This window comes from Mesorhizobium sp. 2RAF45 (genome assembly GCF_052115225.1).
GTDB classification, from domain to species: Bacteria; Pseudomonadota; Alphaproteobacteria; order Rhizobiales; family Rhizobiaceae; genus Mesorhizobium; species Mesorhizobium jarvisii.
Window position 1 is genome coordinate 676,618 of record NZ_JBFRGG010000001.1, and the last position, 56,660, is coordinate 733,277.

The window sequence follows — 56,660 nt, forward strand, 5'->3', positions numbered from 1 at the left end:
GCCCTTGGCGGAAACCGTGCTGGTGTTGAGATCGGCCGTGACATCGGCGGACAAGGTCGCCGCCGGGTTTTCGAGGCTGATCGGCGGTACCCTCAGCGTGCCGCCGGCAATCGTGAAAGCGATGTCGGCATTCCCGGCGGGGAAATTGCCATCGGCAGCGACCTCGGGCGCAAAGCCCGCTGTCTTGGCCGCGTCGATGTCGCGCCCGATCTCGTCCGCCTTGGCCAGCAAAGCGTTGAACGCATCGGGATTGACGCCCGCCACCTGCAACCCCTTGAGCGTCGCCGTGCCGGACCCCGACAGGGCGGCGATCATCGCTTCGACCGACTTGCCGCTGGTCGACAGCGTCGTCGAGAAATCGCCGACGCCGCCGATTCCGGTATCCGGCAGCACGTTCGCCAGATCGGCGCCAGCCAGCTTCATCTGGCCAGTGAAAAGCCCGGTGCCCTCATTGTTCTTCAATTCGAACAGGCCGGTCAGCGCTCCGCCAAGAAATTTCGCCTTCAGGTCCGAAACGCGGATGCCTTCCTGGTCGAGCCTCAGCGAAAAAGCGGCGTCATAGGCGGTGGCGAACGATCCGGCGGCAAGCGCCGCCGTCGTCAGGTCGAGTGCGGCGGTAAACGGCAGGCTGGACTTCTGGCTGAAGGGTGCTGCCGGCCAGGAGCCGCTCTTGTCGCTCGCGGTCTTGTCAGCCGCATTTTTGTCGGCGCCGTCTTTGTCAACAAGGAAAGCGGAATCGCCGAACAGCGCCACGGCCATCGGATCGAGATCGAGCTCGTCGAGTGCCAGCGCGCCCGCCAGATGCAGCACGCCGTCCTTGGCGTCGATGTTGACGTCGCCGGACACCGCCGCCTCGTTGATCGCGCCGCTGACATTGTCCAGCACCAGCAGGCCGTTGCCGTAATCGCCCTGCGCCGAAAGCGACGTCGACATGCCCGCCCCCATGCCCGGCAGGCCGATGCCCGACGTCATCAGCCACGGTTCGATGTCGGCCGCATCGAGATTGATCTTGCCCTTGGCGGCAGGCCCTTGCGGCGTGTCGGCAACGGTTCCCTCGAAGCTGGCCTTGAAGTCATTGCCGGCAAGGCTAAAAGTCGTCGCCAGCCCACCGCCCAATGTGCCTTTGGCCTGAATGTCGGTTGTTGCCTCGCCCAGCATGCCGAGCGGCAGCGCCGGCAGGCCGTAAAGCGCGAGCAGCGCGGTGGCGTCGGGGTTCTTGGCGTTGAAGGTCAGTGTCACCGGCGCCTCGAGAAGCTTGTCCGGCGCGCCCTTCCCCGACAGCGAGGCCGAAAAGGCCGAGCCGCCGGCCTTGCCCTGCCCACTCACCGCCAGGCCGGTCGTGCCATCGCCATTGTCGGCGGCACTCGCCACAAGGTCGACGCGTGCATCCTGGAACAGGTCGGGATAGGCGGCAGCGCGGCTCGCCAGCCCCTTCAGCACCGCATTGTCCGGATAATGCTGCGCGGCGACGTCGATCAGCGGCTTGAGGTCCACAGCGACAACCGATGCGTCGAGCTTGCCGGTCGGGCTCGCCGGGAAATCCTTGATCCGGCCCGTGGCGCTGATCGAGGCGCCGGCCAGTCCGCCGACCGACAGCCGATCGACTTCAAGCAAGCCGTCACGCAGCCTGAGCGCGGTATCGACCGTGTCGGCGGTCAACCCGCCGGCGCTGACCGGCCCGGCCTTGATCTGGAAATCGAGATCGCGGTCGGCAAAGCGGTTGGCGCCCTTGTCGCTGACGAAGATCGAGGCGAAGGCCGCCAGCCCATCGACATCGAGTTCACCGCCTTCGAGCCGCATCAGCACCGATGGCCTGGCTTCGTCAGGCTGGCTGGAATCGATACGGCCGGAGAATTTCGCTTTGCCCAGGATCAGTTCGAGATCGCTGAAGGCCTGGCGCTTTTCGGTCAGGTCGACCTTGGCCTTGAAGCCTGCGGCGGGCAGACGGCGGATCGCCTCGTCGACATCTTTCGACAGCCAGGCGGCAAAACCGGATGGTTGCGCCACGGCCAGCAGCAGCGAGCCGGTGAAGCCGAAATGGCCCTCGACGCTGAGCATGCCATCGGCTTCCAGCGTGGTGCGTCCGGGCAAGGTCGCGGCCAGCGATTTCACCGACCAGCCGCCCTCGGCCGGCTCGGCGGACAGATGCACGTCGCGCACCGTGGTGTCGCCGGCCACCACGGCCGGCAGCTTGACCTCGACGGTGCCGGGGATGGTCGGCTTCGGCAGAGCGATCAGCGCCTGCTCGAGCCCGGCAATGCGCTGGTCGAGCGTCAGGCCGGCGCCGGCCTCTGCGCCCACGGCCTCGTCGAACTGCACCTGCGCGCCATTGGCCTCGATGGCGAAATTCGGCTTCTGGCCGAGATCGACAGAAGCCTTGCCGTCGGCCGTGTAGGGATTGTCCAGCGGTCCCGTCTCGAAACGGAACTCGTCGACGCCAAGCTTCTGGTGGTCAAGCGAGAACTTGCCGTTCAACCGAAAGCCCGGATCGGGCTTGCCGGCGCTGACCTTCACCGTCTCGCCATCGGTGCCGCGCAATTGGGCTGAATTCTTATCGGCGCCGGAGATCTTGAACTGGCCGGAATAGACAGCGGCACCCTTGACGATGCCGGCATTACCGTCGGTTTCGATCACCAGCGGATAGGCGTCGGGATCGGCCTTCAGCCGCAGCCGCATCTGGCCGTTGCCTTCGGCCTTGCCGGTCGACGCCGCGACCGTGGTGCGCAATCCGTCGAGCCGCAACGTGCCGTCCATGCGCCACGGGCCGGCCAGCGACTTGGCCGAAATGGTCGAATTGATCTCGGAGAAGATATGGCTGCGTCCGCCGGCGGCATGGCGCAGTTCGATCTGCCCTTCCGTCACCGTCAGCTTCTCGATCGAGATCTGGTTGAGGTCGAAGGGCGAGGACGGCCGCATCGCCCAGTCGACGGTGCCGTCATTGGCAATATCGATGGTCGCCTTCGGATGCACCAGCCGCATGTCGAAGATCAGCACCTCGCCGCGCAGGAAGGGCGCCAGTTCCGCATCCATCGAAAACGTCTCGACGGTCATGGCCGGCTGGCCATTGGGGCCACCGGCAACGGCAACGTTGGAGAAGGTCACCGACGGGAACGGCAACAGCCTTGCCGTGGCGTCGCCCTGCACGGTCACCTTGCGGCCAAGAATGGCGCTTGCCTCGCGCTCGAACTGGGCGCGGTAGCCGGTCCAGTCGACAAAGTACGGAACAACCAGCGCCGCGCACAGCACCAGCACGAACAGGCCACCGAAGATCACGAACAGGCGTGCGAGCATCAGCTCCGAACAGGTTGATTGAAATTCAGCCGCACTCTACCCGCATCCGCGTGTCGATAAAGAGGCAATTCATCCAGTATTGCGTCATCCCGGTCGATCTGAAACAAATCCGGCAAAAGCGGAGATTTTTCAGATGTCAGGCAAGAACTGGGACCGCGTGCCGATCGACGCGCAGAGCGTCGATGCCCCGCTTTCGCAATCGGCGATTTTTCTTGTCGTCACCGTCGCCGGCGAACAGCTGGCCCTTGCCAAGGTTTGTTCCGTGCTCGGCGAGCTTGACGATCTGGTCAAGACTGTCGGCTTTCGCGGTCTCGGCGGCCGCCTGTCGTGCATTGCCGGCATCGGCCGCGATCTCTGGGACCGCCTCAGCCCAAACCGGCGGCCGCAGGAACTGAAACCGTTCGCGCCGATCAAGGGCGCGGTCCATTCGGCGCCATCGACACCGGGCGACCTTCTCTTCCACATCCGGGCCGAACGATCGGACATGTGCTTCGAGTTCGAGCGTATCCTGCTCGACCGCCTTGGTCCCGATGTGACCGTCGTCGACGAAGTGACGGGCTTTCGTTATTTCGACGCCCGCGACCTGCTCGGCTTCATCGACGGCACCGCCAATCCGACCGGCCTCGACCTGCCGGCCTCGGCGCTGGTCGGCGAAGAGGATGGCGACTTTGCCGGCGGCTCCTATGTCGTTGTCCAGAAATACCTCCACGACATGCAGGCCTGGGCGCGCATTCCGACGCCCGAGCAGGAGGCGATCATCGGCCGCACCAAGATCGACAACATCGAGATCGACGATGACGACGCGCCGCGCAAATCGCACAAATCGCTGGCCACCATCGAGGATGCCGACGGCAACGAATACGACATATTGCGCGACAACATGCCGTTTGGCCGGCCCGGGCTGAATGAGTTCGGCACCTATTTCATCGGCTATTCCAGGTATCTGTGGGTCACCGAAAAGATGCTGCAGCGCATGTATGTCGGCGACCCGCCGGGCGCCTACGACCGGCTGCTCGATGTCTCGACACCGCAGACCGGCACGACGTTCTTCGCGCCGACCCGCCCGATGCTGCAAGCCCTTGTCGAGGGTGTGCAGCAATAGCTTCGCGCAGCACGGTAAAGCGGCTGCCGACAGCCCTTGTCGCTTGGATCAGCGTGCGTCACGCTTGGCCTGCGCCACCTTGCCCGCCTTGCGCTGCCGGCCGAGTTCCGCCGGCCGGACCAGCTTCGGCGCCCGCTCGTTGGTGACGGCCCGCATGCCCTTGTGAGTTGTCCGCGAATTGTGCGCGGGACCGTCCGCCGGCGCATTTTGCTTCATGGCGAGTGCCTTGCGCGCATTCCCGACCAGTGAAACGCGAGCCGCCAGTTGGCGCCGCCTTTCGGCCTCGCCATTCAGCCGCCGCATCGCCATCGCCAGCACCGCCAGCTTGACCTGCGAACCGCTATCGGCCTTTGACGGCGCCGCGCCCTTGGGCGCCCCCTTGCCGCGTATTTCACGGCGGCGGCGATGTGCTTCGGTCTGCGCCGTGTCGCGCCGCTCGCGCAGCAGCTTGACCAGGTCGGAGAGGTCGGCGTCGGAAAGCTCCTGCACCACCGGATGGTGCGACTTCTCCACCAGTTCCTTTTCATCGGCACTCAGCGCGCGCGCTTCTTCCTTGCGTGAAATGGCCATGACAGTTTTCCTCCACTGGCAACGCCTGACTTATCAGACCTGCCTTCGGGGGGAGCCTCGACCCGAATGGTGGCGCGGTCAAGACGAGCGTTTTCGGGAAGCCTTACCCCACAGCCGGCAATATCTTGCCCGGATTCATGATGTTTAGCGGATCCAGCGCCTGCTTGATGGTGCGCATGATGTCGACGCCGTGACCGAGTTCGCTGCGCATGAAGCCGATCTTGCCCTGGCCGATGCCGTGCTCGCCGGTGCAGGTGCCGTCCATGGCGATCGCCCGCAGGTTGAGCCGCGCGACGAATTTCTCCGACAGCGCGATTTCATTGGGGTCGTTCACATCCATCAGCACCAGCACGTGGAAATTGCCGTCGCCGGCATGGCCGACGATCGGCGCGATCAAGTCCATTTCGGCGATGTCGGCCTCGGTCTCGGTGACGCATTCGGCAAAGCGCGAGATCGGCACGCAGACATCGGTCGACAGGCCCTTGGCGCCAGGCCGCAGTGTCAGCGAGGCCCAGTAGGCGTCATGCCGGGCCTTCCACAGTTTGGTGCGTTCCTCGGCGACGCTGGTCCACAGGAACGGCCCGCCGCCATTTTCCTCGGCGATCATGCCGAAGGTTTCGGCCTGTTCGGCCACGCCGGCATCGCTGCCGTGGAACTCGACGAACAGGCACGGGCTCTCGGGATAATCGAGCTTGGAATAATTCTTCATCGCCCGCATCTGCAGCGCGTTGACCAGCTCGATGCGCGCCACCGGGATGCCCATCTGGATCGTGGCGATGACGGCGTTGCAGGCCGCCTCGACACTCGGAAACGGACAGACGCCGCCGGAGATCGCCTGCGGAATGCCTTGCAGCTTCAATGTCAGCGAGGTGATGATGCCGAGCGTACCTTCCGAGCCGACCAGCAGCCGCGTCAGATCGTAGCCGGCCGAGCTCTTTCTCGCCCGCTTGCCGGTCGTCACCGTCTCGCCATCGGCCATGACGGCCGTCAGCGACAGCACGTTCTCGCGCATCGTGCCGTAGCGCACCGCGTTGGTGCCGGACGCCCGCGTCGCCGCCATGCCGCCGAGCGAAGCATTGGCGCCGGGATCGATCGGAAAGAACAGGCCGGTGTCGCGCAGATGCCGGTTCAGATCCTCGCGCGTCACGCCGGGCTCGACCGTGCAATCGAGATCCTGCGGATTGACGGAAAGAATGCGGTTCATGCGCGAGGTGTCGACTGAGATGCCACCGCCGGGCGCATTGGTGTGGCCTTCCAAAGAAGAGCCGACGCCAAAGGCGATTACCGGCACGCGGTGCGCGGCGCAGGCGCGGACGATCTCCTGCACTTCTGCCGTCGTCTCCGGGAAAGCCACGCCATCGGGCGCCTGTGTCGGGATATAGGTGGTGGTATGCGCATGCTGGGAGCGGATAGCCTGGCCGGTCTGAAAGCGCTCGCCCAGCTGTTGCTTGAGGATGCCAAGCACCGCGGCGATGCCTTCCTCGTTGCGTTCGACCGGATTGAGGTCGCTCAGAGCCATGAATTCCTCCGCGAATGGACCAGCGTCCACGCTTGTTATGCAGCTATGGATGCGTAGTCTCCGTAGCCACAATTTGTCCAGCGCCAGAACAAGGAAGTCTCGATGTCCATCCCCGCCCCGTTCGTCTCCAAGCCCATGGACATCGAGAAGGACTGGATCGATTACAATGGCCATCTCAACATGGCCTATTACAACGTGCTGTTCGACCGCTGCTCGGACGAAGCCTTCGAGGCGATGGGCATGGGGCTGGACTATGTGAAACAGCGCCGCCTCACCATCTACACCGCCGAGGTCCATGTCTGCTACGTCCAGGAACTGCATCTGGACCACAAGGTCCAGGTGTCCTTCCAGCTCATCGACCATGACGAGAAGCGGCTGCGGGCCTACCAGGAAATCCGCCATGTCGACGGCTGGCTCGCCGCCACCTCCGAGACGCTGTCGCTGCATGTCGACATGTCGGGGCCGAAGGTCGCGCCCTTCCCCGCCGATGTGATGGCCAAGGTCGAAGCCATGCGCGCCGCCCATTCGGTGCTGCCGATGCCGGAGCGTGCAGGGCGCTCGATCGGCATCAAACGCAAATAGGGCGAGACCGACACCGCTCCGAACAGAGTGACGGGACCTCAAAGCCACACCGGCGAGCCAAAATCACCGAACCCTCAAATCGGCTGGCACCCCGTGCTTGAAGCCGCCCGGCACCCGCATTAACCTTACCGAGGTTTTAACGGGAACAAGCCAATTGAGCCGTTGAACGACTCAGCAGAGCGGTCGAAAACGTCCGCACTGGGTTGTTTTACGGACGGCGGGGCGAAGCCGGTTCGAGGTACGTGCATGAAAACCGACATCAAGGTCGAGGTGGACAGGCTGGCCGCTGATCCGCGCATCACCGACTATGATTTCTGGCGTTCGCTCAAGAACGTCGACAACGAGATATTCCACATCGCCAACAACAACGAGCCGATCCCGTTCGACATGATCCGCTGGCGCAGCATTTTGAAGCGCGCCCGCCTGAAGCGCGGCCACGCATAGCCTGGCGAAACGGCTCGCGAAAACATCAAATCACGCAGTTCACGGCGACCGCTTCACCGCCGCCAGCGGCGAGCGCGCCACCACCGGTGACGACTGGATGATGGCCGTGTTCGTCATCGCATAGGGAATGATCCGGTCGATCACCCGTTCGAGTTCGGCCACCGAGCCGACATGCGCGAGCGCGATGAAGCAATCCTCGCCGGTCACGCGGTCGCATTGCGCGATCTCCGGCGTTTCGCGGATGATCTCGGCCACCACGGACAATTGCCCCGGCACCGGCCGGATACGCAGCCATGCCGACAGCTTCAGGCCCAGCGCGGCGGGGTTGATCTTGACGCAATAGGCCTCGATCACGCCGTTTTCCTGCAGCCGCTTGATGCGCTCGGCGACACTCGGCGCCGACAGGCCGACCGAACGCGCCAACTCCGCCGTACTGGCGCGCGCATCCTTTTCCAGCAGGCGCAGGATCTTCATGTCGGCCGCGTCGAGATCGATATTTTCAGTTCGAAGGCGTTTCACGGATAAGTCCTTGCCTTTGGAAATAGTATTGCGAGAGTGGTCGGCCCGTCCGCCATATAAAGTGGAAAAACTGCCTGCGATACTGATCCGATGGACGATCAGACGCAAGCCCCCGTTTCCCGCCCTGCTCCCGCCTTCGACGGCCTGGCGACAAGGCTGCCGCCGCATGTCTGGTTCGGCGTCAGCGCCGTCTTCCACTATCTCGGCCCGGCCTTCGCCGTGCTGCTTTTCTCGCATGTCGGCGTGCTCGGCATGGCTTGGCTGCGCATCGCCACCGCGGCGCTGATCTTCGCGCCGCTGACGCGCCCCTGGCGAAGCTTCGCCCGCGCCGACCCGCCGACACGCCTGCTGTTGCTGGCCTTCGGCGCTTGCCTGGCGGTGATGAACTGCTCGTTCTACCTGGCCCTCGACCGCTTGCCGATCTCGCTGGTTGCGGCAATCGAATTCGTCGGCACCATCGGCGTCGCGCTGATCGGCCTCAGGAGCGCCCGCAACCTGGTTGCCCTTGCGGTGGCCGTCACCGGCACCTTGCTGTTGATCGACGTCAAATGGTCCAGCGATCCCGTCGGCCTGTTCTGGGCTTTCCTCAACGGCGCGCTCTTCGTTGGCTACATCGTGCTCGGCCACCGTGTCGCCCGTTCCGGCGCCGTCGACGGCATTGCGGGCCTCGGTGCCGCCATGGCGGTGGCCTTCATCGTCGTGCTGCCGATCGGCTTCAGCGACGCGCTGCCGGCTTTCTTCTCGCCGCCACTGCTCATTGCTGCAATCGGCGTCGGCATCTGCTCCTCGGTCATTCCTTATATCTGTGACCAGCTTGCCATGTCGCGATTGCCGCGCTCGAGTTTCGCGCTGATGCTGTCGCTGCTGCCGGTCACCGCGACGCTGATCGGCGTCATCGTGCTGCGCCAGATTCCAAGCCTCGGCGATTACCTGGGGATCGCACTAGTCGTCGCCGGCGTTGCCTTCCACAAGCCTCCATCCAGCGACTAGACGCCGGGAAAACCGTTTATCTTCAATTGCTTGCACAAGTGCCGAGTCGGTTCCAGATCTCATCTGACTGCGACAAGACGTCTGGAATTGAACCAAATCCGCCTTCGAGCCGTTGACCCCCACGAAAACGGCTTGGAGTGACACAATGGACTGGAAACGGACCAGGGAGCCTGCCGACGCTTGGCACATGACGGACGACCTTCATGTCGAGCATGGCAAGGGCGACCCGTTCGCGGCGGCCATCCGCGCCACCCGCATGTCGATGATCATCACCGATCCCCGGCGGCCCGACAACCCGATCGTCTTTGCCAATGACGCGTTCTTGCGGCTGACCGGCTATGAACGCCACGAGGTGCTGGGCAAGAACTGCCGCTTCCTGCAGGGGCCGAAGACCGACAAGGAAGCTGTCGGACAGATCCGCACCGCAATCGAGGACAAAGCCGATGTCAGCGTCGACATACTGAACTATCGCAAGGACGGTTCAACCTTTTGGAACGCGCTCTACATCAGCCCTGTCTCTAACGACAAAGGCGAGGTGCAGTTCTTTTTCGCCTCGCAACTCGATGTCTCGGACCGCAAGCGCTCGGAGCATCGCATCACCGCCGACAAGGACCGCTTCGAGAAAGCGGTGAAGGAACGCACCGCGGAACTGGAAGCAGCACTGGAGGCGCAGACCACCTTGCTGCACGAGGTCGATCATCGGGTGAAAAACAATCTGCAGATGATCTCTTCCCTGATTATCATGCAGCGCCGCACCATAAAGGATGAGGCGACCAGGCATTCGCTGACCACCATGCTGGAGCGCATCGAAGCACTCAGCACCGTGCATCGCCGGCTCTACCAGTCGAAGGATGTCAGCCGGTTCGACGTCTCGGATTTCGCCAAGGACCTGGTGACGGATCTGCTAACGGCCTCGGGGCGCTCAGGGATCAAGCCGAAACTCGAGCTCGACCCAATCGTGATTTCAGCCGAGAAGGCGACGCCTGTCGCCTTGATGGTCAATGAACTCGTCACCAATGCCTTGAAGCACGCTTTCAAGGAGGGACCGGACGGGACCACGGCGGGGCGCATCGGCATCAAGATGAGCCAGCCCGACGGCCACTTCAACATCGAGGTGTCCGACGATGGCGTCGGCATGGCCGAGGCCAATGGCGACGCCTCGTTCGGCATGCGCCTGATCAAATCGCTCGCCCGCCAATTGCACGCCGACATCGAATGGCGTGACGCCAGGCCCGGCACCAAGGTCGTGATTTCGATGCCAAACGAACCGCAGCAAGAAGGACTCTCTCATGACTGAACCGCTCAAGGTCCTGATCGTCGAGGATGAAGCGCTGTTGGCGATGGAACTGGAAAGCCTCGTCGAGGAGGCTGGCCATAGCGTCGTCGGCTGGGCGACGTCTTCGGCGGAAGCAAGAAGCATGGTCGAGTCCACGGATGCCGACATCGCCTTTGTCGACATTCACCTTACCGACGGCCCGACCGGCGTCGACGTGGCCCACTATATCGGCGAGAAGAAACGTTCGATGGTGGTGTTCATGACCGCCAATCCGAAACGCATCCCCGATCATTTCGCCGGTGCGATCGGCGTCATCGCCAAGCCCTATACGATGAACGGTCTGACGTCGGCATTGCGGTACTTGCAGGAAGGCGTGCGCCGCCCGCCGCCGGTCTCCACGCGGCCGGCCGGCTTCACCCTGTCGCCGGCCTTCGAAGCGGTCTGGGCGCCCGCCGCCTAAGCCAGTTTCTCCTTCAGGAAGGCGATCGTCCTACCCCAGGCAAGTTCGGCCGCCTTCTTGTCGTAGCGCGCCGCCGACGTATCATTGTTGAAGGCATGGTTGGCGCCTTCATAGACATAGACCGTGTATTCGACATGCGCGGCATCGAGCGCCTTCTTGAAGGCATCGATGCCGGCATTGGTGCGATCGTCCAGGCCGGCATAGTGCAGCAGCAACGCGGCCTTGATCTTCGACGCGTCGGCGGCATTCGGCTGCATGCCGTAATAGGCGACGCTGGCGGCGAGGTCGGGCGCGTTGACGGCCAGCATGTTGGCCGTGCCGCCGCCCCAGCAGAAGCCGATGGCGCCGACCTTGCCGTTGCCATCCTTGTCGGCCTTGAGGAAGGCGACTGTCGCCACGGCGTTGGCGACAGTCTGCGCCGGATCGAGTTTGGTGAACATGTCGCGCGCCTTGTCCTCGTCATCAGGCGTGCCGCCAAGCGGCGACAGGAAATCCGGCGCCAGCGCCACGAACCCCTCCAGCGCCACGCGCCGGGCGACGTCGCGTATATGCGGGTTGAGCCCCCGGTTTTCGTGGATGACGATGACGGTGCCGAGCTTACCCGTCTGGTTCGCCGGCTTGACCAGATAGCCCTTCATCTCGCCGCCGCTGCCGGGATAGGTGATGTCCTCGCCTTTCACGCGGGCATCGTTTTCGGCGACGATCGCCGCCTGGGCGGAATTCGCCGCCAGCATCGGCGCGATCGCCGCCGCCGCGGCACCCGATCCGGCAAGCCTGGTCAGCTGTTCCATGAAGCGGCGGCGATCGAGCGTCAGATGCGTGTATTCGTCATAGGCATCGATCATCGCCTGGGTGATGTCAGGTTTGTCAGCGATGGTGGATCTGGTCACGGGGGCGCTCCTCGACTTTGATGTCCTTGCGTTCGCAAGATAGGGGCGAGCCTCACATCGTCCAGTCACGGCTCGGTGACGCTTCCGTTCCCTGGCAAGCTGCGGCAACCATCATCACAATTTTGTCATCGGCGACGAATCTTGATGGCACTGCCACAATGGTGGGGGAAACTGACTATCCGGCCGCCCCATGGCGCGGTCACGGCCCCGAAGGGTCCGATCTGAAAGGAAATGCCGATGACCGTGCCTTCGCCGATCCTGGCAACCGCCTTCATGCTTGCCACAGCCGCCATTCTGGCGATGCGCGCAACCATTGTGGCGGCGAACCGCAAGTCCATGGTCAAGGTCCGCAGCCGCCAGCGCCATCCGGCAAACACGAAAACCCAGGGTTGAGGTGAAGTCATGGACGTACAGGATATCGTGAACACCGTCTCGCAGAAGGCCGGCCTTGACCAGGCAACGACCGAAAAAGTCGTCGGCACCATTTTCTCGGTGCTCGAGCACGAGGCCGAAGGCACCAGCGCCTCATCCTTCTTCGCCAAGATTCCAGGCGCCGATGCATTGGCGCAGAAATATGACGTCATGGCCGCCGCTCCGGCCGGCGGCGGTGGCGGCTTCCTGTCCTCGCTGCAAGGCGCGCTTGGCGGCGTTCTCGGCGAAAAGGCAGGCGCGCTGGTCAACGGCCTCGCCGCGCTGAAGGCATCCGGGCTCGACATAGCGCAGATCCAGAAGGCCGGCGCCACGCTGGTCCAGCAGGCCGAAGCCGCGGCCGGCCCCGATCTGACCAACCAGGTGCTCGGCTCGGTGCCTGGCCTCAAGAGCCATCTCGGGCTCGGCTAGCGCCAAGACCGCTTTTGGTTAGCGCGACACAGCTATTTCGGCAGCGCGTACGCCATCACATAATCCCCCGGCTTGGTGCCGACCGAGCCGTGGCCGCCGGCAACGATGACCACGAACTGGCGCCCGTCGGCGACCGTGTAGGTCATTGGCGTCGATTGCCCGCCTGCCGGCAATCGGGCCCGCCAGAGCTGCTTGCCTGACGTCAGGTCATAGGCGCGCAGATAGTCGTCGACCGCCGCGCCCAGGAAGGCGACGCCGCCGGCGGTGATCATCGGCCCGCCAATGCCGGGCACGCCGACCTTCAGCGGCAACGGCAGCGGCGTCATGTCGTAGACGGTGCCGTTGCGGTGCTTGTAGTTGATCGTGCCCGTCCTGAGGTCGACGCCTGCGACATAGCCCCACGGCGGCGCCTGGCAAGGGATGCCCAGCGGCGACAGGAACGGCCCCATCACCACCGCATAGGGCGCGCCCTCATTGCGGTTCAGCCCCTGTTCGCTGCCCTTGGTGCTGTCACCCGGCGGCGGCACGTCGGCGCGGGGAATGAGTCTCGACGTAAACGCCAGGTAGGTCGGCATGCCGAACATCACCTGCCGCACCGGATCGACCGCCACCCCGCCCCAGTTGAAGACGCCGAAATTGCCGGGATAGACCAGCGATCCCTGCAGCGAGGGCGGCGTGTAGCGGCCTTCATAGCGCAATTTGTGGAAGGCGATGCGGCAGGCCAGCTGGTCGAACATGGTGATGCCCCACATATCGGCATCGGTCAGCGGCTTCGGGTTGAAGGAGAGATCGGAGGAAGGCTGCGTCGGCGACGTGTGGTCCCCCTCGATGGCGCCGCCGGGCGCCGGCACTTCCTTGACCGCGATCACCGGTTCGCCGGTGCGCCGGTCGAGCACATAGAGGTCGCCCTGCTTGGTCGGCCCGACCAGCGCCGGCACGACGGAACCGTCGGCCTTGGTGATGTCGATCAGGCTCGGCTGCGCCGGAACGTCCATGTCCCAGAGATCGTGGTGCACAGTCTGCCGCACCCATTTCAACTGCCCGGTGTTGAGGTCGAGCGCGGTGATCGAGGAGGAGAATTTCTCGACATTGGCGCTGCGTCCGGCGCCAAGCTGGTCCGGCGTCTGGTTGCCGAGCGGCACGTAGAGCAGGCCGAGCTTTTCGTCGGCGCTCGGCGTCGACCACATGTTGGGCGAGTTGGCGGTGTAGGTCTGGCCGGCCGGCAGCGGCGTCGTCTGGTCCGGATTGCCGGAATCCCAGTTCCAGATCAGTTTGCCGGTGCCCGCATCATAGGCGCGGATGACGCCGGACGGCTCCTGCGTCGAATAATTGTCGTTGACCGCGCCGCCGACGATGATCTTGCCGTCTGATATCAGCGGCGCCGAGGTCGAGTAGTAATAGCCCGACTTCGGGTATGGCATGCCGGTCAGCAGGTTGAGCGTGCCGCCCTCGGCGAAGGCAGGACAGACCTGCCCGCTGGCGGCATCGAGCGCGATCAGCCGCGCATCCGAGGTCGGCAGGTAGACGCGGGCAGCACAAGGCTGGCCGGCGGCGCCGGTGGCATCGGCATAGTAGGACACGCCGCGGCAGGTCTGGTGCTGGCGGTCCTTATCGAGCTTGATCTTGGGATCGTAGCGCCATTTTTCCTTGCCGGTCGCGGCATCCACCGCGATGGCGAAATTGTGCGGCGTGCAGATGTAGAGCGTGTCGCCGATCTTGAGTGGCGTCACCTGATAGGTGGTCTCGCCGATGTCGTCAGGCCCCTTCACGTCGCCGGTGCGGTAGGTCCAGGCCGGCTGCAGATTGGCGACATTGTCCGGCGTGATCTGGTCAAGCGGCGAATAGCGCTGGCCGAACTGCGTGCGCCCATAGAAGTGCCATTCGCCCGCGGGCACTTCATTGCCAAGATTGGCATTGGGAATCACCTTGTCGGTATCGAGCGCACCGGCAATATCTTTGGGGTCCGTCGTCATCGAATAGCCGGCCACAGCCAGCGATGCCAGCACGGCCAGGATCAGCGGCGCGCGCCCGTCAGGCCCGGCAAGGCCTCGCCTTGCCCAAGGCGTCAGCAGCCACAGCGCCACCAGCACGATGATGCCGCCGCGCGGGCCGAGTTCCCACCAGTCGAAGCCGATTTCCCAGACCGCCCAGGCCAGCGTGCCGATCACGATCGCCGCATAGAGCCACAGTGCCGTGGACCGGCGCCGGTAGAGCAGCCAGGCGGCAATCAGGAAGGCGAGACCGACGACGATGTAGTACCAACTGCCCCCCAGCGAAGCCAGCCGGATGCCACCGCCACCAAGCGCCAGACCGAGGAGAAAGAGAACGAGAGAGGTGATGGTGACAGCCAAGATGATACTCCTTCGACTGTTGCGCGCTCGCGCGGCCACGGGCAACCCGGTGCACCGCTCCTGCCCTGCGCACAGCTTTCTCCCGCCTGCCCCGCCTGTCAAGCTGCCCACACGCCAAGGTGGCAATCCATCTTGCCTACGTCAGGGTTTTCCCGCAGTCTCCATGGATCATCTTTCCCGTGGAGCAAGCAACATGCCGTCACTCGTTTCGCCACTGACGCGCATGGCGCTTGTGCTCTACTGCCTCGTCCCGGTCTTTGCTGGCACTGTGGCCGCGCAGGCGCAGACAATCAGCGAGATCAACAAGGCGAACGGCTTTCATGAGATACTGATGGGCATTGGCCCGGGTTTCACCGCGGCCGTGAAATCGGCGCCGGGAACGCCGCCGCAAAAGGTCCAGGACGCCCTTGCCGCCGCCATGGAAGGTGCCTTTGACCCCGAGAAGATGGAAGCGGCCATCGAAGCCCGGATGGCGGACAAGCTCAGCGCCAGGGGCTTGTCCGAACTGGCCTCGTTTTATGCGTCACCCCTGGGCAAACAGGTCACCGCGCTCGAGATCCAGGCTTCGTCGCCGCAAGCAAGGGAGGCCAAGAAGATCGAGGGCGCCAAAATCCTCGGCGAGCTTCCATCCAGGGATCCGGCCAGGCTCGCTCTGTACAGGAAGATGATGGACGATATCAGCGCCGTCGACACCGGCGAAGCCGTCGCCTTGAACATGGGCTACGCCATGCTTTCCGAAATGCTGGGCGCGGCCGGAAAGCCCCTGCCCGACGACCAGGTCATGGCCCTGCTGCGCAAGCAAACCGAAGGGCTTCGCCGTGACATCGACAACGATGCCATGGAATCTGCAGCCTATATCTACCGGGATATGTCCATGGCCGACCTGAAGCTCTATGATGCCTTCCTGGCCTCACCCGCCGGCAGCCGCTACTACGACCAGATGCAGGTCGCGCTGGGCGCGGTGATGACGGACGAGGCACGCTCCTTCGGCCATCGATTTTTCGTCGCCCTCGGTTACCGCAAGGCGTGAACCGCGATATCCGGCATTTTACCCGGAACAAAACGTAGACAGTTCTGGTCTTTCCCTGCCGAATCACTACATTCGGGGGAAGATGTCCGGCTTTTCCGAAGACATGCCCTTTTTCGACGAACCCAATGCGCGGCCGACGGCCCCGTCGGGCATTGCCGCGCGCGCCATGGCTGCCCGCAGCGGCCAGAACAGTGCACCTGACTATCTGAAGGGCCTCAATCCCGAACAGCGGCTGGCGGTGGAGACCACCGAAGGCCCGGTTCTGGTGCTGGCCGGCGCCGGCACCGGCAAGACGCGTGTGCTCACCACCCGCATCGCCCACATCCTTGCCACCGGCAAGGCCTTCCCGTCGCAGATCCTGGCCGTGACCTTCACCAACAAGGCCGCGCGCGAGATGAAGCAGCGCATCGGCATCCTGATCGGTGAAGGCAATGTCGAGGGCATGCCCTGGCTCGGCACCTTCCACTCGATCGGCGTGAAGCTGTTGCGCCGTCATGCCGAGCTTGCAGGCTTGCGTTCCGACTTCACCATCCTCGACACCGACGACGTCGTGCGGCTGATCAAGCAGCTGATCCAGGCCGAGGGCCTCGACGACAAGCGCTGGCCGGCCAAGCAGTTCGCCCAGATGATCGATGGCTGGAAGAACAAGGGGCAAGGTCCGGCCGATATCGCAGAGGGCGACGCGCGCAGCTTCGCCAACGGCAAGGGCCGCGAACTCTACAAGGCCTATCAGGAGCGGTTGCAGACGCTGAACGCCTGCGACTTCGGCGACCTGCTCTGCCACCCCATCCGCATCTTCCGCGCCAATCCGGACGTGCTGAAGGACTATCACCGGCGCTTCAAATACATCCTCGTCGACGAGTACCAGGACACCAACACCGCCCAGTACATGTGGCTGCGCCTGCTGGCGCAGCGGCCGGACGCCGGGCGTGCGGCAACGTCGACGGATTTGCGATCGGCCGAAGGCCGCAAGCCCGACCTGGCGTCGGCCGGCCAGGCCGCCCCCGCGGAGGCCAGCGAGCGAAGCTCGCATGCGGCCGTGAGCGAAAACAAAGTCAATATTTGCTGCGTCGGCGACGACGACCAGTCCATCTATGGCTGGCGCGGCGCCGAGGTCGACAACATCCTGCGCTTCGACAAGGATTTCCCGGGCGCCACCATCATCAGGCTGGAGCGCAACTACCGCTCGACCGCGCACATCCTTGGCGCGGCCTCCCACCTCATCGCCCACAATGAGGGCCGTTTCGGCAAGACGCTGTTCACCGACCGCAACGACCCCGAGGACGGCAAGGTCAATGTCCACGCCGCCTGGGATTCCGAGGAAGAAGCCCGCGCCATCGGCGAGACCATCGAGGCCTATCAGCGCCAGAAGCACAATCTCAACGACATGGCTATCCTGGTGCGCGCGTCCTTCCAGATGCGCGCCTTCGAGGACCGCTTCATCACGCTCGGGCTCAACTACCGCGTCATCGGCGGTCCGCGCTTCTATGAGCGCATGGAAATTCGCGACGCGCTGGCCTTCTTCCGCGTCGTTGCCAACAGCGGCGACGACCTCGCCTTCGAGCGCATCGTCAACGTGCCGAAGCGCGGCCTGGGCGAAGCCACCATCCGTCAGATCCACGACACGGCGCGCGCCCTGCGCATCCCGATGCTGGAGGCCGCCGGCAATCTCGCCGAGAGCGACGAGCTGAAGCCGAAACCACGCGCCGCGTTGCGTGAAGTGGCCGCCAATTTCGAGCGCTGGCAGAAGGCGCTGGAAACCAAGCCGCACACCGAGCTCGCCGAGACCATTCTCGAGGAGAGCGGCTACACCGACATGTGGAAGAACGACCGCTCGGCCGAAGCGCCGGGCCGGCTGGAGAACCTCAAGGAACTGATCCGCTCGATGGAGGAGTACGAGTCGCTGCGCTCCTTCCTCGAGCATGTCGCGCTGGTCATGGATGCCGAGCAGAATGCCGGGCAGGACGCCGTCTCCATCATGACGCTGCATTCTGCCAAAGGCCTCGAATTCGAGACGGTCTTCCTACCCGGCTGGGAGGAAGGCCTGTTCCCGCACCAGCGCGCGCTCGATGAGGGCGGCCGCTCCGGGCTGGAGGAAGAGCGCCGGCTGGCCTATGTCGGTCTCACCCGGGCCAAGAAGAACCTGCATATCTGGTTCGTCTCCAACCGCCTGATCCATGGGCTCTGGCAATCGACCATCCCGTCGCGCTTCCTCGAGGAACTGCCGGAATCCCATGTCGAGATCGCCGAAAGCGGCAATTCCTATGGCGGCTACGGCAACCCCTATGGCGGCGGCTCCTTCGCCTCCGGCCGTGGCGGCCGCCAGAACCCGTATGGCGCCTCGCGCTTCGACAGTGTCGGCGCCAACACCGAAAAATCCGGCGCCTTCTCCAACACCTATTCGACGCCTGGCTGGCAGCGCGCGCAGGCCAACCGCACCGAAGCGACCGACCGCAACTGGGGCACGCGCTCCGGCCACCAGGTTGAGCGCATCGGCTATGGCGAGACCGACTCGGGCTACGGCGCCGGCCGCACCAGCGTAAAGGGCCGCACCATCGACGGCGAGCTGGTCGCCAAATCCGTCGCCGACAAGCCGTCGCCTTTCAGCGTCGGCGACCGCGTCTTCCACCAGAAATTCGGCAACGGCAACATCTCGGCCATCGAGGGCAACAAGCTGACCATCGACTTCGACAAGGCCGGCCAGAAACGCGTGCTGGACGGGTTCGTCGCGGCGGTGTGAGCTGCGCTCCCGAGCAGCTCTCGGCGCCGTTCCAAAAACGGCAGTGCCTTCCTCACCGATACCGTGCCTGGTTCCACTTGTGCCCGAGCAGCGACAGGATGATGATCAGCCCGTTGAAGAACTGCACGTAGAAGCCGCTCAATCCCGCCGCCACGACGCCGGTCTGGATGAACGACACGGTGACCGCGCCGATGGCGCCGCCGACGACCGTGCCAATGCCGCCCCAGGTCGGGGTGCCGCCGACGAACACCGAGGCCAGTACCGGCAGGAGATAGCCGTCGCCGGCGGTCGGCCACCAGGTGAAGTTGATCATCACCGAGAACGTGCCGGCGATCGCGGCGCCGATGCCGACGAAGACGAACACTTTCACCCGCACGCGCTTGACGTCGATGCCCATCTGCTGGGCGCTGTCGGGATTGTCGCCGACCACCCTCACCTGTGCGCCGAAGCGATGCCTGTTGTAGAGCATCGCCGACAGCACGACGAAGGCGATCGCCCAGAAGATCTGCACCGGAACGCCCAGGATCTGGCTGGAGAAGATCCTGTAGGCCCAGCTGCCGCTGAGGCTGGTCAGCGACATCGATTTGCCCTCGTTGATGATCTGGATCAGGCCGCGCAGCAGGAAATTCATGCCGAGCGTGGCGATTAGCGACGACAGCCCGCCATAGACGACCAGCGAGCCGACGAGGAAGCCGAGCAGCATGCCGGTGACGAGTGCCGCCGCAATGCCGAGGAACGGATCGTAGCCGGCCTGCACCACCAGGGCGAAGACCCAGGAGGCAAAGCCCATCGTCGCCGGAAACGACAGGTCGATCTCGCCGCAGGTGACGACGAAAACCAGCGGCACCACCACGAACAGCGCCACGGGCAGCGTCGTCAGCACCGAGCTGTAGAGATACCAGGTGGTGAACACGGTCGGGTTGGCGACCATGAACACCGCCATCATGACGATGAACACGGCGAGCGTGCCGAGCGAGGCGCGGTTGTCGAGGACGAAGCCGCGCAGCCAGTGATCGGACGGATGTTTCCACTCTTGGCGGGCGGACCCGGCATGAGCGCGCAGAGGGCTTTCGAGATCGGGTTCCATGGTCTTGCTCATCGCGCTTGCTGCTCCGCTTCGCCGGCCTCGCGCAATCCGGGCAATCCGCCGGGATGTGCGACGTCCTCCATGAAATTGATCAACTCTTCCGCCGATTTGACCGCGCTGCGGTCGGCGGTCAGCGCCACCTTGCCGCGATCGAGCACCACGAAGCGGTCGGCGATGTCGAAGACATGGTGGATGTTGTGGCCGATGAACAGGATCGAGCGTCCGCTCGCCCGCACCTGGCGCACGAAGTGGAACACCTTGGCGGTCTCGGTCAGCGACAGCGCCGTCGTTGGCTCGTCGAGGATGATCAGCTCGGCCTGCTTGTAGATGGCTCGCGCGATCGCCACGCCCTGGCGTTCGCCGCCCGACAGCTGGCCGACGATCGAGTGCGGCGTGAACACTTTCGAGGTGAAGCCGATCTCGCGCATCAGCCGGCTCGCCTCCTCGATCTCCTTGTTGACTTTCAGCCAGCCCATGAAGCCGGTCAGTTCGCGGCCCATGAAGATGTTGCGCACGATGGTCTGCTGCACGGCCAGCGCCCGGTCCTGGAATACCGTCTCGATGCCGGCGTCGCGCGAGCGTGCCGCGCTCCAGCCGTTCACCGGCTTGTCGCGCACGAGGATGTCGCCGCTGGTCGGCCTGACCACGCCGGACAGGATCTTGATCAGCGTCGACTTGCCGGCGCCATTGTCGCCGATGAGGCCGACCACCTCGCCACGGTCAACGCTGAGATTGACGCCGCCCAGCGCATAGACCTGACCGTAGGATTTCGTGATATCGCGCAGTTCGATGATGCGTTCGGCCATCGGATCCTCGCTTTCATTGTAACATGCCGGCCCTTTGCCGGCGGTCCTGCCGGCCGGGTCCAACCCGACCGGCAGCCTTGGGAGGTCAGCGCAACGCCTGCTTGGCGAGCTCTGAGACGATCTCATAGTTCTGCGGCGTGACGAAGCCGGCACCGGTGTCGACATTCATCGGCGCCAGACCCAGCACCACTTGCTGGCAGAGGCTGAGGATCGGCAGATAGCCCTGCATGAATGGCTGCTGGTCGGCTGTCAGCTGCACCCAGCCACCCTTGAAGCCCTCGACGATCTGCGGGCTGGTGTCGAAGCCGAAATTGAAGATGTCGCCGGGCTTCCGACCCGCGGCCTGCATGTAGGTCGGCACATTGCCGAGCATCTGGCCGCCGGGATAGCCGACCGCCTTGACACCCGGATTGTTGAGCAACGCCGCGGTGATCACCGGGATGGCGAGGTTCGGATCGGCGGCCCACTCGGTTGCGGAATTGATTTGCACGACATCGACGCCGGCCTCTTTCAGGGCGGCGACCGTCCCACGCTCGCGTGCGCCCCGGCTCTCATTGTCGAATGGCCCGATCATGATCGCCTTGTCACCGGATTTCAGCCCGGCCAGCTTGAACGCCTCGGCGCCGAGCGCGCGGCCCTGCTGCTCCTGCTGCGCGCCGACATAGCCGCCGCCGAACGCCGCCGTCACCTTCGGCACCGGCACGTTCTGGTACATCATCTTGATGCCGTCCTTATGCGCCTGCTCCGCCAGCGGCATGATCGCGTCTTCGCCTGGATGGCCCATCATGGCGATGCCGTTGGGCTTGACCGCGACCGCCTCGCGCAATTGCTGCACCATCTTTTCGACGTCCCAGCCGGAGAAGATGTAGTCGACTTTCGGGCCGAGGTCGGCCGCCGCCTGCTTGGCGCCATTGTAGACGATGGTGCCGAAAGCGTCGCCCTCGGCGCCGCCTACGAAGAAGCGGATATGGACATCTTTGCACCACTGGGCGTCGAGCGCCCGTGCCGGCAAGGTCGAGATTGCGGCGCAAAGCGCCGTGGCGGCGGCCACGACGGTCGTGCGCAGAAGTGTCGTTCTGATCGCGATGCTCATGCACTTGTCCTCCCATTGTTTCCCTCGTCAGCCGAGGGGCTCTTGACGATTGCTTCGCCACTTACGAACCGGCTCCTCCGCCGGCCAATCCTCTCACCAAATTTGTCCTCACGTCGGATTTTGCAGGTAGCTGGCGCCTCCCCGGCATTGCTTGAGATACTCCAGCGCCCGGACCTGGCCGGTGATCTCGAGAGCGTCGCGATAGACCGGGTCGTGCCAACCCTCTATGTCGATGGCGCCCTTGTAGCCGGCCAGCCGCAATTCGCTGATCACCCGCGTCCAGTCGCTGTCGCCGAAGCCGGGAGTGCGCATCTGTACGAAAGGCAGACGGCCGAACACGCCGTGCTCGCGGATGACATCCCAGCGCACGGTGGCGTCCTTGCCATGGACATGGAAGATGCGCGGCGCCCATTTGCGGATCTGCGGGATCGGATCGATCAGATAGACGAGCTGGTGGCAGGGTTCCCATTCGAGCCCGAGAGCCTCGTCCGGCACTTCGTTGAACATTAGCTCCCAGGCGTCCGGATTGTGGGCGATGTTCCAGTCGCCGGCCGCCCAATTGCCGTCCATGGCGCAATTCTCGAAGGCGATGCGCACGCCCTTGTCGGCGGCGCGCCTGGCCAGCGGCCCCCACACTTCGCGAAAGCGCGGCAGGCTGTCGGTCAGCTTCTTGCCGCGCAGGCGCCCGGTGAAGCCACTGACCATGGAAGTGCCGAACAGATGCGCATTGTCGATGACCGTTTCCCAGGCCGCGAGCACGCCGCGATCGACCTCGCCGCTCTCCAGTGGATTGCCAAAGACGCCGATGGACGAGACCGTGACATCGGCATCGCCGATCGCGTCGCGGATTTCGCCGGCAAGGCGTGGAAGATCCTTGCCGCCCAGCGTCTGCCAGAAGAAGGGCTGGATGCTCTCGAAGCCGACCGGCAGGATCTGCTTGATATACGCCGCCGGGTCGTCGAGGTTAGCCCGCACCATGGTGCCGATCCTGATGTCGAGAAGCGGGTTTGGCATCATCGTGTTCCTATGAAATCGCCACGCGGCGTCCGGTTTCGGCGCTCTCGATCGCGCCGAAAACCATGGCCAGGCTTTTGATGTTGTCGGTGCCGCGCGTCTCCGGCTCGGTCCCGGTCTCGATGGCGTGGATGAAATCCCTTATGATGCCGAGATGACCGCCGACGCGGTCGGCTGGATCGAGCGGCGGCACGTCGATCGGCTGGGTCTTGGCGAACAGCCCATCGCGGCCCGTCGCCACCACCTCCGCCTTCAAGAGGTCATGGCCGTCCCAGATGAGGCTGCCGCGCTCGGCGACGATGCGCCAGCTGCCTTCCCAGCTGGTGCGGAAGCCGTCGGCGCACCAGGAACCGGCATAGGTGAAGACCTTGCCGCCGCCGAGATCGAAGACCGCGCTTGCCGACGAGCCCTGCCGGTACCAGGAATTGGCCGGCTCCCATTCCTGGCAATAGACACCAGCCGGCTCGCCGCCGGCCATGTAGCGGGCGGCGTCGAAAGTGTGGATGGCCATGTCGAGCAGCAGCACATGCGCCATCTCCTCTCGAAAGCCGCCGAAATGCGGCGCGACGAAGAAATCGGCATGGATGCTGGTCGCCGCGCCAATGGCGCCGGAGTCCAGGAAGCGGCGGATGCGCCTGACATTGGCGACGTAGCGGCGATTCTGCACGACGGCATGGATGCGCCCGGCCTGGCGAGCCGCATCGACGATGGCGCGCGCGTTTTCAGGACTGTCGGCCAGCGGCTTTTCGGTCAAGAGATGGCAATTGTGGGCGAAGGCCGAAAGCGCGACCTCGCGCCGGGCAGCGGGAACGACGACATCGAACACCGCGTCGGGCCTGGTCTGGGAGAGCACCGCGTCAAGGCTGGTGCCGATGACGATGCCGGTGAGGTCGTATTCGTGCGCCCTCGCCTTCGCCCGCTCGGCGTCGAGGTCGACAAGGCCGACAATGGCAAGCCCATCGATCTGCCTCGCGGCATCGAGCCATTGCCTGCTCATCGCGCCGCAGCCGACGAGGACGACATTCATCATCCGGCGTTCCTCCTCCGCTCGGTCCCTCCAGACCGATCGTCACGGCATCCACGGCATCACCGTAAACGTTTTTCCGTAAACGTTTACGACAACACACCCGATAGCGTAGAATGTCAATTGGCCGCTCGCGAAAATCGTCTTTCGCCTTGGCCTCGGCACCGGCCAATGCTAGCGAAGCTCGGGGGAGAAAGTCTTTGGCGTCCAGCATCCACGACCTAGCGCGTCACCTGAACATTTCGATCGGCACCGTATCGCGGGCGCTGAACGGCCGCGCCGACGTCAATGCCGACACGCGCCAGCGCGTGCTCGACGCCGCCAAGAAGCTGAACTATTCACCCAACCAGTCCGGCCGCAGTCTCAGGCAAGGCGCGACCCATTCGATCGCCTTCATGCTGCAGCCGCATCCCGGCGACCAGCAATATGGCGAACCGTTCTTCATTCCCTTCCTGATCGGGGTCCAGGGCCGCCTTGCCGAAAGCGGGCTCGACCTGACCGTGGTAATGGGCGCGCCGGGCGACTATCAGCAGGAGCGCCTGCGCCGCGTCGTCGAGACCCGCCGCGCCGATGCCGTGCTGCTGGCCTGGACGCGGCGCCAGGACGAGCGCATCGATTATCTCACACAGGTCGGCTTCCCCTTCGCCACGCTCGGCCGCAGCCGCAGCGGCGGCAAGACCTATCCCTCGCTCGACCTCGATTTCGAGCAGGCAGGCAGCGACGCAGTCGACCGCCTGGTGGCGCGCGGCCACCGCCGCATTGCCGCCATCCGCCCTTCCCTCAATCTCAATTTCAGCCATCTGTTCCTCGACGGCTACCGCAAAGCCCTGAAGCGGCACGGCATCGAGGTCGACCCCGCGCTTATCGCCGACGGCTTCATCAACGAGGCCGGCGGCTACCAGGTGACGCCGCGCGTGATGCTGGCAAAGGACCGGCCGACAGCCATCATCTTCAACAACGACGCCATGGCCCTCGGCGGCTGCAAGGCGCTGGCCGAGATGGGCATCCGGCCGGGCCACGACATCGCGGTGACCGTCATCGTCGACACGCCGCTCTGCCGCTATTTTTCCCCGGCGCTGACCGCCTTCCGTCCGGCGCTGGAGCCGATGGGCCGGCGCCTGGCCGAAATGCTGCTGGCCTCGCTTCCCGCCTTCGCCGGCCCGGAAGGCCCGCGTATCATCCACGAAGTCTGGCCGCTGGAGCTGGTCGCGCGCGACAGCGATTGATGGCGCAGGCTATCAATCCACCTTCTTCTCGCCCCGCTCGCCGGCCTTGGTCGATGTCGCCCGTGGTGAACAGGATTTCCTTCAATTCCGCCCGCCAATCCTTCTTCTGGCGCAGCAGGAATTCCAGGTCCATCCCGAAATGCTTGAACTCCTCGCCTTGCGCGTTCTGCATGATGGCCCGCGCTTGCGGATCCTTCTCCACCGAGATGCGCTGTTCGTACCAGCCAATCGCTTCCGCCTCCTCGATCAGCGAGGTGATCATGCGGGCAAAGGTCCGCACCTTCTGCGACAGGTCTTCAGGCGGTTCGTGATACTGGTCGAAACCCATGTCGTCCTCCGTGGTTCATTCCCATGAATGCTCGGGAATGCCGCCGGTTCCGCATCACCGCTGCAATTCCGCCAATGCCCGCTCCAGCGGTGCCGGCGAAATCTGGATCGGGCCGGAGAACGGCACGTCCATGTCGAGGATCAAGTAGATCGCCCCGGCAATCAGCGCGGCCGAGACGACATAGGTTGCAAGCGTGATCACATTCTTCGGCGCCCTGAACCCGAAACTAGCGAAGATCAGCGCCAGCCACGCAACCAGCATGGCAATCAGCGGCCAGGGGATAGCGCCCTCCGACTGTTCGATCAGCACCCAGCGCATTTCCAGCACCTTCTGCAGGCGCTGACGTGCATCCTGCAACAGCGGGCCATGCGTCGCATCGGACAGCGTCAGCGCGTTCAGCCGCGTGCCGATCTCCGTCAAAAGATGTTCGGACAGCTGATTGGCGACGAGAGTCGTTTCACTGTTTTGCGACGAGGTGGCCACCACCCGCTGCACATAAGCGACCAGCGGCTGGCGCACCGCATCGGCTTCCGGCCCGTACTGGCGCAATGTCCTGTCGAGCAGGATGAGCTCCGTCGCATAGGCGTGCACATTGTGATCAATCGATTCGAAGGTGTTCTTGGCCGAATTGATCATCAGGCCGAGCACCAGCGAGGTCATGACGCCGAACAGATTGGCGGCGAGCCGCACGACATTGTTCGTGTCGTCGTCGCGATGCCTGGCCGGCAGCCTCGGCCATATCGCCATGCTGGCCAGCGGCGCCGCCGCCAGGCACAGGAAAATCACCAAGGCGATCAGGGCTTCGCGCATGAAGCGCATTTCTGCACGGCGTGCACCGCTTGCCAATGACCCCGGCACCGGTCACGCCGCGAAAGTCGCGGCAAGGACCGGGTGTCTCGCGAAAGCTCGCTCCTCACGACACCGGTGGCGCGCCGCCCTCTTCGGTGCGCCGCGCGATGAATTCGTCGAGCACTCCGGCGGTGGCGGCAGCCGAAGCGGGCGGCTCGAAATCGGCAAGGATGCGTTTCCAGATGCCGGTGGCGCGCTCGCTGGCGGTCTTTGATCCGCTTTGCGTCCAGTTGCCGAAATTCGACCAGTCGGCCACCAGTGGCTCATAGAATGCGGTGCGGTAGCGCGCCATGGTGTGGCCGGCCGAGAAGAAATGCCCGCCCGGCTGCACTTCGGCGATGGCCTCGAAACCGATCGCGTCGTCGTCGCCAGGCGTTGCCGCGCAAAGCTCGGCAATCGACTGCACCGCCTCGATGTCGGTGATCAGCTTCTCGAAAGAGACACTCAGGCCACCCTCCAGCCAGCCCGCGGCGTGAATACAGACGGTGGCGCCGGCAAGCACCGAGCCCCAAAGGGCGAACTGCGACTCATGGGCTGCCTGCGCATCGGAAATGTTGGCGGCACTGCCGGCGCCCGAACGCCAGGGAAGGCCGATGAAGCGCGCCAATTGGCCGGCCCCCAGTGTCGCCTTGACGTGCTCGGGCGTGCCGAACGCCGGAGCGCCCGACTTCATGTCGACATTGGAAGAGAACGAACCGTAGAGCACGGGTGCGCCCGGGCGCACGATCTGCGCCAGTGCCAGACCGGCCAGCGCCTCGGCATGCTGCAGCGTCAGCGCGCCGGCGACCGTGATCGGCGCCATCGCGCCGGCCAGGCAGAACGGCGTGATGACCAGGACCTGCCCGGCGCGAGCGAAGTCGATGATGCCTTGCGCCATCGGAATGTCGAGCTGGCGCGGTGAATTGGTGTTGATGATGGTGTAGCAATGGGCGCCAGCGCGGAATTCATCCTCTGACAGCCCGCGCGCCAGCCGGATCATCTCGAACCCATCCTCGACCTGCGGCGTGCCGCGAGCGAAGACAAAGGGGAACTTGTCGGACAGCGTCAGCTGCGCGCGGTTGACGGCATAGTGGCGCAAACGGTTGTCGACATCCTGCGGCTCGATGCAGGGGCAAAGCATGTGCAGTACGTCGAAATGCTGGATGAGCTTGGTCAATTCCTCGAAGGCGCCGAGCGTTCCCGGCCGGCGGCCGCGTTCGAGATCGGTGACGTTGGGCGCGCCAGCGCCGGCGAGGAACGTCATCGAGCCGAGCTCGAGCAAGAGATCGCGGCTGCGGTTGCCCGCCAGCGCTGGAATTGATTTCGGCGCCGAGGCCAGTGCCGCGGCCACGATGTCGCGGCCGATGCGCACCATGTCGGTGTCCGGGTCCACAAACGCACCGGCGCGGGCGAAAATCTCCCGCGCCTGCGGCAAGAGCACCTTGATGCCGAGTTCTTCCAGCACGCGCAGCGCCGTGTCGTGGATGGAAGCCACCTGGTCATCCGAAAAGATCGGCTGCGGCAGGAACGGGTTCTTCAACGACCGGTAGTTGGGTCGGCGGCTGCTTTCGCTGCCGGCCTCGCCCGTGCGTCCACGCCGGCGCTCGCGCCTCATGTCTCGTGCCGCGTCATCGATCATCGAAAATCCTCCTCATTGCCGCATCGCCCTGCCCGAGGCATCGTAGGGCGACGCCGCGATGACGCGAGCCGGCCGTTCGACGCCGACAATGTGCACCGAAAGCGCCGCCCCTCCTCGGCGAAATCGCCGTCGACCAACGCCAGCGCGACGCTCTTGCCGATCGTGTAGCCAAAGCCACCCGAAGTGACGAAGCCGACGCGCCGGCCGTCGCGCCAGACCGGCTCGAAGCCGCTGGCGTCGGCATCGACGGCGTCGACCTCCAGCGTCACGATCCGTTGCGCCACCCCAACGTTGCGCTCCTTCAGCGCCGCCTCGCGGCCGACGAACTCGCCCTTGTCGAAGGCAATGAACCGGTCGAGGCCGGTCTGGCCTGGCATGTAGCCCTGCGTGAATTCGCGCGACCAGATGCCGAAGCTTTTCTCCAGTCGCAGCGCATTCAGCGCGTAGTAGCCGATCTCGGCCAGGCCGAGATCCTCGCCGGCGGCGAGCAGTGTCTCACGCAACGTCGCATGCGTGGTTACCGGGCAGTTGATCTCGAAGCCCAGCTCGCCCGCTATGGAGAGGCGGGCAACCCGCGCCTGCACCATGCCGATGTCGAACGCGCCGCAGGCCATGAAGGGCAGTGCCGCGCCGCACACATCCTGATGCGTGGTGCGTTCCAGGATTTTGCGCGCATTTGGCCCGGTCAGCAGGAAGCCGCCCGTCGCGTCCGAGATGTCGGTGACCGTGACGCCCTCTCCTGCCTGTCTCTCGAACCAGCGCATGTGGAATTCCCTGAGATAGTAGGAGCCCATGAGCCAATAGTCGCCGTCGGGCCAGTTGATCACGGTGAGGTCGCCCTTCAGCCGTCCATCCGGCCCGAGCATCGGCGCCAGCCGCGCCTGTCCGGCTTTCGGCAGCTTGCAGGCAAGCAGCCGATCGAGCCATGCCCTGGCATTTGGTCCCGTCACCGCATAGCGCGCATAGGCCGAGATATCGAGGAGACCGGCGGCCCGCCGCACCTGCAGCGCTTCATCGCCGACGATGTCGAAGGCGTTGGAGCGCTTGAGCGTGGTGTTCTCGCGAAAGCCCATCGGCGCGAAATAGGCCGGGATTTCCAGCCCCCACGACGCCGTCCATTCGCAGCCCGCCGCACTCATCCCGTCATAGGCGCCGGGGCGTTTCAAGGGCCGGCCCGCCGGCAGCCGCTCATTGGGGAAAGTCATGACGAAACGGCGCGCATAGAACTGCCGCGTCGTTTGTCTGAGATATTCGCGGTTGGCGGCGAAGGCGCCGTAGCGGGCAATGTCCATGCCGAAAATGTCGGCCTGCGGCTCGCCGTGGATCATCCATTCGGCCAGCGATTTGCCGACACCGCCGCCCTGGCTGAAGCCGGCCATGACGCCGCAGGCGACCCAGTAGTTTTTCAGGCCGCGCACCGGTCCGACGATCGGATTGCCGTCGGGGGTAAAGGTGAAAGCGCCGTTGACCCATTTGCGGACGCCGGCGCTCGCCAGGCAGGGAAAGCGCTCATGCGCCTTGGCGAGTTCCGGGCTGATGCGGTCTATGTCCTCCGGGATCAGCTCGATGCCGTAGTCCCATGGCGCGCCGTCCATGTTCCAATGCTTGGGGTTCTGCTCGTAGACGCCGAGCAGCACGCCTTTGCGCTCCTGGCGCAGGTAGGAAAAGCCGTCGAGATCGACCGCAAGGCCAAGCTCCCGGTCGAGAGCGGCGATCTCGGGAATGTCCTCGGTGACGAAATAATGGTGCTCCATCGGCGTCACCGGCAGGTCGACGCCGGCCATGCGGCCGAGCTGCTTTGCCCACAGCCCGCCGGCGTTGACGACATGCTCGGCGATGATGGTGCCCTGCTCCGTGACGACGTCCCAATGGCCGTCCGCGCGAGACTTCAACTCGGCGACACGGTTGCGCAGGATCACGTCGGCGCCGCGCTTCTTGGCGGCACCCGCATAGGCATGCGTCGTGCCATAGGGGTCGAGATGACCCTCATTGGCATCGTAGAGACCACCGAGCACGCCAGTGACGTCGACAATCGGACAGATTTCCTTGATTTCGTCGGGCGTCACCAGCCGGGCGGTTTCGATGCCGACCGACTGGAACACCGCCCATGCCGATTTCAGCCATTCCCAGCGCTGGGGATCGCTGGCCATGTTGACGCCGCCGGTCATGTGCAAGCCGATATCCCGGCCGGATTCGGCCTCGATCTCGCGATAGAGCTTGATGGTGTAATCCTGCAGCGCCGCGACGTTGGGATCAGCGTTGAGCGCATGAAACCCGGCAGCCGCATGCCAGGTCGAGCCGGCCGTCAGTTCCGCACGTTCGATCAGCGCCACATCGGACCAGCCGAACCGCGTCAGGTGGTAGAGCACCGAGGCGCCGACCACCCCGCCCCCGATGACGACTGCACGGTAGCGCGACTTCAAGGCTTCCCTCCCAATGCGTAGGCAGCAACATATACGCACTAGACATAAGTGTCCAGTACTGCACTTGCGCATCCGAGCGGGTGTTTTTTCGGCCGGCGAACACGCCGGCGGGCAGGCATGCCGCACTGTCACGCAAGCATCATGTTCGCGCCGTAGACCGCTTTCGGGGGGCGGCGCGCGGCATCATCGATGTACCGCCTCTTTCAGCTTTTCGGCCGCCCCGGCACATCTTTCACAAAGAGGATCATCCATGAAACACCTGCACCGAACCGCCTCGCTCGGGATCGCGCTGGCCTTGTTCACTGCTCTCACGCCGGCGCTCGCCGACAGCACCACGACAGCAGGCGGCCTCGTCAACAAGGGCCTGGTCGGCGTCGGCCGCATCCCTGCCGCACAGCGCGACAGATTCGGCGAGACGTTCGGCTCGGGTTCCGGCATGGCGATCGACACATCGAGCTGGACGCATGATGCGGGCACCTACAAGGGTTCGCTCTGGCTGCTGCCGGATCGCGGCTACAATGTCGCCGGCACCACCGACTACCGGCCGCGCCTCAACACGATCGGCATCGAGTTCACGCCGGCAGCAGCAGGCGCCGTTGGCCAGGAACAGAACGAAGTCAAGGCGACGCTCACCGACACCATGCTGCTCACCGACGACAAGGGCGCCAATGCCACCGGGCTCGACCCGCTGTCGGATGTGCGCGCCGCCACCGGCGACATGCCGATGCTGCCCGCCGCCACCAATGGCAAGCTCGCCCTCGACAACGAGGCGATCGTGCGGCTGCCCGACGGCTCGATGTTCATCTCCGACGAATATGGCCCCAACATCTACCGCTTCTCGGCGCAGGGCCGTCTGCTGTCGGCGACACAGCCGCCGGCGGCGCTGGTGCCGATGCGCAAGGGCGCGCCGAACTTCTCCTCGGACAATCCTGGCCCCGGTGCCGCCGAGCCCGACCCGAAGGATCCCGAGACCGGCCGCCAGAACAACCAGGGCCTGGAAGGCATGGCGATGACGCCGGACGGCAAGTTCCTGATCGCCGTGCTGCAGTCGGCGACCCGGCAGGATGGCGGCGATTCAGGTTCGACCCGGCAAAACACCAGGGCGCTGGTCTATGACGCCTCCGACCTCGCCCATCTGAAGCTGGCGCACGAATATGTCGTGCCGCTGCCGGTGTTCAAGGACGCCAAGGGCAAGACCAAGGTCGCCGCGCAAAGCGAGATCGTGGCGCTGTCGGACACGTCCTTTCTGATGCTGGCGCGCGACAGCGGCAACGGCCAGGGCGTCAAGGGCGACACCTCGCTTCTGCGCCAGATCTTCGTCGTCGACGTTTCCGCCGCAACCGACATCGCGGGCGGTCCTTTCGACGCCGCCGACAAGCCGGTCGCGCCCAAGGGCGTGCTCGATCCGTCGGTAACGCCGGGCAGACTGACGCCGTTCATCGACATCAACGACAATGCGCAGCTCAATCGCTTCGGCCTGCACAATGGCGCGCCGAACGACCACAACAACCTGTCCGAGAAATGGGAAGCGATGTCGCTGGCCAGCGTGCTCGATCCGAAGCTGCCTGACGACTATTTCCTGTTCGTCGCCAATGACAACGACTTCCTTGCCCAGGACGGCTTCCAGGTCGGCGCGCCCTATAAGGCCGATGACGGCGCCAATGTCGACACCATGTTCCTGGTCTATCAGGTCACGCTGCCGGGTCTGGCCAAGAAGTAATCAGCGCGATCCAGGCGGACGCGTATATCGCGTCCGCCTGAGTTATTCCGATCGAACCGTCGATCGTGAAGGTACTTACTTCAAGAACTCGGCATCCTTCGGCACGCCGGCATCGATCGGCTCGGCCGTCCTGCTCGACACGGCCATGATCTTGCCGGCAGCCGACAGGTTGGGCCGCACGAAGACCTGCGCGGGACCGTTGACGCGGCTGTAGAGGTCGATGATGTCCTGGTTCATGAAGCGCACACAGCCCGACGATGCGTTCTTGCCGATGGAATCCCACTCCGGTGTGCCGTGCAGCCGGTACATCGTGTCCTTGCCGTCGCGGAACAGGTAGAGCGCGCGTGCGCCGAGCGGGCTCTGCGGGCCTGGCGGCATGCCGTCCTTGAACTTCGCCAGTTCCGGCCGGCGCTGGATCATTTCCGGCGGCGGCGTCCACACCGGCCATTTCTTCCGTGCCTGAACCACGGCGCTGCCGGTCCAGCCGAAACCGGCCTTCCCTAAGCTGACGCCGTAGCGGATGGCCTTGCCGCCGTCGCGCACCAGATAGAGGAAGTGCTCGGAGACATCGACGACGATGGTGCCGGGCTTTTCGCCGGTCGGGTCGACCACGATCTGGCGCACGAACTTCGGATCGAGCTTGGCCACCGGGATCGCCGGCAGTTGATAGCCCTCGTCGGTGCGCGCCGCGTACATGGTCGCGGTGTCGCCGAACGCCGTGTCGGGTGGCGCCGCGGCCACCGGCGGCGGCGGCGTCACCACCTCGGTCGTCGTACATGCCGAAAGAGCCATCGAGGCCGCGCCCAAGGCGGACGCACCGAGAAACGCGCGCCGGTTCAGGCGCTCGGAAAACAGCGGACTATCGGACATGATCCCCCCGGCTATTCACAAGATACAGGAATGCGGGCCCCACGCCCCAGGGGATCAATAGCCCATTCCGGGGGTTTTGAGAACATGATTAGATCAAGGGGCGCCAGCAGACCTTTCCGACACCGCATCGACCTGCCCCGTTGAATCGGCAATGATGGTGGGGCCAGATCACCTTTGCCGAGTTGCCAGCCATGGACGAAAAAATGCCCCCGCGCCGGCGCACCGGCGACCTGACCAGCGGCCCGATCCCGCGCACGCTGCTGCTGTTTGCCTTGCCGGTGCTGGGTTCCAACGTGCTGCAGTCGCTCAACGGGTCGATCAATGCCGTCTGGGTCGGCCGCTTTCTGGGCGAATCGGCGCTGACCGCCACATCCAACGCCAACCTCGTCCTGTTCCTGATCCTGGGCACCGTGTTCGGCATCGGCATGGCCGCCACCATCCTGGTGGCGCAGTCGGTCGGCGCCCGCGACCTGCCCGTGGCGCGCCGCATCGTCGGCACCAGCGCCACCTTCTTCTTCTTCATTTCGGTGGTCTTCGCCGTCTGCGGCTGGATCTGGGTAAATGCTATCCTGGGCATGCTCGGCACACCTGCGGACGCCTTGCCGCTGGCGCGTTCCTATCTGCGCATCATCTTCGTCGCCGTGCCGATGATGAACCTTCTGTCCTTCGTCATGACCGTACTGCGTGGCGCGGGCGATTCACGCACGCCCTTCATCTTCATGGCGCTGGCGGTCGTCCTCGACATCGTGCTCAACCCGCTGCTGATCCGCGGCATCGGCCCCTTCCCCGAACTTGGCATCGCCGGTTCCGCCACCGCGACGCTGATCGGCCAGACGGTGGGCGTGATTGCCATCCTTGTCGTGCTCTATGCGCGCAAGCACCCGCTGCGGCTGGCCGGCGCCAATCTGGCCCTGCTGTGGCCCGACCCTGGCTTGCTGCGCATCGTCGTCTTCAAGGGCGTGCCGATGGGCCTGCAGATGATCGTCATTTCGGCGGCGGCCCTGACGGTGATGGGCATCGTCAACTCCTACGGGTCGCAGGTCGCCGCCGCCTACGGCATCGCGGCGCAGCTGTGGACCTACATCCAGATGCCGGCGCTGGCCATCGGAGCCGCGGTTTCCTCCATGGCTGCGCAGAATGTCGGCGCCGGCCGCTGGGACCGGATCGGCCGCGTCGCCGCCTCCGGCGTCGGCTTCAACCTCGTCCTGACCGGCGCCCTGGTCGCGCTGCTGTGGCTCTTCGACCGCCCGATCCTCGGCCTGTTCCTGAGCAGCGACAGCGCGGCGATCGACATCGCCGCGCACATCAATTCTGCCGCATCCTGGTCGTTCATCCTGTTCGGCATCACCATCGTGCTGTTCGCCACCGTGCGCGCCACCGGAGCGGTGATGCCGCCGCTGATCATCCTGGTGATTTCGGTGCTCATCGTGCGCACCGGCTTTGCCTATTTCATGCGCGGCGTGATCGGCGAGGAAGCGCTGTGGTGGAGTTTCCCGGCAGGCTCGATCACCTCGCTGGTGCTGGCCGCGGCCTACTACCGTTTCGGCGGCTGGCGCACATTGCACATGATCGAGAACAGGCCGGCCGCCGGCGAGCCGCCCGACACCGGGCTCGGTGTGCCACGAGGGCGCGCCAACATGGCGCCCGAGACGCCGAACGGCTGAGGCGAGCCCGCTTTGTCTCAATGTCTGTGTTTTAGCTCAAAGCCCAGCGCCACCAGCGCAAAGACGATGATCATGCCGGCAAATGCCAGGCTTGCCGCGACAGCCCTGACGTAGGTCGAGACGATGCCGACGCCGCTGACGGGTAAGGCATTGCCGACAAAGCAGCCACCGGCGCGCTGGTTTTCCCAGACATAGTTGAGGAATTTCCCGAGCGCCGTTTATTGGCCCGGGAACTTGCGCTAACAGTTTACTGTCTTTCGACAAATTCGTTTGTAGGCGGGGATCATGGGCAAAGGCAGGGTCGAGGCATTCACCGACGGCGTCGTGGCCATCATCATCACCATCATGGTCCTCGAACTGAAAGTGCCGCATGGCGAGGATGTTTCCGCCTTGTTGCCGTTGTGGCCGGTCTTCTTCAGCTACGTGCTGTCCTTCATCAATGTCGGCATCTACTGGAACAATCTGCACAACATGTTTCACACCGTACAACGCGTCGACGGCCGGGTGCTTTGGGCAAACCTGCATCTGTTGTTCTGGCTGTCGCTGATGCCGGTAACGACCGCCTTCATGGGGGAGAATCATTTCGCCACGGTTCCGGTCGCTGTCTATGGCGCCGATCTCGCTCTATGCGCGATCGCTTACACTATTCTGGCATCCGCGCTGCATCGCCTGCACGGCAACGACACCGCCTTCGCCAAGGCGCTGGGCAACGACCGCAAGGGCAAGCTCTCGCTGGCCGTCTACATCGCGGCCGTCCTGCTGACCTTCGTCAATCAGTGGATCGGCGTCGCGCTTTATGTGCTGGTCGCGACGATCTGGCTCGTGCCGGATACGCGCTTCGCGCGGGTGATCGAAAAGTAGCGCTGTTTGCCTGACTCGATTCCCCGGGGGGGAAAATGCTACGCGCTTTCCCCGGGAAAACCGCTTCACACCTTTCCTGGAATTGCTCTATTTACGCATCGCCTTCAGCTTTTCCGCCACCGACGCCGCAAGGTCGGCATAGCGCTCCTCCAGCCTTTCGGCTGCCTTGATGATCGAGAAATCATGGCCGAATTTCTCCAACGCCATGCGCAGCTTCTCGACGAACTCGGCCTGTTTTTCCAGCGCGGCAAACAGTGTCTTCACCTGGGTTTCGCTGATATCGGGGTTGGCCAGCATCTGCGGCACCTCGCGCCCCATCTGGTCGCCGGTGGCGGTCTGCTCTTTCAGAATTGCGATCCAGTCCGTCAATCGAAAATCTCCATTTGTGGGGCAGCATGCGCGGTCGCGGCCCGACTGGTCAACCCGAACACGTGCTGACGAAGGCTTGCGCAAGCGGTTTCCGGCGCTAAGTTCGGCGCCATCGAAAAAAGGATGCTGTTGCTCATGATCACCGACGCTGAAATCCAGAGCGCCCTGCCCGCGCTTGGCCCCGGCAATACCGCCGTCATCACCGGCGCCGCCAGCGGCATCGGTCTGGCAGCCGCAAAGCGGCTTGCGCTGATGGGCATGAAGATCGTGCTCGCAGACATCGGTGGCGCGCGCCTTGACGATGCCTCCCGCGCCGTCTCTGCCATTGCCGGCGACGATGCCGTGCTTGCCGTCGCCGCAGATGTTTCGAAGGCCGATGAGGTCGATCGTCTCGCCGACCGCGCATTCGGCGCCTTCGGCGAGGTCTCGCTGCTGATGAACAATGCCGGCGTCGGCGACAATCCGGGAAAACCCTGGGAAAACCGCGATGGCTGGAAACGGCTGCTCGACATTAATTTCTGGGGTGTCGTGCATGGCGTCGAAGCCTTCGCGCCGCGCATGCTGGCGTCGGCCAAGCCGGGCCTGATCATCAACACCGGTTCCAAGCAAGGCATCACCACGCCGCCCGGCAACCTCGCCTACAATGTCTCCAAGGCCGGCGTGAAGACGTTCACCGAAGGCCTGGCGCATGCGCTGCGCAACGAACCGGGCGACCGAATGTCGGCGCATCTGCTCATCCCCGGCTTCACTTATACCGGCCTCACCGAAGGGGCGACGGAAAAGCCGGCCGGCGCCTGGACCGGCGAACAGGTCATTGATTTCATGCTGGAATCCCTGGTCAGGGGCGACTTCTACATCCTGTGCCCGGACAATGACGTAGCGCGGCCGCTGGACGAGAAGCGCATGGCCTGGGCGATAGGCGACATCATCGAAAACCGCCCGGCCCTGTCGCGCTGGCACCCCGATCACAAGGATGCGTTCGCGGACTTCATCAAAGGCTGATCCGAAAGCCCTCAAGCCGCGTGCTTTTTCGGAGCTCGCTTTTGCGCCACGGCCTTCTTGGCGGCCATGGCGGCGATTTTTTCGTCATGCCGCCGTGCCGCCCGCTCACACTTGTCACGGATTTCCTCGACTTCGGATTCCGTGAGGTGCTCGATGCCGATGAAATTGTTATGGCCCTCGCTGACCCGGATCAACTCATCGAGCTTGGCCTGGATCGCCGCGCCATCGCGGTTCTGGGTGTTCTGGATCAGGAACACCATCAGGAAAGTGATGATGGTCGTGCCGGTGTTGATCACCAATTGCCAGGTGTCCGAGAAGCCGAAGAACGGCCCGCTCACCGCCCAGACGACGACAATCACACAGCAGCCCGCAAAGGTCAGCGGCAGGCCGGTTATATGGGCGACCCAGTTGGCGATCCTGGTGAAGAGCTTTTCCATCTGTCGAGACCCATCAATGGCTGCGCCGATGAGAAACAACCGGTAGCCGTCTTGGGTTCCCGCCGGCAGCAAATACATCGGATGCAATTGGGCACACGCGAAGCGGGCACTCGACGGAAAACGCATCTTATCGGTTCAATGTCATAGTAACGATGCAGGCAAAAGCGCCTGTTCGTTCCGCTCCACAGCGGTTTACCTCCGGCCCCTTCCGCCGCGCCACCCCCGCATGGCGGAAGGGGCTTCAGTACCGAAAGCGGCGACCGGTACACGGACAGGCGGACGCCCCATTTCCCGCAACTCGCCCACCAGCGCCGCTCTCGGTCTGCTGATGGCCTGCGCGCCCTAGACGACGTCGTTTTCCCAACGATCGAGGAAGGCCTCGATCGGCATGGACTGGATGTCGGGAACCGCCCTGGCGAGTTTCTCGACCGGCCAGTCCCACCAGGCGAGGGCTTCGATCCGCGCCGCTATGTCGGGAGCAAAGCGCGAGCGGAGCGGCTTTGCCGGCACGCCGGCGACGATCATGTAGGGCGGCACATCCTGCGTCACCACCGCATTGGCGCCAACGACCGCGCCATTGCCGATCGCGATGCCGGGCATGATCACCGCGCCGTGGCCGATCCAGACGTCGTGGCCGATGGTCACGGCCTTCGCTTGCCGCCGCGCGCGGAACGCCGCATCGACGCCCAGCCAGCGGAAATATTCGTTCGGCCGGTAGCTGACCTTGTGCTGGGTCAGTCGCTCGATCGGATGCTCCAGCGCGTTGATGCGGCTGTTGGCGGCAATCGAGCAGAATTTGCCGATACTCGTATAGATCGCCTCGGCATGGCGCTCGAAATAGGAGAAGTCCCCGACGCTCACCTCGCGCAGCACCACCCGTTCACCGATCGAGGCGTAGCGGCCGAGCTTGCACGCCTTCAGCTCCGCGGTCGGATGGATGCGCGGCTCGGGATCTTTCAGGACGAGGTTTTCGGTGCGGTCCATGCGGCGCTTTACTTCAGGGCAATTGCTCCCGCAAGGCAGGAGCAATTGCTCGTGGTGCCAATCAGCACAAAAAGACGCCCATCCGCCTATTTCGGCTTGCCCTTGCTCCACACCACGTTCTGGCCATAGAGCGGCACGGTGGTGACCGACATCTTGGCCGAGCCGTTCTGCACCTGACGCGAATGCGAGAGATAGATCAGCGTCTCGTTGGTCTTGTCGTAGATGCGGTTCACCACCTGCTTCTTCCAGATCAGGCTGAGGCCCTGCTTGAACACCTCCTCGCCGCCCTCGCTCATGTCGATGTCGCCGATGGTGATCGGGCCGGTCTGACGGCAGGAGATCGACGAATCGGAGGGATCCTCGAACCAGTTGCCCTTGTGCAGGCGGTCGATGATGCTGCGGTCGAAATAGGAGACATGGCAGGTCACGCCATCCACCTTGGGATCCTTGATCGCTTCGACGATGATGTCATTGCCGACCCAGTCGACGCCGACCTTGCCGACTTCCTCGGCGACCGCGCTGCCTGCGCCAAGAACGACGCACGCGGCCAAGGCGCCGCCGATCAGTTTTCGCCCAATCCGTTCGCGCCCAACCAGTTCGAGCAAAGGAGCCTCCTGCGGTTCGAGTTGCCAGTATCAGGTGGGACGCGGCGTGCGGCTTTGCAAGCGGATGCGTCAACACCACCACGGTTGCGGCATCGCGGCACTTTGCCTGCGCAGGGCCAAACCGCTAAGAGACTGTTTCGAAATTCGCTCTGGCGAGTCATATGGTGGTGGTTTCGACACCGTAGCGCAGTGGACATATGGTCCGTGAGCTCAGTTCTACTGCATGCAGTAAGAACTGAGAAGCGCAGAAAACGCCATCAGATGGCCGCCAGAGTAGAATTTCCAAACAGGGCTCAAGACTGTCGCACCGGCGCGGCATCGAGCCGGCGCGATGATTTCTGCGGACGGACTTTTATGATGATGCGTTCTATCCTGGTCGGCATTCTCGTCCTGATGGCAGCCGGCATCGGCTGGCTGACCTTCGACTGGTACCGCGGCCATTATGGCGGCGAACCGTTCGGAGCGCCCTTCACCCTCGTCGACCAGAAAGGCGCGCCGATCACCGAAGCCGCCTTCCGGGGGCAGCCCAGCGTCGTCTTCTTCGGCTTCACCCACTGCCCCGAAGTCTGCCCGACGACGCTGTTCGAACTCTCCGGCTGGCTGAAGACGCTCGGCGACGACGGCAAGACCTTGCATGCCTATTTCGTCTCGGTCGACCCGGAGCGTGACACGCCGCCGGTGATGAACGCCTATGTCAGCAATTTCTCCGACCGCATCACCGGCATCACCGGCGACCCGGACAAGGTCCATGCCATGGCCAAGTCGTTCGGCATCTACTGGAAGAAGGTCGACACGGGCGACGGCGACTACACGATGGACCACACCGCCTCGGTGCTGCTGCTCAACTCCAAGGGCGACTTTGCCGGCACGATCGCCTATGGCGAAAGCGCCGGCACCGCCGTGGAGAAGCTGAAGCGCCTCGCGGCCAAGGGTTGATAAGTATCCATATGACCCAGACGCGGCTGCATTTCACCACCGGCAAGATCGAGGCTGAGCGCATCTTCGCGGCGCTCGAACTGGCTTTCGAGGATGAGGGCCTGCCGATCGCCGTGCTCGAGGTCGACGAAGACCAGGACATCCACGAAGTTTCGCTCTATGCCGATGGCGACGTCGATGCGATTGAAGCGCGGGTGAAGGACATTCTCGCCGGGCTTGCTCTGTCGAAGCCGGTCGAGCGCGAAGTGCTGCCCGACATCGACTGGGTGGCGCGCTCACTAGAGGGCCTGAAGCCGGTGCGCGCCGGCCGTTTCTTCGTCCACGGCGCGCATGACCGCAGGAAGCGCCACAGCGGCGAACTCGCCATCGAGATCGAGGCCGGCCTTGCCTTCGGCACCGGCCATCACGGCACCACATCAGGCTGCCTGGAAATGCTGGAGAAAGTGGTGCGGCGCGAGCACCCGCGCAATGCGCTCGACCTCGGCACCGGCAGTGCCGTGCTGGCGATCGCCGTCGCCAAGCTGGCGCATATTCCGGTGCTCGCCACCGACATCGACCCGGTGGCGGTGAGGGTCGCCGCCGCCAATGCGCGGCTCAATCACATCAAGGCGCTCATCGAAACGGTCACCGCACCGGGCTTCCACCATCCGATCTTCGGCAAGCGTACCCCCTTCGATCTGATCGTCGCCAACATATTGGCGCGGCCGCTGATGCGGCTGGCGCCGCAAATGGCCGGGCACATCGCACTTGGCGGCTCGATCGTCCTGTCAGGCATTCTCGAGCGCCAGCGCGACGCCGTCATCTCGGCCTATGTCGGCCAGAATTTCCGGCACGTGCGCACCTTGCACCGCGAAGGCTGGGTGACGATCCACCTCAAGCGCTGAGACCGGCAAGGCAACTGCCGATCCTCGACAGTCCTAACACCTAGAACTTGATGCGCCGTGGCATGGATTTCGCCGGAAAGCTGATCGTGCCGCGGCTGGACCAGCCCCATCTGGTTGTCAGCCAGCCGGCGCTGTAGCAGGTTGCGCCAACTGGAAATCGATTCCGATTTCCGGACCCATAGACTACGGTCACGCCGACATCAGGAGGCCCATCATGTTCCAGACCTTCGATTCCGCGGGCGAGCCTTCGGTTGGCAAGCCGCGCGTGGCGCTGCTGCGCCAATGGCTTGCCGCCAATGGCCTAGACGGTTTTATCGTCCCGCGCGCCGACGAACATCAGGGCGAATATGTCGCCGATCGTTCGGTACGGCTGAAATGGCTGACCGGCTTCAGCGGCTCGGCCGGCGTCGCCATCGTGCTGCGCGACCGCGCCTTCATCTTCGTCGACGGGCGCTATACGCTGCAGGTGCGCAGCGAGGTCGATCTCGACATTTTTTCGGTCGAAAGCCTGGTCGACAACCCGCCCGCCGTCTGGCTCAAGGACAATATAGGCAAGGGCGCGCGGCTGGGCTTCGATCCATGGCTGCACACGATCAGCGAGGTCAAGGCGCTGCAGACCTCGGCCGACAAGACCGGCGCGGTGCTGGTGCCGCTCGAGAAAAACCCGATAGACATCATCTGGAAGGACCAGCCGGCGGCGCCGGTGACGCCGGTCGAGCTGCACCCGATCGGCTTTGCCGGCGAACTCGCCAAGGACAAGCTGGCGCGGCTGGCGACAGCGATCGGCAAGGACGGCGCCACCCATGCGGTGCTGACCGACCCCTCCTCCATCGCCTGGGCCTTCAACATCCGAGGCGGCGACGTGCCGCACACGCCGCTGGCGCTCGGCTTCGCCATCCTCGCAGCGGATGGGTCGCACCAGCTGTTCATGGACAGCCGCAAATTCTCGCGCCAGGTCGCGGCCTATCTCACCCAGCTCGCCGATCCGCACGAGCCCGGCGAATTCGAAGCGGCGATCGCGGCGCTTGCCAAGGGCGGCGCCAAGATCGCACTCGACCCGGTCCTGGCGGCCGACCGGCTGCGCATACTGGTCGAGGACAATGGCGGCACGGTGGTTGCCGCGCCCGATCCTGCCCGCATTCCGCGTGCCACCAAGAACCAGGCCGAGATCAACGGCTCGCGCGCCGCGCACCGTCGTGACGGCGCGGCGGTGGCCAAGCTTCTGTGCTGGCTGGAGCGGCAAAAACCCGGCTCGCTCGACGAGATCGCGGTCGTCACCAGGCTGGAGGAGAGCCGCAGGCAGACCGGCGAGGAAACGCAGATGCCGCTGCGCGACGTGTCCTTCGACACCATTTCCGGCGCTGGCCCGAACGGCGCCATCATGCACTACCGCGTGTCGCGCGCCACCAGCCGCAAGCTGCAGGCGGGCGAGTTGTTCCTGCTCGATTCCGGCGCGCAATATCAGGACGGCACCACCGACATCACCCGCACCGTGCCGATCGGCCAGCCGACCGAGGAAATGCGCGAACGCTACACGCTGGTGCTGAAAGGCATGATCGGTATTTCCACGCTGCGCTTCCCCGCCGGCACGCGCGGCTCGGAGATCGACGCCATTGCCCGCATGGCGCTGTGGAAGCATGGTTGCGATTTCGCCCACGGCACCGGCCATGGCGTCGGCTCGTACCTCGCCGTGCATGAAGGCCCGCAGCGCATTGCCCGCACCGGCACCGAAAAGCTGCTCGAAGGCATGATGCTGTCCAACGAACCCGGCTATTACAAGGAAGGCGCTTACGGCATCCGCATCGAAAACCTGATCCTCGTGACGCCGGCCGAACAGATCGAGGGCGGCGACATCGCCATGCACGGCTTCGAGACGCTGACGCTGGCGCCGATCGACATCAGGCTGGTGCGGTCAGAGCTGCTGACGCGCGAGGAGCTGCATTGGCTAGACGCCTACCATGCCCGCGTGCTGGCCGAGATCGGACCGATGCTCGACGGCGAGACGCTGGCCTGGCTTGAGAAGGCGACGGCACCGCTGCCGCATGATGCGAAGATTTGAATCTAGCTTGGTAAGTCAGCGATTTAAATCGATGGCACTCGCAGAATTCTATCCCACGAACTGCCGAGCCACGATCAACACTGCCGCGCCCGCCAGAAACATCGCCATCAGGCCGCCGCGCAGCGAGACCACGGCGGTGACGACCAATGCCGCCCATTCGGCCGGTCCGGCATTCAGCAGCTCCGGCGCCACCAGCGTCGTCAGCACCGCCGCCGGCACGGCGTTGAGGCCGGCCTCGACGCGTGGATGGATGTTGTCGAAGCGGGAGATGACCAGATGCCCGCCGATTCGCGTGAGATAGGTGGCGACCGCGCCGGCGATGATGATCCAGAAAGTCGTGCTCATGGCCTTGTCTCCACGCCGCTATGGTGCGGTGGCAGGATGACGGCGAGCAGCACGCCGGCAATGGCGCCGATCGAGACGTGCCAGGGCGAGCCGACCGTCTTGTAGGCGATGATCGAGGCGCACGCACTGGCGATAACCACCGGCAGCCACAGCGGCCGCTTGCGGAAGCCCATCACCAGGCCGAGGAAATAGATCGGCAGCAGGAAATCGATGCCCAGCGCATGCGTGTCGGGGATGAGCTTGCCAAACACGGCACCCAGCGCGCTTTCGATCACCCAGAACAGATAGACCGGCAGGCCAAGCCCCAGATACCAGGCAAAGCCGACCGTCTGGCCGGACGCCGCCCTCGCCTCGGCCACGGCGAACTGCGGATCGGTGAGGATGAAATAGCCGAGCGCCTGTTGGATGACAGGCCAGTGCGCGATGCGCCGGCCGATGCCGGCGGAGTAGAGCACATGGCGGAAATTGACGGCGAAGATCGACAGCACGATCAGCCACGGCGCGACATGCTGGCCGAACAGCTGGATGCCGACCATCTGGCTGGCGCCGCCATAGACCAGCGCGCTCATCAAAAAGGCTTCGAGGACCGAAAAACCATTGTCGACGGCAAGCGCTCCGAACAGCACCGCGAACGGCGCCGACGCCACGACGACAGGCATGGAGAGTCGCACGCCTTGCCAGAAGTCGCTTTTGCCGCCGCTCTCGGAAATCACGTCCGTCGCCATCGATCGCTCCCAGGGTCGAAACCGCCGATGTAGGTAGTGCAGCCCGCCTTGTCACACGAATTCGCTTGAGCCAAACGATCAGCGGAAATGATCGTCGCCTTGGGTCGAGATGGAACTTAGTCCTTCGCGATTTTGCCCTCGATCGCCCTGCCCCAGTCGAGCAGCGGCTTGGCGCGCATGGTAAAATCGACGAGTTCCTCGACCAGATCCGGCCCGTGGATGCCTGCCGGATCGATGACGTGGCGGACGGCAAAATGCCGATTGCGGATCGCAGCGACAAGATCCTCATCCGTGACGTGCTCGAAGCCCCGCGGCGTGCGTTTCATGGCGTCTTCCGCGCTAAGCTCGAGGCCGTTCTTCTTCAACGCCTTCACCATGGCGCGAAACCTGTCCGGCCACGTCTCGATGGCGCGCCGCATCGCCAGCAGCAACGCGGCCTCCGGCTGCCACCAGGCGAAGCCGGCAAAGCAGCCCTCAAGCCCGATATGAATGTAGAACACGCCCTGCACGGCCTTGCTGCCGTCAGGCGACAGAATCGCCGAGACATGCCGGTTGTACGGCCGCTTGTCCTTGGCGAAGCGCACGTCGCGATTGATGCGGAACAGCGACTTCTTGCGATCGCCGCGCAAACCGAGCCCTGCCTCTGCGAAGCGCTGTGTCAGCGTGTCGACCAGATCGCCAAGGGGATCGCGCAATTCCTGTTCGAACAGGTCGCGGTTCTCCAAAAACCACTCCCGGCTCTGGTGGAAATCCAGCGCCTTCAGGAATGGTATGGCCTTTGGGCCGAAGCCTTTGAACGCGGTCACGCCTTGCCGACCCGTTGCAGCCAGGTGTCCTCGTCGATCACCTCGACGCCGAGTTCGCTGGCAAGCTTGAGCTTGGAGCCGGCCCCGGGTCCGGCCACCAGCAGATCGGTCTTGGCCGAAACCGAGCCGGCGACCTTGGCGCCGAGCCGCTCGGCCATCGCCTTGGCTTCCGAGCGGGTCATCTTCTCCAGCGTGCCGGTGAAGACGATGGTCTTGCCCGCGACCTCGCTGTCGGCCGAGACGGTGACGATATAGGGCTTGGGCCTGACCTGTTCGAGCAGCTTGTCGAGCACGTCGTCATTGCGTTCATTGCCGAAGAAATCGCGCAGCGCATCGATCACCGTGTCACCGATGCCGTTGACCGATGGGAATACGGTGTGCGGGTCCTCCGCTGCCGCCGTTTCCTTGCCGACACGGATCAGTTCCTCGATGGTGGAAAAGGTCTTGGCGAGCACGGCGGCCGTCGTCTCGCCGATATGGCGGATGCCGAGCGCGAAGATGAAGCGGTCGAGTTCCGGTTCGCGGCGCGAATCGATGGCCGCGAACAGCTTGTCGAGGCCCTCATAGTTGCGGTCCTCGACGCTGCGCACATTCTTGCGCGTCTTGCCGGACGCTGCCTCGCGCTGCCTGGCCTGCTCCTCGCGCCGCTCGGCCAGTGCCTTGGTGACCGCGGGACGGCGGTCCCTGAGCGTAAAAATATCGGCGGCGGTCTTGATCAGCCCAGCATTGAAGAAGGTGTCGATGTTTTCGGCGCCCAGCCCCTCTATATCGAGCGCCCCGCGCGAGACGAAATGGCGTAATCTTTCCACGGCTTGCGCGGCGCAGATCAGTTCGCCGGTGCAGCGCCGGCGAGAATCTTCCTTGCCGGTCTTCTCGTTGATCTCGCGCGTCGCCGGCGAGCCGCAGACTGGACAGGTATGCGGGAATTCGTAAGGCACGGTATCGGCCGGGCGCTTGTCGATGACGACGCTGACGATCTGCGGAATGACGTCGCCCGCCCGCTGGATCACCACCGTGTCGCCGATGCGCACGTCGATGCCGTCGCGGATCGGCAGGCCGTTGCTGTCGAAACCCTTGATGTAATCCTCATTGTGCAGCGTGACGTTTTCGACCACGACGCCGCCGACGGTGACGGGCGCAAGCCTTGCGACCGGCGCCAGCGTGCCGGTGCGGCCGACCTGGATGTCGATCCTCTGCACGGTCGTCATCGCCTGCTCGGCCGGGAACTTGTGGGCAACCGCCCAGCGCGGCTCGCTGGTGACGAAACCCCACCGGCGCTGCAGCTCCAGCTGGTCGACCTTGTAGACGACACCATCAATGTCATAGCCGAGCGAGGAGCGCTGCTCCTCGATCAGATGGTAATGCGCGACCAGTTCCTCGACCGACTTCGCCCGCACCATCAAAGGGCTGATCTTGAACCCCCAGTCGGCGAATTTTTGCACCGATTCATACTGGGTCGGCGCCGGATCCGCGGTCGTGAAGCCCCAGGCATAGGCAAAAAACTTGAGATTGCGGCTGGCGGTGACAGAGGCATCCTTCTGGCGCAGCGATCCGGCAGCCGTGTTGCGCGGATTGACGTAATCCTGGCCGCCGGCCGCGGCCGAGCGCGCCTTCAGCGCTTCGAATTCCGCATAGGTCATGTAGACCTCGCCCCGTATCTCGATGACATCAGGCCAGCCCGAGCCTTTCAGCTTCGCGGGAATATCGACGATGGTCCTGAGATTGGCGGTGATGTCCTCACCCACAGTTCCGTCGCCGCGCGTCGCGCCCTGCACGAACACGCCATTCTCATAGCGCAACGAGGCCGACAGGCCGTCGATCTTCGGTTCGGCCGTGAAGGCTATGTCGAGGTCCTTGTCGCGGTCGAAGAAGCGCCGGCCGCGCTCGATGAAATCGGCGACATCCTCGTCTGTATAGGCCTTGGCGAGGCTGAGCATCGGCACGGCATGGCGCACCTTGGCGAAACCCTCGGCCGGCGGCGCGCCGACCCTGCGTGATGGCGAATCCTCGCGCACCAGGTCGGGAAAACGCTCCTCGATGGCAAGGTTGCGCCGCGTCAGAGCATCATAGGCGGCGTCCGAGATTGTCGGCGCGTCCTCGGTATGGTAGCGCCGATCGTGCTCGGCGATCTCCTCCGCCAGGCGCTTCAGCTCGGCTTCAGCCTCGCTTTCGCTGAGCGAATCGACAGGTTTTTCGGCCATGCTTTTCTTCCCCGAACGGTGGCGCGCCACAATAGAGCATGATCCCGAAAAGTGGGAACCGGTTTTCGGAAAAGATCATTCCTGAACAGCAGGATGGAGCCATATCCTGACTCGCTGCCATATCCTGCCCCGTCAATGACGCTGGATGGCCTTATGCCGCGTTTGTGTTCTCGCGCAGCAGCCTTTCGGCGGCGGCGCGTGCCTCGTCGGTGATCGTGGCGCCGGCCAGCATGCGGGCGATCTCTTCCTGCCGCGCCGGCCTGTCCATCTCGGCAATGCCGGTCGCCACACGGTCGGTGCTGCCCGATTTTGAGATCAGGAAATGCGTCGCCGCGCGCGCCGCCACTTGCGGCGCATGGGTGACCGACAGCACCTGCACGCGCTTCGACAGCCGCGCCAACCTTTGGCCGATGGCGTCCGCAACGGCGCCACCCACGCCGGTGTCGATTTCGTCGAAGACAAGCGTCGGCGCCGAGCCACGGTCGGCCAGCGCCACCTTCAGCGCCAAAAGGAAACGCGACAGCTCGCCGCCGGATGCCACCTTCATCATCGGGCCTGGTCGCGTGCCGGGATTGGTGCGCACCCAGAACTCGATCTGGTCGATGCCCTCTTCCATGCGGGTCTCGGCCTCGCTCTTCATCTCGACGATGAAGGCGGCGCGTTCGAGCTTCAGCGCCGGCAATTCGGCCATGACAGCCTTGGTCAGGCCGATGGCCGCCGCATGGCGAAGCGAGGAAAGCTGTGCGGCGGCGATGTCATAGGCCTCGCGCGACGCCGCGGCCTGCTTCTCTAGCCCGTGCAGGCGTTCCTCGCCGGCGTCGAGATCGGCCAGATCGGCAACCATCGTGTCGCGCAATTGCGCCAGATCGTCGACGGCGACACTGTGCTTGCGTGAGGCCGCGCGCAACGAAAACAGCCGCTCCTCCGCTTTCTCCAGCCGCTGCGGGTCATACTCCGTGGCGCGAAGTGCCGCCTCGACGCCGGATTGCGCGGCGTCGAGCGACAGCATGGCTTCGTCCAGCGACTTGACCACATCCTCGAGCAGGCCGGGCGCCTCCGTCGCCTTGCGCTGCAGCCGTCTCAGCAGGCTGGCGAGCTGCGGCAAGGGCGAAGACGGGCCGGACAGCACATCTTGCGCGTCATGGATTTCGGAAGCGATCTTCTCGGCGCGCATCATATGGGCGCGCAGTTCGGCAAGTTCCGTTTCCTCGCCGGGCTGCGGATCGAGCTTGGTCAGTTCCGCCACCGCCGCACGCAGATAGTCGGCCTCGCGCGCCGCCGCCGCCACCTTGGCGCGGTGGCGCGTAACCTCCTGCTCGCCGGCACGCCAGTGGCGCCAGGTCTCGCCGGTCGAGCGAACCGCGCCGAGATGGCCTCCGAACGCGTCGAGCACGTCGCGGTGGGCGCCGGGATCGACCAAGGCGCGCTCATCGTGCTGGCCGTGGATCTCGACCAATGCGCGCCCGACATCGCGCATCAGGGTCACGCTGGATGGCTGGTCGTTGACGAACACGCGGGTGCGGCCGTCCGCCGTCTGCACGCGGCGCAGGATGATGTCGCCATCGTCCTCGATGGCGTTTTCGACGAGCAGCGCCCGCACCGGATGGTTGCGCGGCACATCGAACACGGCAATGACCTGGCCCTGTGCCGCGCCATGGCGCACCAGAGAAGCGTCACCGCGCGCGCCAAGCGCCAGCGACAGGGCATCGAGCAGGATGGATTTGCCGGCGCCGGTTTCACCCGTCAGCACGGAAAGGCCCGGCTGGAAGTCGATATCCAGCTTCTCGATCAGGACGATATCGCGGATCGACAGTCTGGAAAGCATCAGAACCCGGACCTCAGGCAATTCCAGGAAAAGTGCGGAGCGTTTTTCCCATGGGAATTGCGTAGAACAAAAAGTTGGGACGGCTCAGCGCTTCAATCAAACCACTGAACCGCCGTGGAGCGGCACGCGACCGATTGGAGTCGCAGCGCCGCACTATCTTTTTGTTTCAGCATCGGATCAATCCGAAAAGCGCGCTACGCACGCTTGCGCCTGACAGATCAGGCGCCGGTGATCAGCTTGCCGGCCTTGGAAATCCACGATCCGGCATTCTCGCGCGGCGAAAGCCCGTTGCTCTGCAGGAGCTTGTAGGAGTCCTTGTACCACGGGCTGTCGGGATAGTTGGTGCCGAGCACCGCTGCGGCCGTCTGGGCCTCCGAGGTCAGCCCCATCGCGTAGTAGCTTTCGGTGAGGCGGGCCAACGCTTCCTCGACGTGGCGGGTGTTGGAATAGTTCTCCACCACGGTGCGGAAGCGTTTGACGGCGGCGATGTATTCGCGGCGCTCCAGATAATAGCGGCCGATCTGCATTTCCTTGCCGGCGAGCTGGTCGTTGGCGAAGCGGATCTTCTCCTTGGCGTCGTCGACATATTCCGACGTCGGCCAGCGCGTGACCAGATCCTGCATCGTCTGCAGCGTCTGGCGCGCTTCCTTCTGATCCTGCGTCACATCCTTGATCTGGCGATAGTAGCTCAGGCCGATGATGTACTGTGCATAGGGCGCGTCATCGGTGGACGGATAAAGCGCCAGATAGCGCTTGGCCGACGAGATCGCCTCGTCGTAGCTGCCCTTTCGGTAGTCGGTGAAAGCGCCCATCACCATCGATTTGCGAGCCCATTCCGAATAGGGATGCTGGCGGTCGACGGCGTCGAACTTCTTGCTCGCCTCGTCCAGGCGGCCGGCATTCAAATTGGCGAGACCCTGGTTGTAGAGAACGTCGGCCGGCTCGGTCTGGTCGACATATTTCGACAGGTCGATGTCTTTCTCCGACGACATGCAGGCCGACAGAAAGAGCGATGGAACAACCAGCGAAAGCGCCAGGAGAACAGACCGCTTTGGCGCTTTCGATTGACCGACTCGCTTGAAGAACATGATTGGATTGCGCCCTTTCGGCGTTATTTTAATGCCTCTTGCATGCTGTTGTCCCAAAACTGGTCCCCACTTTTGAGCGACATGCACTAATCGACGGCAGCAGCCATAAACCATAACCGCCTTGCCCGGCAACGCTATCTCCGGGCAATGGCGCATTTTTGTGGCGGCGCGACGGCGCCGACGCATCCCTATATTTTCGCCGACCGATGATGCATTCCTGCAACACCCGGCATTCCGCCACAGGGTGCGAAAACGGTGCGGAGCTTAGATCATCCAGGGCGCGTAGAGCGGCGCATTGACGGCGCTCATCTCAGCCGCGCGGCCCCGCTCGCGGCGTGTCGTCTCGACGATCTCGAAGGCCGTGCGGTCCGACAGCAGGCGCCGCAGCGCCGCAGCGTTCAGCCTGTGACCGCCGCGATAGGAGCGGAAACAGCCGATGAAGCGGGCGCCGGCCAGAGCCAGGTCGCCCATGGCGTCGAGCGTCTTGTGGCGCACGAATTCGTTGGGATAACGCAGGCCGCCCATATTGATGACGCGGTTGTCGTCACCGATCACCAGCGAGTTCTCGAGCGAAGATCCCAGCGCATAGCCGGCCGCCCACAACCGCTCGACATCCTTCATGAAGCCGAAGGTTCGGGCGCGCGCAACGTCGCGGCGGAAAATGTCGGCATTGATGTCCGACGCAAAGAGCTGACGACCAATGGCCGGGCTTTCGAAATCGATCTCGACCTCGAAGCGGGTGCCGTCATAGGGCCTGAACTCCGCCCAGGAAGCACCGTTTTCGATGCGAACCGGCTTGACGACCCTGATATAGCGCCGCTTGACCGGGAGCGTCTCGATGCCCGCCTGGTCGATGGCTTCCACGAAGGCCATGGCGCTGCCGTCGAGGATGGGAACCTCGTGGCCGTCGATCTCGATGAGGACATTGTCGATGCCGAGCCCGAACAGCGCGGCCATGATGTGCTCGACCGTGGCGATATGCTCGCCCGAGGGATCGCCAAGCATGGTGCACAGATCGGTGGCGCCGATCTCGGAAAACAGGGCGCGAAACTCGCGGCCCAGCCCGTCGCTATTGATGAGCTGGAACACGATGCCGGTGTCGGCATCCGCCGGCAGGAAACTGATGGAAACTTCTTTGCCACTGTGAACGCCGGTGCCCGTAAGCGACGCGCGCGTTTTCACTGTCGTCTGGTAGTCGTGCAAGACAATCCCCATAAGCCCGATATGCCTAAGTCCGCTTCTCCAGCCCGAGGGCGCGGCTCTTGTTAAATCGGCAGGCAGGGCCACTTCCCCGAAATCCCGGCAGACCGACTATGGTAGGCAGCGAAGATAATGTCCCCCCAAGGAGACTCCAAATCACGGTTTCTTACCCTCTGTAACCGCGAACCAGAGTAAGCTCCACATCGTAACTATTTGATTCTACAGCACTTAAAACGTTAACAGGCAAGCAATTCCTTGCTTGCCTGTTAACAATTGTTACGGTCCGTTAACCGCTCAGTTGGCCTGGCGGCGCAGGAACGCCGGAATCTCCAGCTGATCGTCGTCCTGAGTCGCCCTGGTCTGCGGCGTCAGGCGGCCCTGGTCGTCCAGCTGGCCGCGGCGCGGCGCATAAAGCTGGGCGTCCTGGCTGGCGAGACGGCGCACTTCAGGCGCTGCCTGGCGCAGCTTCGGCTCGCGCGGTTGCGCCGGCTGCAGCCTTGCGGGTTCCTCCTCGCGGCGGGTCAGGCCGTTGGTCAGGCGCTTCAACAGACCCATCGGGCCGCTGTTGTTCTCGTGGTCCACCGGGCGGCTCTTGGCGTCGACCTCGGCCTTCACCACCGGCGGAAAGTCCTCGACGCGCGGCATGCGCTGCGGTGCCATCGCCACCGGCTGCTGGACCTCGCGCAGCATTTCGCGCGGCTGCGGGGCCGGCTGCATCTGCTGGACAACCGGCTGCGGCATTGGCTGCTGCGGCGGCGCCTGGAAGATCTTGCTCTGCGGGCGGAAATCGTCCGCATGGGCGACAGGAGCCGGGCGGGCCTGCGCCATGGCGGCAGCGTTCGACTCGGCGAGCTGGATGGCCTCGGCGACCGGGTCCGCGGCGCGCGGCTCATAGACAGGCTGCTGGACCGGCGCCGGGCGGCTCTCCACGGCAGCCACGGCCGGACGGGCGGCCGGCTTCTGCGGTGCCGTACGGATCGAGATCGGCGCCGCGGCGATTTCAGCCGCCGACTTGTCGATGCCGGTGGCGACCACCGAGACGCGGATGACGCCTTCCAGTTCCTCGTCGAAAGTAGCGCCGAGGATGATGTTGGCGTCCTGGTCGACTTCCTCGCGGATACGGGTCGCAGCTTCGTCGACTTCGAACAGCGTCAGGTCGCGGCCGCCGGTGATCGAGATCAGCAGGCCCTTGGCGCCCTTCATCGAGGTCTCGTCAAGCAGCGGGTTGGCGATCGCAGCCTCGGCAGCGGCCATCGCGCGGCCCTCGCCCGAAGCTTCGCCGGTGCCCATCATCGCCTTGCCCATCTCGCGCATCACCGAACGCACGTCGGCGAAGTCGAGGTTGATCAGGCCTTCCTTGACCATCAGGTCGGTGATGCAGGCGACACCGGAATAGAGCACCTGGTCGGCCATGGCGAAGGCGTCGGCGAAGGTGGTCTTGTCATTGGCCAGCCGGAACAGGTTCTGGTTGGGGATGACGATGAGGGTGTCGACGCATTTCTGCAGTTCCTCGATGCCCAAATCGGCCGTCTTCATGCGGCGCTGGCCTTCGAAGTGGAACGGCTTGGTGACGACGCCGACGGTGAGGATGCCCTTCTCGCGCGCGGCGCGGGCAACGACCGGAGCAGCACCGGTGCCGGTGCCGCCGCCCATGCCGGCGGTGACGAAGCACATATGGGTGTTGGATAGGTGGTCGATGATCTCGTCGATGCACTCTTCCGCCGCCGCGCGGCCGACTTCCGGCTGCGAGCCGGCGCCGAGGCCTTCGGTGACATGCGCGCCGAGCTGGATCAGCCGGTCGGCCTTCGACATGGTCAGCGCCTGCGCGTCGGTGTTGGCCACGACGAACTCGACACCGCGCAAGCCCGCGGTGATCATGTTGTTCACGGCATTGCCGCCGCCGCCGCCGACACCGAACACGGTGATGCGCGGCTTAAGCTCGGTGATGTCCGGCTTCTGCAGATTGATGGTCATTGTCTCCGTCCTTTGCCTTTCACGCCGCTTCGCCGCCGCGGCCGCCTATGGGGCTGTCCCCGTCAATTAGAAACTGTCTCTCAACCACTGACTCATGCGATGCAGTTTTCCACCCGTTCCGGTCATCCTGAGACCGGAAATGCCTTTTGCAGGATGGCTCTCGAAACTCGCCATCTGCGGATAGATCAGAAGCCCGACGGCGGCCGAGAAGGCCGGCCCCTTCGCTGCTTCGGGCAGGCCCGCCACGCCGAGCGGACGGCCGATGCGCACATTGCGCCCCAGGATGCGGCGCGCCGCTTCCGGCAGGCCGGCCAGCTGGCTGGCGCCGCCGGTGAGCACGACGCGCTTGCCGACCGCGTTGCCGTAGCCGGACTTGTTCAGCCGATCGCGCAGCAGTTCGAGTGTCTCGTCGATGCGGGCGCGCACGATGCGCGTCATCACCGAACGCGGAATCTGCAGCGGCACATCGCCATCGTCGCCGATCGGCTGGATCGAGACCAGGTCGCGGTCATCTGCGCTGCCCGGCAGCGCCGAACCATGCATGACCTTCAGCCTTTCGGCGGCATCGAGCGAGGTCGAAAGCCCTTTGGCCATGTCGAGCGTGACGTGATTGCCGCCGATGGCGATGGCGTCGCCATGGACGAACTTGCCTTCCGAAAACACCGAGATCGTCGTCGTGCCGCCGCCCATGTCGATGCAGGCCGCACCCAGTTCCAGCTCGTCGTCGACCAGAGCCGCCAGCCCGCTGGCATAGGGCGTCGCCACCATGCGCTCGACCGACAGATGCGAGCGGTTGATGGAGAGTTCGAGGTTGCGCATCGGCGCCGCGTCACCCGTCAGCACATGCATGTCGACGCCAAGCGCGTCGCCGACCATGCCGCGCGGATCGCGCACGCCGCGCTCGGCATCGAGCGAGAAGCCGACGGGCAGCGAATGGATCACCTCGCGCTCGGCCTTGAGCGCCTGCTTGGCGCCGGCGCCGAGCACGCGCTTGATGTCGGCCTCGTCGGCCTCGTGGCCGCCAAGGTTGATGGTCGCCGAGAAGGCTTCGCTCTTCAGCCGGCCGGCGGTCATGTTGACGATGAGCGAATCGACCGTCAGCCCCGCCATGCGCTCGGCGGCGTCGACGGACAGGCGGATGGCATGCTCGGCCCGGTCGAGATCAACGACCACGCCCGACTTCACGCCTTGCGACTTCTGATGACCGATGCCGATCACCTGGATCCGGTGCGAGCGGCCGCGCAACAGCTTGCCGTCATCGTTCGGCTTGAGCTTGGCCACCATGCAGCAGACCTTGTTCGAGCCGACATCCAGCACTGTCAGAGTGCCGGATCGGCGCGACGAGGCATCGCCTGAACCGCCAAGCCAGCTCATATCTTCGTCTCCGACTTGCGCTTGAGGGTCTTCGGCTTCTCGTTGAGCGCGGCCTCGCGCTGCGTCGCCGCTTCGGGCGTCAGCTCCACGACCAGCCGGTCTGTCAGGCGCATGTCGACAGCGGCGATGTCGCGCGACAAAAGCCCCTTGTCCTTATCCATCTTGACCAGTTGGGCGAGTGCCTGGTCTTCCTCGTCCTCGGGCAGCTTGACGGTGATGCCGTTGTCGAGCTTCAGGTCCCAGCGGCGATCGCCAACGCGGATATAGCCTTTTACGCGGGTCGCCAGGTCCGGGTACTTTTCGACCTTGGCCAGGAAGTCCGGCGCCTTGGCCGGCGCGCCGTCGCCGATCAGTAACGGCAGCAGCACCTGCTTGCCGCCGGAGAACGGCGCGATGACAGCGCCATCCTTCTCGATGACCGAGAGATCATTGCCTTGCTGCCAGAGCGCGAAAGCCTCGCGCTCCTCGACGCGCACTTCCAGCGTGTGCGGATAGACCTTGCGCACCGCCGCCACTTCGATCCACGGCAGGCCAGAGATGCGCTCGCGCGCGGCCTCCGCGTCGAAGCCGATCAGCGAGGTCCAGCCATCGAGTTCGAGCCTGTCGAGAATGTCGATCTCGGAGGTCTGGCGGTTGCCGACCACCTTGACCTGATCGACGGCGAAGCCGGTGCGGGCGGTGATGCTCTGGATGATGCCGTCGGCATGACCGCCGAGATAGGCACCATAGGCGCCGCTCGAAGCGAGCAGCACCGCCGACATCATCGCGGCGGAGAAGCGCGGCGCCTCGAATTCACCATCACCCAGGCGCGCCAGGATGCGCACCGGGCGGCGAAGCATGCGCGGCAGCACGAAATGGCCTGATGACAACGACAAGCCGAACAGCGACGGCCCGGCCGCGCCCTTCCCCTTGCCTTGTCCCCATTTCAACGCAGACACGAAGCGTCCTCCACCATCCAACTCAACAACTCACCAAACGAATGCCCGGCATGGGCCGCAATTTCAGGCACCAGAGACGTCGGCGTCATGCCCGGCTGAGTGTTGACCTCGAGCCATACAACTTCGCCATTTTCGGAGTGACGATCGTCATAACGGAAGTCCGACCGGGAAACGCCCCGACAGCCGACAGCTTGGTGAGCCTTGAGCGCCAGTGTCTGTATTTTTTGGTAAATATTCGGTGAAACTTTTGCGGGGCATTCGTGTTTTGATCCGCCCGCGACATATTTTGAATCGTAATCGTAGAAGGAATGGCCGGTCGGAATGATCTCGCAGACGCCGAGCGCCACATCACCCATGACGGCGCAAGTCAGCTCGCGCCCGTGGATATAGCGCTCGACCATGACGGTATCGCCATATTTCCACTCGGACGAGCCTACGACCTGCGGCGGATGCGACTGCCCCTCCGACACGATGACGACGCCGAAGCTCGACCCCTCATTGACCGGCTTGATCACATAAGGCGGCTTCATCGGATGCTTGTTCTGGATGGCGAAGCGATTGGCGACCTTCGATTCGGCGACAGGCACACCCACCGTTTTGACGATCTTCTTCGCCTGCTCCTTGTTCATGGCGAGCGCCGAGGCGAGCACGCCGGAATGGGTGTAGGGAATGCCGAGATATTCGAGGATGCCCTGGATGGTGCCGTCCTCGCCGAACGGGCCGTGCAACGCATTGAAGGCGACGTCAGGCTTGAGTTCGGCAAGCACCGAGCCGACATCGCGCCCGACATCGACGCGGGTGACCTGGTAACCCTCATTCTCCAGCGCATCGGCACAGGCCTTTCCGGAAGACAAGGACACGGGCCGCTCGGACGAAAAACCTCCCAGCAGGACGGCCACATGCTTGCTTTTCATTCCCCGTCATCCCCTCTCACGGCGGACCAAAAACCAAGATTTCCGCAACATTGAGTCCGAGTCTCCCGGCAGGTTGCCCCCCAGACGGAAAACGCGGGTAACGCGTCGAACGACTCAAATCAGGAAACGCTTTCCAGCAGAGAATCAGAGAGTTGATTCACTGGCAAGTGCTTATGATTCCGAGAGATTCACTTTCTGAGAAAATGGCTGCGAAAACCGTGCCGCTGAGTCCCTGGAGCAACGGTTTTGCGCGTTTTGGGAAGGTGCTGAAGTTCATGCATCACATGAACTTCATGAACAGCGAAGGTACGTTGAGGTGCAGGTCAGGCCGAGTCGAAAACGATGGCCTTCGAGAACCGGAGCGGAGCGGACATTCGGGTCCGTGAGCACCGGAAGCGGAGAAGGCCGTCGTTTGCAGGCCGGCATCACCTGAATATCAGCGTACCTAGAGAAGCTGACCCAAAAACTCCTGCACGGCATGTCCGGGCCGGAAATTGCCGATGCGCTTGATCTCCCACTGCAGCCGGATGCCCGAATGTTCGAGCACGCGGGCGCGCACCGTCTCGCCGAGATATTCGAGGTCGTAGCCGGTCGCAGTGCCGGTGTTGATCATGAAATTGCAGTGCATCGGCGACATCTGCGCGCCGCCGATCATCAGGCCACGGCAGCCCGCCTTGTCGATCTCCTTCCAGGCCGACGTGCCTTCGGGATTCTTGAAGGTCGAGCCGCCGGTCTTTTCGCGGATCGGCTGCACGGTCTCGCGGTGATTCTGCACCGCATCCATCGCCGCCTTGATGGTGGCCTTGT

Annotated in this window: 48 protein-coding genes and 2 pseudogenes (2 of these 50 only partly in view); 18 read left to right on the forward strand and 32 right to left on the reverse strand. The window is 64.2% G+C overall.

The features are described from left to right. Positions 1–3,291, reverse strand: the 5' portion of a protein-coding gene (locus AB4Z43_RS03365; RefSeq protein WP_441935902.1) for an AsmA family protein. The gene continues 702 nt to the left of window position 1, outside the view; only the first 3,291 of its 3,993 coding nucleotides appear in the window; it begins with the start codon at positions 3,289–3,291; its stop codon lies beyond the left edge, outside the window. A 133-nt stretch (positions 3,292–3,424) separates the two neighbouring features. On the opposite strand from AB4Z43_RS03365, the gene AB4Z43_RS03370 reads away from it, so the two are divergent. Beyond that, positions 3,425–4,393 (forward strand): Dyp-type peroxidase, encoded by a 969-nt coding sequence (locus AB4Z43_RS03370; RefSeq protein WP_441935904.1) that lies wholly within the window; start codon positions 3,425–3,427, stop codon positions 4,391–4,393. 48 nt (positions 4,394–4,441) lie between these two features. On the opposite strand, the gene AB4Z43_RS03375 is transcribed toward AB4Z43_RS03370, so the two are convergent. Beyond that, a complete protein-coding gene (locus AB4Z43_RS03375) occupies positions 4,442–4,963 on the reverse strand; it encodes a hypothetical protein (protein ID WP_441935906.1) in 522 nt (173 codons plus the stop codon). A gap of 103 nt (positions 4,964–5,066) precedes the next feature. Then, positions 5,067–6,482, reverse strand: coding sequence for an FAD-binding oxidoreductase (locus AB4Z43_RS03380; protein ID WP_441935907.1), 1,416 nt, complete (start codon positions 6,480–6,482; stop codon positions 5,067–5,069). 102 nt (positions 6,483–6,584) lie between these two features. On the opposite strand from AB4Z43_RS03380, the gene AB4Z43_RS03385 reads away from it, so the two are divergent. Together AB4Z43_RS03385 and AB4Z43_RS03390 are read left to right on the forward strand one after the other, a co-directional pair. Then, positions 6,585–7,064, forward strand: a complete 480-nt coding sequence (locus AB4Z43_RS03385) for a thioesterase family protein (RefSeq protein ID WP_069092468.1) — start codon at positions 6,585–6,587, stop codon at positions 7,062–7,064. 246 nt (positions 7,065–7,310) lie between these two features. Then, a complete protein-coding gene (locus AB4Z43_RS03390; RefSeq protein WP_013894716.1) occupies positions 7,311–7,508 on the forward strand; it encodes a hypothetical protein in 198 nt (65 codons plus the stop codon). A gap of 39 nt (positions 7,509–7,547) precedes the next feature. Here the strand turns inward: AB4Z43_RS03390 and AB4Z43_RS03395 are convergent, their stop codons facing one another. Then, positions 7,548–8,027, reverse strand: a complete 480-nt coding sequence (locus AB4Z43_RS03395; protein ID WP_069092469.1) for an Lrp/AsnC family transcriptional regulator — start codon at positions 8,025–8,027, stop codon at positions 7,548–7,550. A 90-nt stretch (positions 8,028–8,117) separates the two neighbouring features. On the opposite strand from AB4Z43_RS03395, the gene AB4Z43_RS03400 reads away from it, so the two are divergent. The 3 genes from AB4Z43_RS03400 (at position 8,118) to AB4Z43_RS03410 (ending at position 10,753) form a co-directional block, all read left to right on the forward strand. Next, positions 8,118–9,017, forward strand: a complete 900-nt coding sequence (locus AB4Z43_RS03400; RefSeq protein WP_441935909.1) for an EamA family transporter — start codon at positions 8,118–8,120, stop codon at positions 9,015–9,017. Positions 9,018–9,162: 145 nt separating this feature from the next. Beyond that, positions 9,163–10,314 (forward strand): histidine kinase dimerization/phosphoacceptor domain -containing protein, encoded by a 1,152-nt coding sequence (locus tag AB4Z43_RS03405; RefSeq protein WP_441935911.1) that lies wholly within the window; start codon positions 9,163–9,165, stop codon positions 10,312–10,314. After that, entirely contained in the window at positions 10,307–10,753 is a 447-nt protein-coding gene (locus tag AB4Z43_RS03410) for a response regulator (protein ID WP_019859047.1), read from the forward strand. Before AB4Z43_RS03405 ends, AB4Z43_RS03410 begins: the two co-directional genes overlap by 8 nt. Here AB4Z43_RS03410 and AB4Z43_RS03415 read toward each other — a convergent pair. Next, the gene (locus AB4Z43_RS03415) at positions 10,750–11,598 is read right to left on the reverse strand and encodes a dienelactone hydrolase family protein (RefSeq protein WP_441936157.1); all 849 of its coding nucleotides are present in this window, start codon (positions 11,596–11,598) and stop codon (positions 10,750–10,752) included. The genes AB4Z43_RS03410 and AB4Z43_RS03415 overlap by 4 nt on opposite strands. Positions 11,599–11,880: 282 nt before the next feature. Here AB4Z43_RS03415 and AB4Z43_RS03420 point away from each other — a divergent pair, with 282 nt between their 5' ends. After that, positions 11,881–12,036: a hypothetical protein gene (locus tag AB4Z43_RS03420; protein WP_019859049.1), complete on the forward strand. Its 156-nt coding sequence runs from the start codon at positions 11,881–11,883 to the stop codon at positions 12,034–12,036. Positions 12,037–12,045: 9 nt separating this feature from the next. Next, positions 12,046–12,483, forward strand: coding sequence for a hypothetical protein (locus AB4Z43_RS03425; RefSeq protein WP_038647688.1), 438 nt, complete (start codon positions 12,046–12,048; stop codon positions 12,481–12,483). A gap of 32 nt (positions 12,484–12,515) precedes the next feature. Here the strand turns inward: AB4Z43_RS03425 and AB4Z43_RS03430 are convergent, their stop codons facing one another. Then, the gene (locus AB4Z43_RS03430; protein WP_441935914.1) at positions 12,516–14,834 is read right to left on the reverse strand and encodes a glucose/quinate/shikimate family membrane-bound PQQ-dependent dehydrogenase; all 2,319 of its coding nucleotides are present in this window, start codon (positions 14,832–14,834) and stop codon (positions 12,516–12,518) included. Between AB4Z43_RS03430 and AB4Z43_RS03435 the strand changes: the two genes are divergently transcribed. Both AB4Z43_RS03435 and AB4Z43_RS03440 read left to right on the forward strand, forming a co-directional pair. After that, on the forward strand, positions 14,821–15,864 hold the full coding sequence (locus AB4Z43_RS03435) for a DUF2059 domain-containing protein (protein ID WP_441935916.1): 1,044 nt from the start codon (positions 14,821–14,823) through the stop codon (positions 15,862–15,864). The genes AB4Z43_RS03430 and AB4Z43_RS03435 overlap by 14 nt on opposite strands. Before the next feature lie 82 nt (positions 15,865–15,946). Next, positions 15,947–18,604, forward strand: a complete 2,658-nt coding sequence (locus tag AB4Z43_RS03440) for an ATP-dependent helicase (RefSeq protein WP_441935918.1) — start codon at positions 15,947–15,949, stop codon at positions 18,602–18,604. Between the two features lie 52 nt (positions 18,605–18,656). Here AB4Z43_RS03440 and AB4Z43_RS03445 read toward each other — a convergent pair whose 3' ends face one another. The 5 genes from AB4Z43_RS03445 to AB4Z43_RS03465 all read right to left on the reverse strand — a co-directional run bounded on the left by AB4Z43_RS03445 (position 18,657) and on the right by AB4Z43_RS03465 (position 23,634). After that, positions 18,657–19,703, reverse strand: a complete 1,047-nt coding sequence (locus AB4Z43_RS03445) for an ABC transporter permease (protein ID WP_019859054.1) — start codon at positions 19,701–19,703, stop codon at positions 18,657–18,659. Further along, positions 19,700–20,497: an ATP-binding cassette domain-containing protein gene (locus AB4Z43_RS03450; RefSeq protein ID WP_027047015.1), complete on the reverse strand. Its 798-nt coding sequence runs from the start codon at positions 20,495–20,497 to the stop codon at positions 19,700–19,702. Before AB4Z43_RS03450 ends, AB4Z43_RS03445 begins: the two co-directional genes overlap by 4 nt. 85 nt (positions 20,498–20,582) lie before the next feature. After that, the gene (locus tag AB4Z43_RS03455; RefSeq protein ID WP_019859056.1) at positions 20,583–21,590 is read right to left on the reverse strand and encodes a substrate-binding domain-containing protein; all 1,008 of its coding nucleotides are present in this window, start codon (positions 21,588–21,590) and stop codon (positions 20,583–20,585) included. Positions 21,591–21,698: 108 nt separating this feature from the next. Further along, positions 21,699–22,607, reverse strand: coding sequence for a sugar phosphate isomerase/epimerase family protein (locus AB4Z43_RS03460; RefSeq protein ID WP_441935921.1), 909 nt, complete (start codon positions 22,605–22,607; stop codon positions 21,699–21,701). A gap of 7 nt (positions 22,608–22,614) precedes the next feature. Beyond that, complete coding sequence (locus AB4Z43_RS03465) at positions 22,615–23,634, reverse strand: Gfo/Idh/MocA family protein (RefSeq protein ID WP_019859058.1); 1,020 nt, start codon at positions 23,632–23,634, stop codon at positions 22,615–22,617. Between the two features lie 194 nt (positions 23,635–23,828). On the opposite strand from AB4Z43_RS03465, the gene AB4Z43_RS03470 reads away from it, so the two are divergent. Next, positions 23,829–24,854 (forward strand): LacI family DNA-binding transcriptional regulator, encoded by a 1,026-nt coding sequence (locus tag AB4Z43_RS03470; protein ID WP_027047017.1) that lies wholly within the window; start codon positions 23,829–23,831, stop codon positions 24,852–24,854. A gap of 12 nt (positions 24,855–24,866) precedes the next feature. On the opposite strand, the pseudogene AB4Z43_RS03475 reads toward AB4Z43_RS03470, so the two are convergent. The 4 genes and pseudogenes from AB4Z43_RS03475 to AB4Z43_RS03490 form a co-directional block, all read right to left on the reverse strand. Further along, positions 24,867–25,182, reverse strand: a pseudogene (locus tag AB4Z43_RS03475) (ferritin family protein). A 54-nt stretch (positions 25,183–25,236) separates the two neighbouring features. Further along, positions 25,237–25,992 (reverse strand): bestrophin-like domain, encoded by a 756-nt coding sequence (locus AB4Z43_RS03480; protein WP_027047018.1) that lies wholly within the window; start codon positions 25,990–25,992, stop codon positions 25,237–25,239. 103 nt (positions 25,993–26,095) lie between these two features. Beyond that, positions 26,096–27,649, reverse strand: coding sequence for a trimethylamine methyltransferase family protein (locus tag AB4Z43_RS03485; protein WP_441935924.1), 1,554 nt, complete (start codon positions 27,647–27,649; stop codon positions 26,096–26,098). A gap of 12 nt (positions 27,650–27,661) precedes the next feature. Then, positions 27,662–30,072, reverse strand: a pseudogene (locus AB4Z43_RS03490) (GcvT family protein). 250 nt (positions 30,073–30,322) lie between these two features. Between AB4Z43_RS03490 and AB4Z43_RS03495 the strand changes: the two are divergent. Then, on the forward strand, positions 30,323–31,792 hold the full coding sequence (locus AB4Z43_RS03495) for an esterase-like activity of phytase family protein (RefSeq protein WP_441935926.1): 1,470 nt from the start codon (positions 30,323–30,325) through the stop codon (positions 31,790–31,792). Positions 31,793–31,867: 75 nt separating this feature from the next. Here the strand turns inward: AB4Z43_RS03495 and AB4Z43_RS03500 are convergent, their stop codons facing one another. After that, a complete protein-coding gene (locus AB4Z43_RS03500; RefSeq protein ID WP_019859065.1) occupies positions 31,868–32,662 on the reverse strand; it encodes a L,D-transpeptidase in 795 nt (264 codons plus the stop codon). Between the two features lie 191 nt (positions 32,663–32,853). On the opposite strand from AB4Z43_RS03500, the gene AB4Z43_RS03505 reads away from it, so the two are divergent. Both AB4Z43_RS03505 and AB4Z43_RS03510 read left to right on the forward strand, forming a co-directional pair. Continuing rightward, the gene (locus AB4Z43_RS03505) at positions 32,854–34,326 is read left to right on the forward strand and encodes an MATE family efflux transporter (RefSeq protein ID WP_441935928.1); all 1,473 of its coding nucleotides are present in this window, start codon (positions 32,854–32,856) and stop codon (positions 34,324–34,326) included. Between the two features lie 285 nt (positions 34,327–34,611). Next, on the forward strand, positions 34,612–35,187 hold the full coding sequence (locus AB4Z43_RS03510; RefSeq protein ID WP_019859067.1) for a TMEM175 family protein: 576 nt from the start codon (positions 34,612–34,614) through the stop codon (positions 35,185–35,187). 87 nt (positions 35,188–35,274) lie between these two features. Here AB4Z43_RS03510 and AB4Z43_RS03515 read toward each other — a convergent pair whose 3' ends face one another. Then, positions 35,275–35,556, reverse strand: coding sequence for a hypothetical protein (locus tag AB4Z43_RS03515; RefSeq protein ID WP_064983824.1), 282 nt, complete (start codon positions 35,554–35,556; stop codon positions 35,275–35,277). A gap of 135 nt (positions 35,557–35,691) precedes the next feature. Here AB4Z43_RS03515 and AB4Z43_RS03520 point away from each other — a divergent pair, with 135 nt between their 5' ends. After that, a complete protein-coding gene (locus AB4Z43_RS03520; RefSeq protein WP_027047020.1) occupies positions 35,692–36,558 on the forward strand; it encodes an SDR family NAD(P)-dependent oxidoreductase in 867 nt (288 codons plus the stop codon). Between the two features lie 11 nt (positions 36,559–36,569). On the opposite strand, the gene AB4Z43_RS03525 is transcribed toward AB4Z43_RS03520, so the two are convergent. From AB4Z43_RS03525 to AB4Z43_RS03535, 3 genes are all read right to left on the reverse strand, one after another. Next, positions 36,570–36,995 (reverse strand): low affinity iron permease family protein, encoded by a 426-nt coding sequence (locus tag AB4Z43_RS03525; protein ID WP_027047021.1) that lies wholly within the window; start codon positions 36,993–36,995, stop codon positions 36,570–36,572. A gap of 342 nt (positions 36,996–37,337) precedes the next feature. Beyond that, entirely contained in the window at positions 37,338–37,979 is a 642-nt protein-coding gene (locus tag AB4Z43_RS03530; RefSeq protein WP_038647706.1) for a transferase hexapeptide repeat family protein, read from the reverse strand. Positions 37,980–38,065: 86 nt separating this feature from the next. Further along, positions 38,066–38,584 carry a CreA family protein gene (locus AB4Z43_RS03535; protein ID WP_019859072.1) on the reverse strand — a complete coding sequence of 173 codons (519 nt, stop codon included), beginning with the start codon at positions 38,582–38,584 and terminating at the stop codon, positions 38,066–38,068. A 357-nt stretch (positions 38,585–38,941) separates the two neighbouring features. On the opposite strand from AB4Z43_RS03535, the gene AB4Z43_RS03540 reads away from it, so the two are divergent. The 3 genes from AB4Z43_RS03540 (at position 38,942) to AB4Z43_RS03550 (ending at position 42,463) form a co-directional block, all read left to right on the forward strand. Then, positions 38,942–39,520 (forward strand): SCO family protein, encoded by a 579-nt coding sequence (locus AB4Z43_RS03540; RefSeq protein ID WP_027047022.1) that lies wholly within the window; start codon positions 38,942–38,944, stop codon positions 39,518–39,520. An 11-nt stretch (positions 39,521–39,531) separates the two neighbouring features. Further along, positions 39,532–40,404 (forward strand): 50S ribosomal protein L11 methyltransferase, encoded by an 873-nt coding sequence (locus AB4Z43_RS03545; RefSeq protein ID WP_441935932.1) that lies wholly within the window; start codon positions 39,532–39,534, stop codon positions 40,402–40,404. Positions 40,405–40,618: 214 nt separating this feature from the next. Further along, positions 40,619–42,463 carry an aminopeptidase P family protein gene (locus tag AB4Z43_RS03550; protein ID WP_441935933.1) on the forward strand — a complete coding sequence of 615 codons (1,845 nt, stop codon included), beginning with the start codon at positions 40,619–40,621 and terminating at the stop codon, positions 42,461–42,463. Between the two features lie 48 nt (positions 42,464–42,511). Here AB4Z43_RS03550 and AB4Z43_RS03555 read toward each other — a convergent pair whose 3' ends face one another. The 12 genes from AB4Z43_RS03555 to murB form a co-directional block, all read right to left on the reverse strand. Beyond that, on the reverse strand, positions 42,512–42,808 hold the full coding sequence (locus tag AB4Z43_RS03555) for an AzlD family protein (protein WP_019859076.1): 297 nt from the start codon (positions 42,806–42,808) through the stop codon (positions 42,512–42,514). Continuing rightward, the gene (locus AB4Z43_RS03560) at positions 42,805–43,533 is read right to left on the reverse strand and encodes an AzlC family ABC transporter permease (protein ID WP_038647714.1); all 729 of its coding nucleotides are present in this window, start codon (positions 43,531–43,533) and stop codon (positions 42,805–42,807) included. Before AB4Z43_RS03560 ends, AB4Z43_RS03555 begins: the two co-directional genes overlap by 4 nt. A 116-nt stretch (positions 43,534–43,649) precedes the next feature. Beyond that, complete coding sequence (locus AB4Z43_RS03565; protein ID WP_202379973.1) at positions 43,650–44,339, reverse strand: DUF2461 domain-containing protein; 690 nt, start codon at positions 44,337–44,339, stop codon at positions 43,650–43,652. Beyond that, positions 44,336–46,540, reverse strand: a complete 2,205-nt coding sequence (ligA, locus tag AB4Z43_RS03570) for an NAD-dependent DNA ligase LigA (protein ID WP_441935936.1) — start codon at positions 46,538–46,540, stop codon at positions 44,336–44,338. The genes AB4Z43_RS03565 and ligA overlap by 4 nt, the downstream gene beginning before the upstream one ends. A 151-nt stretch (positions 46,541–46,691) precedes the next feature. Continuing rightward, positions 46,692–48,365 (reverse strand): DNA repair protein RecN, encoded by a 1,674-nt coding sequence (gene recN / locus AB4Z43_RS03575; RefSeq protein WP_202379971.1) that lies wholly within the window; start codon positions 48,363–48,365, stop codon positions 46,692–46,694. A gap of 218 nt (positions 48,366–48,583) precedes the next feature. Next, complete coding sequence (locus tag AB4Z43_RS03580) at positions 48,584–49,453, reverse strand: outer membrane protein assembly factor BamD (protein WP_019859082.1); 870 nt, start codon at positions 49,451–49,453, stop codon at positions 48,584–48,586. Positions 49,454–49,717: 264 nt separating this feature from the next. Next, a complete protein-coding gene (lpxC, locus tag AB4Z43_RS03585; protein WP_019859083.1) occupies positions 49,718–50,668 on the reverse strand; it encodes a UDP-3-O-acyl-N-acetylglucosamine deacetylase in 951 nt (316 codons plus the stop codon). A gap of 279 nt (positions 50,669–50,947) precedes the next feature. Continuing rightward, complete coding sequence (ftsZ, locus tag AB4Z43_RS03590) at positions 50,948–52,627, reverse strand: cell division protein FtsZ (protein WP_038647720.1); 1,680 nt, start codon at positions 52,625–52,627, stop codon at positions 50,948–50,950. A gap of 66 nt (positions 52,628–52,693) precedes the next feature. Further along, on the reverse strand, positions 52,694–54,001 hold the full coding sequence (ftsA, locus tag AB4Z43_RS03595; protein ID WP_010910249.1) for a cell division protein FtsA: 1,308 nt from the start codon (positions 53,999–54,001) through the stop codon (positions 52,694–52,696). After that, the gene (locus tag AB4Z43_RS03600; protein ID WP_441935939.1) at positions 53,998–54,939 is read right to left on the reverse strand and encodes a cell division protein FtsQ/DivIB; all 942 of its coding nucleotides are present in this window, start codon (positions 54,937–54,939) and stop codon (positions 53,998–54,000) included. Before AB4Z43_RS03600 ends, ftsA begins: the two co-directional genes overlap by 4 nt. Continuing rightward, positions 54,927–55,853, reverse strand: coding sequence for a D-alanine--D-alanine ligase (locus AB4Z43_RS03605; RefSeq protein ID WP_010910251.1), 927 nt, complete (start codon positions 55,851–55,853; stop codon positions 54,927–54,929). Before AB4Z43_RS03605 ends, AB4Z43_RS03600 begins: the two co-directional genes overlap by 13 nt. A gap of 445 nt (positions 55,854–56,298) precedes the next feature. After that, a protein-coding gene (murB, locus tag AB4Z43_RS03610; protein WP_441935941.1) for a UDP-N-acetylmuramate dehydrogenase crosses the window boundary here: on the reverse strand, positions 56,299–56,660 show its end. It continues 604 nt past the right edge of the window; the window shows 362 of its 966 coding nt (coding positions 605–966); its start codon lies beyond the right edge, outside the window; its stop codon occupies positions 56,299–56,301.

What these genes read in the sequence shown, in the direction of transcription:
- AB4Z43_RS03370 (WP_441935904.1), top strand. Translation starts at nt 3,425, where the DNA reads ATGTCAGGCAAGAACTGGGACCGCGTGCCGATCGACGCGCAGAGCGTC.
- AB4Z43_RS03375 (WP_441935906.1), bottom strand. Translation starts at nt 4,963, where the DNA reads ATGGCCATTTCACGCAAGGAAGAAGCGCGCGCGCTGAGTGCCGATGAA.
- AB4Z43_RS03380 (WP_441935907.1), bottom strand. Translation starts at nt 6,482, where the DNA reads ATGGCTCTGAGCGACCTCAATCCGGTCGAACGCAACGAGGAAGGCATC.
- AB4Z43_RS03385 (WP_069092468.1), top strand. Translation starts at nt 6,585, where the DNA reads ATGTCCATCCCCGCCCCGTTCGTCTCCAAGCCCATGGACATCGAGAAG.
- AB4Z43_RS03390 (WP_013894716.1), top strand. Translation starts at nt 7,311, where the DNA reads ATGAAAACCGACATCAAGGTCGAGGTGGACAGGCTGGCCGCTGATCCG.
- AB4Z43_RS03400 (WP_441935909.1), top strand. Translation starts at nt 8,118, where the DNA reads ATGGACGATCAGACGCAAGCCCCCGTTTCCCGCCCTGCTCCCGCCTTC.
- AB4Z43_RS03405 (WP_441935911.1), top strand. Translation starts at nt 9,163, where the DNA reads ATGGACTGGAAACGGACCAGGGAGCCTGCCGACGCTTGGCACATGACG.
- AB4Z43_RS03410 (WP_019859047.1), top strand. Translation starts at nt 10,307, where the DNA reads ATGACTGAACCGCTCAAGGTCCTGATCGTCGAGGATGAAGCGCTGTTG.
- AB4Z43_RS03415 (WP_441936157.1), bottom strand. Translation starts at nt 11,598, where the DNA reads ATGATCGATGCCTATGACGAATACACGCATCTGACGCTCGATCGCCGC.
- AB4Z43_RS03420 (WP_019859049.1), top strand. Translation starts at nt 11,881, where the DNA reads ATGACCGTGCCTTCGCCGATCCTGGCAACCGCCTTCATGCTTGCCACA.
- AB4Z43_RS03425 (WP_038647688.1), top strand. Translation starts at nt 12,046, where the DNA reads ATGGACGTACAGGATATCGTGAACACCGTCTCGCAGAAGGCCGGCCTT.
- AB4Z43_RS03435 (WP_441935916.1), top strand. Translation starts at nt 14,821, where the DNA reads ATGGTGACAGCCAAGATGATACTCCTTCGACTGTTGCGCGCTCGCGCG.
- AB4Z43_RS03440 (WP_441935918.1), top strand. Translation starts at nt 15,947, where the DNA reads ATGTCCGGCTTTTCCGAAGACATGCCCTTTTTCGACGAACCCAATGCG.
- AB4Z43_RS03445 (WP_019859054.1), bottom strand. Translation starts at nt 19,703, where the DNA reads ATGAGCAAGACCATGGAACCCGATCTCGAAAGCCCTCTGCGCGCTCAT.
- AB4Z43_RS03450 (WP_027047015.1), bottom strand. Translation starts at nt 20,497, where the DNA reads ATGGCCGAACGCATCATCGAACTGCGCGATATCACGAAATCCTACGGT.
- AB4Z43_RS03455 (WP_019859056.1), bottom strand. Translation starts at nt 21,590, where the DNA reads ATGAGCATCGCGATCAGAACGACACTTCTGCGCACGACCGTCGTGGCC.
- AB4Z43_RS03460 (WP_441935921.1), bottom strand. Translation starts at nt 22,607, where the DNA reads ATGATGCCAAACCCGCTTCTCGACATCAGGATCGGCACCATGGTGCGG.
- AB4Z43_RS03465 (WP_019859058.1), bottom strand. Translation starts at nt 23,634, where the DNA reads ATGATGAATGTCGTCCTCGTCGGCTGCGGCGCGATGAGCAGGCAATGG.
- AB4Z43_RS03480 (WP_027047018.1), bottom strand. Translation starts at nt 25,992, where the DNA reads ATGCGCGAAGCCCTGATCGCCTTGGTGATTTTCCTGTGCCTGGCGGCG.
- AB4Z43_RS03485 (WP_441935924.1), bottom strand. Translation starts at nt 27,649, where the DNA reads ATGATCGATGACGCGGCACGAGACATGAGGCGCGAGCGCCGGCGTGGA.
- AB4Z43_RS03495 (WP_441935926.1), top strand. Translation starts at nt 30,323, where the DNA reads ATGAAACACCTGCACCGAACCGCCTCGCTCGGGATCGCGCTGGCCTTG.
- AB4Z43_RS03500 (WP_019859065.1), bottom strand. Translation starts at nt 32,662, where the DNA reads ATGTCCGATAGTCCGCTGTTTTCCGAGCGCCTGAACCGGCGCGCGTTT.
- AB4Z43_RS03505 (WP_441935928.1), top strand. Translation starts at nt 32,854, where the DNA reads ATGGACGAAAAAATGCCCCCGCGCCGGCGCACCGGCGACCTGACCAGC.
- AB4Z43_RS03510 (WP_019859067.1), top strand. Translation starts at nt 34,612, where the DNA reads ATGGGCAAAGGCAGGGTCGAGGCATTCACCGACGGCGTCGTGGCCATC.
- AB4Z43_RS03520 (WP_027047020.1), top strand. Translation starts at nt 35,692, where the DNA reads ATGATCACCGACGCTGAAATCCAGAGCGCCCTGCCCGCGCTTGGCCCC.
- AB4Z43_RS03525 (WP_027047021.1), bottom strand. Translation starts at nt 36,995, where the DNA reads ATGGAAAAGCTCTTCACCAGGATCGCCAACTGGGTCGCCCATATAACC.
- AB4Z43_RS03530 (WP_038647706.1), bottom strand. Translation starts at nt 37,979, where the DNA reads ATGGACCGCACCGAAAACCTCGTCCTGAAAGATCCCGAGCCGCGCATC.
- AB4Z43_RS03540 (WP_027047022.1), top strand. Translation starts at nt 38,942, where the DNA reads ATGATGCGTTCTATCCTGGTCGGCATTCTCGTCCTGATGGCAGCCGGC.
- AB4Z43_RS03545 (WP_441935932.1), top strand. Translation starts at nt 39,532, where the DNA reads ATGACCCAGACGCGGCTGCATTTCACCACCGGCAAGATCGAGGCTGAG.
- AB4Z43_RS03550 (WP_441935933.1), top strand. Translation starts at nt 40,619, where the DNA reads ATGTTCCAGACCTTCGATTCCGCGGGCGAGCCTTCGGTTGGCAAGCCG.
- AB4Z43_RS03555 (WP_019859076.1), bottom strand. Translation starts at nt 42,808, where the DNA reads ATGAGCACGACTTTCTGGATCATCATCGCCGGCGCGGTCGCCACCTAT.
- AB4Z43_RS03560 (WP_038647714.1), bottom strand. Translation starts at nt 43,533, where the DNA reads ATGGCGACGGACGTGATTTCCGAGAGCGGCGGCAAAAGCGACTTCTGG.
- ligA (WP_441935936.1), bottom strand. Translation starts at nt 46,540, where the DNA reads ATGGCCGAAAAACCTGTCGATTCGCTCAGCGAAAGCGAGGCTGAAGCC.
- recN (WP_202379971.1), bottom strand. Translation starts at nt 48,365, where the DNA reads ATGCTTTCCAGACTGTCGATCCGCGATATCGTCCTGATCGAGAAGCTG.
- AB4Z43_RS03580 (WP_019859082.1), bottom strand. Translation starts at nt 49,453, where the DNA reads ATGTTCTTCAAGCGAGTCGGTCAATCGAAAGCGCCAAAGCGGTCTGTT.
- lpxC (WP_019859083.1), bottom strand. Translation starts at nt 50,668, where the DNA reads ATGGGGATTGTCTTGCACGACTACCAGACGACAGTGAAAACGCGCGCG.
- ftsZ (WP_038647720.1), bottom strand. Translation starts at nt 52,627, where the DNA reads ATGACCATCAATCTGCAGAAGCCGGACATCACCGAGCTTAAGCCGCGC.
- ftsA (WP_010910249.1), bottom strand. Translation starts at nt 54,001, where the DNA reads ATGAGCTGGCTTGGCGGTTCAGGCGATGCCTCGTCGCGCCGATCCGGC.
- AB4Z43_RS03605 (WP_010910251.1), bottom strand. Translation starts at nt 55,853, where the DNA reads ATGAAAAGCAAGCATGTGGCCGTCCTGCTGGGAGGTTTTTCGTCCGAG.